Source organism: Collimonas sp. OK607 (genome assembly GCF_900111995.1).
Classification (GTDB): Bacteria; Pseudomonadota; Gammaproteobacteria; order Burkholderiales; family Burkholderiaceae_D; genus Collimonas.
Genome location: NZ_FOKF01000017.1, coordinates 1 through 57,671, shown reverse-complemented (window position 1 = coordinate 57,671; position 57,671 = coordinate 1). Strand labels below are relative to the sequence as shown.

The window sequence follows — 57,671 nt, the reverse complement described above, 5'->3', positions numbered from 1 at the left end:
ATTGGGTTCTGGTCGTTTTACTTGCTGGGTTTGACGGTCGGTCTTCGAGATAGCGAATTCAAGGTGGATGCGCGAGTGGCAATGGTCGGTACGCTATTGCATTCCCACTACCCTCTTTTGACAAAATGATGTTCAAACCAGACAAGGAAGATACGCAATGAAAATTGGCATCCAGACTTGGGGAAGCGTCGGCGACATCCTGCCATTTCTGGCCCTGGCGGAAGGCTTGCAGGCTGCCGGTCACCAGGTGACGGTGGCCTATATCGCCATCGATGGCAGCAAGTTCAAGGCGGTCAACAATCGCGATAAGAACTTTACCGACAGGAAGCTTCAGGCACGAATCGAGCAACTCGAAGCCAACATTGCACGCTACCTCGAGGAGCTTGATCGTGCCGACCGCCAGCCGGAGTTAGTGCCTGAGGCCCGCGTCTCGCATCTGAAGGAAAAAATTGCCTCCATCAAGAAGCAGATCGAAGGATTCAACGAGATCAACAAGCAGTTGCAGCAGACGCCAGATAAGCAAATATCTCTGACAGATCCGGATGCCAGATCCATGGCCACGAGTGGCCGTGGCACAGGCATGGTGGGCTACAACGTCCAGACTGCGGTCGATACCAGAAACCATCTGATCGTGTCGCATGAGGTAACCAATGTCGGGCATGACAGAACGCAGCTGGCGTCGATGGCGGCACAAGCGCAAAACGCAATCGGAAAGCAAGATTTGACTGTGGTCGCGGACCGCGGCTATTTCAGCGGAGCGGAAATTCTCGCATGCGAGAAGCTTGGCGTGACGCCGCTGGTACCGAAACCTCTGACTTCGGGCAACCGGGCACAAGGCCTCTTCGATAAAACGGATTTCATTTATCTGGCGCAAAGCGACGAGTACCAGTGTCCGGCCGGACAACGAGCTATCAGGCGTTTCACAACAATCGAACACGGGTTGCGGTGGCATAAATATTGGTCGTCTGCCTGCCCGGCATGCCCAATCAAGGCGCAATGTACTACCGGCACCAACCGGCGTATCGCCCGTTGGGAACACGAAGATGTACTCGAGCGAATGCAGCGGCGCTTCAATGCCTGGCCCAATCCTGCCCGCTTACGTCGGCAGACCGTCGAGCATCCGTTTGGCACGCTCAAGGCGTGGATGGGGGCAACTCATTTCCTGACCAAGTCACTACCACGGGTGAGCACCGAAATGAGCTTGCACGTACTGGCTTACAATCTGAAGCGGATCATGCGAATACTAGGCACTCATCGATTGATCGCAGCAATGAGGGCCTGAGGGCCTTTTTGCATCTCTACGAGATACTGCTTCTGCTAATTGAGCTGGCCTGTCGCAGTCGTTGAACATCTTTTTATTATCGCCGTGCTCCGTGCGAATGTCTGACGTGCCGGTCCGTTTCTAAATTGGGTCGAAGACGGGTGCGCTCACCTGAGACATGATTTTACGTTTTTACACATAGATGGTCGCCCCCATTTTGCCAAGCATTAAATCAATGATGTTAAGCAGGTGTAGATTGCAGCCATAGATCCGGACTTTCGATTGAGGCTACAGCCTCTGTCCCTGATGGAATATGCTGGCAGGTTTCTAATCAGCCTCTCGAGCTTCGCGCTCCCTGTGTAAACTAGATTTTGCCTGCCACGGTCTGACCTGTCTTGCCATCACTTCATCATCGCCTGAGCAATCGGTGGAGTATTCCTTCCAAGTTAACTACGCTGTAGCTATACCGCCAAATCTGTCCGGTACTCACGGTTGTGCGCCAGCAGCGCCCAAACAATACGAGCATTCTTGTTCGCAAGTGCTACCGCAGCCACGTTCTGATGACGTCGTGCCATTAACTTGGCTAGCCAGCTGCATGCATGATCGAGTTTGCGTGCGGCCACGCGGAGGGCGGATTGGGCACCAAGAATCAGCAACGTTCTCAGATAGGAATCACCACGCTTGCTGATCCCTAGCAGCGTTGGTTTGCCGCCGCTGGAGTGTTGCCTGGGTACCAGTCCCAGCCAGGCGGCTAACTGTCGGCCGTTTTTAAAACTTTTCGCATCGCCAATGGAGGCCACTAGTGCGCTTGCCGTAATTGGACCAATACCGGGAATTTTTTCCAATTTCTTGCTCATTTCGTTCTGCTGATGCCAAGTTCGGATTTGTACTTCCAGTTCACCCACCTGACGATCGAGCTCCTTCAAATGCTCGCCAAGTCGCTGCAGCAATTGACGGAAGATGCCAGGCAGATCACTCTCGCTATTTTCGAGAATGTCAGGCAAGCGTTTCGCAATGTGGCTCATCCCTTGCGCCATGACGATGCCGTATTCCGACAGAAGGCCGCGAATCTGATTGGCCTGCGCAGTGCGCGCCTTGACGAACCCTTGCCGCGCTCGGTGCAAGGACAGTATGGCCTGTTGCTCGCCGTTCTTGAGCGCAACAAATCGCATGGTCGGTCGTGTTACTGCTTCGCAGATTGCTTCGGCATCGGCCGCGTCGTTCTTGTTCGTCTTGACGTACGGTTTGACAAACTGTGGTGCCATCAACTTGACGGTGTGGCCTAGCGTTTGTAATTTCCTAGCCCAATAATGCGCACTGCCACAAGCCTCCATTCCAATTAAACACGGTGCCATATTCGCAAAGTATGGCAATACTTGATCACGTTTTAGTGTCTTTTTTAATCCGACCTTTCCATGTTCATTCACGCCATGAACCTGAATAACGGATTTTGCCAAATCAAGTCCGATTGTTGTAATCTTCATTTTGGTCGCCTCTCTCGGTTAATGGAACATCGCAATTTCCACTGTGGCACGTCAATGCCGTTTCGGGAAGGGGCGACCATTCCATTAGCCTCGACCCGAAGCCGCCATTGACACCGGCTCACCCAACTCCTCGACGCGCAACTTCGATGGTTATGAAGATACCGGCACTGAGAAGATCAATCCCGTCGAAAGAACCAGCGCAGGCATGGGTCAAGCGCCTTGTGAAGATGTTCGGAACATCATTGCCGGCGTGCGCTTTTTGCCGCGCACCTCGCCCATCTTGGAGTTTTTGCTTGAAGAACTGCGTCCTCATCGTCTTCAGGGGCGATCGGGTCGAGTTCAAACCGGCGCAGAAGCTTTTCATCCTCTATGCGGCGCATGTCAAAGGCGATCGGAGTCGTGCCGTGCGGGAAACTGTACTTGTACACGACAGAACGCCCGTCTTCTGTAAAGCACCATCCGAAAACCATGCCGAACTTGCCTTCAAAGCGATGGACACGATTGGACCGATCCAGAATTACGAGATACAACGGCTGGGAGTATGAAGCCCCGCGATCTGGAAACAGAGCGAGCCAGCCGACATAGGAGGAATTGCTTGCGATGGCCGGCTTGTCGAAGAAGTCCTGATCATCGAACTTTGGCGCAACAAGCTTGCTGCCGTCATGGTGTTGCAAACTCAACGTGGCTCCGTTGCTGAGCAGTTCCGCCCGCGCGAATGGGGACGAACCGGCAAACGCTAGGTGCGGGAGTGCGAGGAAGACAGCCAGTGCAAGATGTTTCATGACGCCTAACTTGTTATAAATCGCAAAACACTCGACAGGCTTAACAAAAACAAACCACGCAAACACACGGCCGAAATAAGTTGAATTTATAACACAGCTACCTTGCGGGAACAGCATGCTTTGGCGGGCCAGCATGAGCTGGCAGCTTTTGGCTGAGTGCGGTCAACCAAGTGATTTAGGAAAACCACGCAAAAAAAATTGTTTTGGTTAATCTTATAGTTGATAATTGTAGCCATGAACGATATCCAAAACCGCCCTCCACTTCCCGATCGGCTCTCAGTCGATCCTCGCAGCCCTTACTATAACGCTGCCATATTTGAACATGATGTTGGTATTAAACTTAACAATAAAGAGCACTTCGATGTTGAGGAATATTGCATCAGCGAGGGATGGATTAAAGTCCCGGCCGGGAAGGCGCTAGATCGGAAGGGCAACCCCTTAATGACTAAAGTAAAAGGCACTGTCGAACCTTTCTATCGGTAGGTGCGTTCTTTGATTAGCATTTCTTAACTTCTTTGATTGTCTGCAAGGGCGTGTGCGCTAACATTTTTTTCGATAGCGATTGCACGTCCGCTTTTGGCCTGTGGCAGACATTCGCCACGCCAATTGTAGCGAGATCCCAGCTTTATCCTTGTTGTGCCGCGTCACGCTGGAGCATCTGGCCCATCAATTCGTGAATTTTGTTGAGAGCCTTTAGCGGGCGGAGCATCACCTTGAAGTGTGTAATCCGCCCCTCGTCGTTCCACGTGATCATGTCCACACCGTTGATCAGTATGCCGTCGCAAGTTGTTTGAAATTCCAACACTGCGGAATGAGGGCCGAGCCATTCATTCAAGTATTGGAACGTGCCGTTATTTAAGACATGCAAGGCGGCGGCAAGGTATTTGATCGTGATCGCGTTGCCACTTTGAGGCGTGTGAACAACCGGTGATTCGAAGATCACATCGTCGGCGAGCAATGCTTTCAAGGAAGCGATGTCGCGCGACTTGATAATCTCGTGCCAGCGTTCAATGGTGGAATATGCCATTACTACTTCTCCCGTATCTTGTGCAGCGATTTGTGGTTAAAGGTTGTGGGCGACACCAGTTGCCGCTCCACCGTCACTCCGCAATCTCATCATAACCGCGGTCGAGAAATTGAACGAAGCAAAAACCGTTGCCGAAGGGATCCGCCATGAGCGCGAGCCGCCCCCACTTGTGCGTGGCGACGGGTTCCTCAAGCCGCGCTCCGACTGAGACGGCCTTCTGAACTGCAGATTCGATGTCTTCAACGACAAAATCGAGATGGACTGGCGTCCAGTGGCGGTCGTAGGTACGGCGCTGAGCGGTGGCCCTCGATGCTTGCGTTCCTTCCGCTTTGACCAAGAGATAGATCGGTGCGGAGCTCCCCAACATTTCTACGCCGCTGACGCCGAAGCGTCGACCGACCGTTAATCCAAACGACGCGTCGTAGAAGCGAATTGCCTCCTCAAGGCTGTCAACATCAATGTTCACGAGAAGTTCCATTGCTGCTGCCCCTGTCAAGCGCTAAGAAGCCTGTCTGTTTCTTTCCGTTTTACTACTTTTGCTCCGTGGTCCACTAAGCGGGGTCAGAGTGAAGTTTCGCGATAAAGCCTGCGAAAGTTCACTCTGACCCCGGTTAGTTCGGGCTGTTCGTCGCAGATACCGTAAAAAAATCGAACTCAGGTTTTCTTTTGCCGCAACAACGCATGCAGGATAATCGCGCCAAAAGTCGCAGTGCCGATGCCGCCCAGGGAGAACTGGCCAAGCTTCAAGGTAAAGTCGCCGGCCCCCAGCACCAAGGTCACTGCGGCAACGATCAAATTACGGTTATTCGAAAAATCCACTTTGTTTTCGACCCAGATGCGCGCGCCGGAGACCGCGATCAGGCCGAACACCACAATCGAGACGCCGCCCAGCACCGCACCTGGAATGGTTTGAATCACGGCGCCGAATTTCGGTGAAAAACCCAAGATGATTGCCAGGCAAGCCGCTACCACGAATACCAGGGTGGAATAAATCTTGGTCACTGCCATCACGCCGATATTTTCAGCATAAGTGGTGACACCGGTGCCGCCGACACTGCCCGACACAATCGTCGCCAGGCCATCGCCGACGAAGGCGCGACCCATGTATTTATCCAGATTCTGTCCGGTCATGGCAGCCACCGCCTTGATATGGCCCAGGTTTTCCGCCACCAGGATAATCGCAATCGGCGCCAGCAAAGCCATCGCATCGGCCTTGAAGACCGGCGCGGAAAAATGCGGGATGCCGAACCAGGCGGCATTCGCAACGATGCCGAAATCAATCGGCTTACCTAGCCCGGCGCCATTTGTCAGCACCGCATAAATCACGTATGCCAGCATCAAGCCGACCAATATCAGCAGCCGTTGCAGCATGCCGCGCGCAAACACGGCAACGCCGCCGACGCACAAGACCGTCCCCAGCGCCATCCAGGCATCGAAATTATTGCCGCTGACGCCCTTCACAGCAATCGGCGCCAGATTGAGCCCGATCACTGCCACCACTGCACCGGTGACTACCGGCGGCATCAGCGTTTCGATCCAGCGCGTACCGATCGCCATTACCAGCAAGCCGATCAGCGCATACACCACGCCGCAGGCAATGATGCCGCCCAGCGCAACGCCAAGGTTGGGATTGAGCCCGTGGCCGCCGTAAGCGCTAACCGCGATCACAAGGCCGATGAAAGAAAAGCTGGATCCAAGGTAACTCGGCACCCGGCCACCCACCAGGACAAAGAACAGCAAAGTGCCGATGCCTGACATGAAAATCGCCAGGTTCGGATCGAAGCCCATCAGCAGCGGCGCCAGCACCGTCGAACCGAACATCGCTACAACGTGCTGCACTCCCATGGCGAATGTTTGCGGCCACGGCAAACGCTCGTCGGCAGCAATAACCTGTCCCTGCCCGTCCGCAGTGCTGGCGCGCAGACGCCATTTGGGAAAATAAGAAGCTGCCATGCATTTCCTCCCTGTATGTTTGATTTTGTTTTTAACCGGAAGCTAGTGTACGAACCTAACCACAAAATAACAATCGATCAGCAAAGAATCAGGAAAGAATTACCGCGCAACCGGCAAAAAAAAACACCGGCGGGATGGCCGGTGTTCGTTATCGCTAGTCCGATGAAATTATGGAAAGACCGGAAGATGTTTTTCCACGCCAGAGAAAGCGGCTTCCGGATGACGCTTCTCGATTAACTGCTCTATTTCCGGCACCCGTTTGAACGGGACGTCGACCAGGAGCAGGATCTTACCCTCTTCAATCCCCGCATGGAACGCTTTCAGACGAGAGTTGGGCAGCGCCGCCGCCGCCATTCCTGACATCCAGCTACCCAGCACCGCTCCGGCCAGCGTCAGACCCACCAACGCCAGCCAGTTCAGGTGCACCCACTCCGGAGGGAAATACACCAGCCACATGCCCAACAGCAGACCTAGCACACCGCCCGCCAGCAAACCTATTTCTGCTCCATTGGCAAGGTCGGTTTTGTGTAACACATTGGCTTCAGGCATATCTGCCGGCAATGTCCCGTCAGCGCCCCAGAAGTGAATGTGCCTAATCCCGACCCGGGCCAACAGCAATTCATCTAGTGTGCTGCGTGCACTGGAAACGTCCGGCAACATGAAATAAAGTCGTTGTCTGCCCAACATGATGGTCTCCTATGACTGGTTATGCTTTCAGCATAGTCAATCAGCAGGGAATCCACAAAGGTTGATTGCCGCTAAAAATGCGACAATCCAGATTCCGCCAACCAACAACGATGGAAACCCACATGATTCTCGAATTAGCCGATATCCGCATCCAACCCGGTAAACAACAGGAATTTGATGCCGCCATTCAACGCGGAGTTGAACAAATCATCAGCAAAGCCAAAGGTTTTGCCGGTTTCAAGGTACATAAGGGAATTGAATCGCCGGAACGTTATGTGCTGACGATTTCCTGGCAAACACTGGAAAACCATACAGTCGACTTTCGCGAATCGCCGGCATTTGCCGAATGGCGTGCGGTGGTCGGGCCATTTTTCGCAGTAGCGCCGGTGGTCGAGCATTTCACGCTAGTCGCGGAATCAAACTGAATTAATACCAGGAATTGTGTACAGAAATGCACTGTGTGAGCAGCAGGGCAACCCGATCTGACGGCCAATGCCGGTGGGATGCCCGACTGCTACGCAGTGATATAGATGAACTGCATGATACTGAACTACTATTTACAACTTACTGCCAGCAATTTGCTGCCGCAAAACCTGACGCTATGCCTAAAGCTATACCTCAAACTTAGAAACCCTTGATCCATGCTGCTGTCTGGGCGCTTTCACGGTCCAGGCGTTGCATACGATATTCCAGGTCATACAGGTCGACTGCTTCTGCCAGGTAAGCTTCTTTACGTGCTGCTTCCGAACGCTCATAAGCATTGCCGAGGCGCTTGAAGAAAGCGGCGACACTGCTGAAAACGCTGGCAGCTTGTACCGAAGTAGCTGGACGGGCAATGCTAGAACTGTTGCTGATTGTCATTGTAGACATGATGATTTCCTCTTTCGTTTTGCGTTCACCGCAAGCCAATTGTTGCGTCGCACAATCAGAATAGCGTTTTCCCATTAATTATCCAATTTCGATTGCCAATAGCAGTTATCATTTTGGTGAATTTAAGGGGCTAAAAGCCCATTTTTGGTGCGTCTTATGATTTGGCTTAACCGTTGCAAAACTGCTATACAGGCATGGAAAGATGCCTGTAAACTGCTGCACCTCCCTCAAGCACATTAGCCATCAATGTCCACGCATACCTTCCTCTGGCACGACTACGAAACTTTTGGCATCCAGCCGCGACGTGACCGTCCGGCCCAATTTGCGGCAATCCGCACGGATGCCGAATTGAATGAAATCGGCGAACCGATCATGCTGTATTGCCAACCAGCAAATGATTTCCTGCCGGATCCCCAGTCCTGCCTGATTACCGGCATCACGCCGCAGGTATGCCTGGAACGTGGCGTTCCCGAATACCAGTTCGCGGCACAGATTGAGAAGGCATTTTCTGAGCCGGGCACCATAGGCGTCGGCTACAACACGATCCGGTTTGACGACGAGGTCACGCGTTTCCTGTTCTGGCGCAACCTGATCGACCCTTATGCGCGCGAATGGCAAAACCAGTGCGGCCGCTGGGACATCCTGGATGTGGTGCGCACCGCTTACGCCCTGCGCCCCGACGGCATACAGTGGCCTGTCAACGATGAGGGACGGCCGAGTTTTCGCCTGGAGCACCTGACCGCCGCCAACGACCTCAGCCACGAAGCCGCGCACGATGCGCTGTCCGACGTGCGGGCGACGATAGCCCTGGCGCGCCTGATCCGCCAACATCAGCCGAAATTATTCGATTTCTGCCTCGCGCTACACAAGAAAGATCGCGTCGGCGCCGAAATCGGCTTGCCGACGCCACGCCCGTTCCTACATATTTCCGGCATGTTCCCGGCCGAACGCGGCTGCCTCGCGGTCATGTGGCCAATCGGCGTACACCCCACCAACAAGAATGAAATACTGGCCTGGGATCTGACGTTTGATCCCAGCGAACTATTTTCCATGGATGCGGATACCGTGCGTACCCGACTGTTCAGCAAAACCGATGCTTTACCTGAAGGCGTAACGCGTTTGCCGTTGAAATCGGTGCATCTGAATAAATCGCCGATGGTGATCAACAAACTGCAAACGCTGTCTGCAGACATGGCGACGCGCTGGGGCATAGATATTCCGCTGGCATTGCGCCATGCCGAAATTGCAGCCCGTGCGCCCGACCTCAGCGGCTTGTGGCGCCAGGTTTTCCAGCGTCCGGAAGAAGCGGCCAACGATGTCGACGAAGACTTGTATGGCGGTTTCATCGGCAATAACGATCGCCGCAAATTGAATGAACTGTGTGCGCTGCCGCCGCAAAAGCTGGCCGCTGCCCATGCTGCATCTATCAGCTTTGACGATCAGCGCCTCGAAGAACTGACATTCCGCTACCGCGCCCGCAACTTCCCTGAAACCCTGACGGCAGAAGACCAGCAGCGCTGGGAAGAGCACCGCGCCGCCCGCCTGTTCGATGGCGAAGGCAAGGCGCGCACGGTGGATATGCTGTTTGAGGAGATCGATAATTTATCGGAGTCCACAGACGAACGTGGCGAAGAAATTCTAGGCGCCTTGTATGACTATGCGGAAATGATCGCGCCGGCACGCGATTAACCTGCCTGCTCCGGGCCAGTCAGGTCCGTTCGATCTTCACCGCCGCCAGGTCGATAGCATCGACAATGGCGCGGATCTGTTCCTGGCTGAGTTCGCCTTTTTCCAGCCTTGTATGCAGCGCCATGCGGAAATTCTGGATCGCTCGCTTCAACTCCGGTGCGGAACTGCCGGATGCACGTTGTGCCGCTTCCAGCCGTTGCAGCGCCAAAGCCAGAGCTTCACCATTAGCGCTTAAAAACACAGCGCCCTCAGGTGTGAGGCGATACAACTTCTTGCCACCGGTTTCAGCCTCTATCGCGGCATAACCCAACTCTTCCAGCAACGTCAAAGTCGGATAGATTACGCCCGGACTCGGGCTGTAATCACCGCCTACCAGTTCCTCGATTGCCTTGATGACTTCGTAACCATGGCGTGGCTTTTCTTGCAGCAGGTTAAGAATTACCAACCGCAAACTGCCTTGCTCGAACATGCGCCCGCCACGGCCACCTTCACGGCGCCCGCCCCGCTCAAACAAACCGCCACCACGATGTTGCCTTTCATGACCTTGATGCATACGGCTGTGGTCGCAGCCTCTTCTATGACCAAACATAGCTCTTCCTTATCTCATTGAATGAGATGCTAAGATATATCTTAGAAACTACTAAGTCAAGGTTGATTTTCGATAATCTTTGGCCCGGATCCGCCAGAAAAGTATCTCAACGTTGTCGTTTAGACAGATATTCAGGCTGGAACATGCACATGCGAACCGCATCGCGATACACGCCATTGATGAAAAATTCGCTTTTCAGCTCGCTCTCCAGTTCAAATCCGCATTTTTGGTAAATATGGATCGCCTTTTGGTTTTCCTTATCAACGTACAGGTAGAGCTTGTATAAATTGAGCACGCAGAACGCGTATTCAATCGCCAACCGGGTTGCGCGCTCGGCATAACCCCTGCCTTGCGCACCCGGTGCGACGATAATCTGGAATTCCGCGCGTCGATGAATATGGGTGATCTCGACCAGTTCGACCAGCCCCACCATTTCACCGTTGTCGCTTTCCAGGATAAAACGCCGTTCGCTTTGATCATGTACGTGCTGGTCGTACAGCTGCACCAATTCGACGTATGCTTCATACGGCTCTTCGAACCAATAACGCATGATGTTGCTGTTGTTGTCGAGCTGATGCACAAAGTGCAAATCATTACGCTCCAGAGGCCGCAGTTTCAGACCCGGCTGCACTAGGGTGGTCATTTGATTTCTTTCTTACTTGTTGCAAATTCTATGTTTGTCGTGTTTAAGGCCCCGGATACCGCCCCGGCTACCGCTGCTGCAGCGCCTGCATGCGCTTCTGCACCGATTCCAGTTGATTGAAATCCTGCGGGAAATCATCTACCTGAACGCTGGCATCACCGTAACGCGCATAATCCCGCAAGACCTGCTGCTCTTGTTCGGTGATGTTGCCGCTGGCGGCCGCGGCGGTTATCCAGTGCTGCATTTCGATCAGGCTTTGCGGCATCGGCGCCAGCGTGCCAGCCTGGAACGCCGGTTTGAGCCGCGCTTCAATCGCATTCACCTGCGGGATCAATTGAAAAGCCAGCTCGCCAAAGGCATGCGGCGATTGCTCCGGGCGTGACATGTGCATGCCAGCAGTCAGGCGGTCACGGCTGTCGCCATTGATTTGCATGATCCGGGCCACCGTACTGTCCAGCGCGTCCGATGGCAACTGGTAAGGCCGGCCGAATGGAAAAGCGACGAAACGCAACAGCACCGCCAGTACGCGATTCGGGAAATTGTCCAACACGCCCAGATAGGCTTCCTGCGCCTGATGCAAGGCATCTTGTATTGCCCAGTGCACGTAAGGTAAATCTTCCTGCGGCCGGCCGTCATCCTCGTAACGCTTGAGCACACTGGATACCAGGTACAGCTGCGACAAGATGTCGCCCAGCCGTCCGGAAACGCGCTCGCGGAATTTCAGCGAGCCGCCGAATATGAACATCGACATATCGCTCAGCAAGGCGAACGCTGCCGACATGCGGTTAACCGCGCGGTAAAAATGCCGCAGCTCTTGCGGAGCTGCCCGCGGCGCAGCTGGCAAACTGCCGCTAGACAATCCGGCCAGCAACGTCCGTGAAAAATTGGCGAACACAAAACTGATGTGTCCGAAGAATGCCTGGTCGAATTCGGCCAGGGCCTTGCCTTGATCGATCTCACCGGCGGCGCTCATTTCTTTCAGCACATAAGGATGGCAACGAATCGCGCCCTGGCCGAAAATGATCAGGCAGCGTGTCAGGATATTCGCGCCTTCAACCGTAATCGCAATCGGCATCTGCTGATAACTGCGCGCCAGGAAATTATTCGGGCCCATGCATATGCCTTTGCCGCCCAACACATCCATGCCGGCATTGACCAGGACCCGGCCGCGCTCGGTCACGTGGTATTTCGAGATGGCCGAAATCACCGAAGGTTTTTCTCCTGCATCGACCGCCAGCGCCGACAACCTGCGCACCGCATCCATCAGATACAGGTTGCCACCCATGCGCGCCAGCATTTCATGGATTCCTTCGAATTTACCGATCGGAATCCGGAATTGATGACGCATAGCGACGTAGGCACTGGTACCGCGTACCGCCAGCTTGGAAAAACCGACGGTCGACGACGGCAACGAAATTGCGCGGCCGGCGGCCAGGCATTCCATCAACATGCGCCAGCCCTTGCCAATCTGCTCGCGGCCGCCAATCACCCAGTCGAGCGGAATAAAAACGTCTTTGCCGGAAGTCGGACCGTTCTGGAACACGGCATTCAAAGGCCAGTGACGGCGCCCGGTTACCACACCGGGATGATTGGTCGGGATCAACGCACAGGTGATACCCAGGTCGGTCGTGCCGTCGGTAGTCAGCAACTGATCCGGATCGTAGACCCGGAATGCCAACCCGAGCACCGTCGCCACCGGGCTCAATGTGATGTAGCGCTTATCCCAGGTGATCCTGAAACCTAGCATTTCCTGGCCATCGTAGCTGCCCATGCACACCACGCCAATGTCCGGGATCGCCGCCGCATCTGAACCGGCATAAGGGCTGGTCAAGGCAAAGCACGGGATTTCTTCGCCGGCAGCCAGCCGCGGCAGGAAATAATCCTTTTGTACTTCAGTGCCGTATTGCAGCAGCAATTCAGCCGGGCCCAGCGAGTTCGGCACCATCACCGAAATCGCGGCGGCTGAGCAATGCGACGACAACTTCATGATCACTTGCGAATGCATGTAGGCGGAAAATTCCTTGCCGCCATATTGCTTAGGAATGATCATGCCGAGGAAACCTTTCTCCTTGACGAACTGCCAGGCCTGCGGCGACAGATCCTGCCAGATCTCGGTACTGTCCCAGTCGCTGACCAGGCCGCACAACTGCTCGACTTCGTTATCGAAGAAAGCCTGCTCTTCCTCCGTCAGTTTCGGCGCTGGCAGCTGCAGCAACTTGTCCCAGGCCGGTTTGCCGGAAAACAGTTCGGCATCCCACCAGGTAGTGCCCGCCTCGATTGCATCGCGTTCGGTCTGCGACATGCGCGGCAAGATACGCTGGAACACTTTCAAGATGGGACGGCTCAGCACGCTATGTCGCAATGGTTTGATGGCCACGATCAGGGCTGGAATCACCAACAGCAGCAACAACAGTATCGCTGCCAGCAAACCTATCCCGGCCAGCCAGAAACCGCCGCCGATCCAGAGCAGTATGGCAAGCAGCCAAAACCAGGCGCTCACGCGCCACTGCATTAATGCCATAGCGCCGATAAGCAGCGCTGCGATCCAATAGAACATGTTGACTCCCAATTTGGCGGTTCATCGCGCGTCCATCCTGGTCATGGCCGCAATTACACTGAAGACTGAATCTGGGCGACGGTACAGAATAGGACAGGACTGAATGTGGAACGGTTTCCCCGAAGGGCTCTCCGAAGGGCTACCCCTGCGGGTACGTCAGGCGACAGCCTTGCCTGATGAAGTGGTCCGATAATTCTTTATTTACCTTTGGTCACTTTTTATCTGACGAAAGTTCACAGGAAGCAAATTTAAATGTTGTGCAACATTTACCAGATTTGTTAATTTAATAACCAATAAAGAAATATCGCATCGACAATTTGAAAATCTTTGTAAATCTTTGTATCGGTTTGTCAACCCTACTATAGAATCGCGCGTTACGATGACTGTAATCTCTTGCAATCTTGTGCGGCAAATGAAAATACATAACAAAAAAGCAAGTCGCCAAGCTCAGCAACCAACCTCATCGCCATAAACTACCCCGTAGCCAGCCCAAACAGCAGGCAACCATCAACTCACTTTAGATAAGTTACAAGAGCACACGCCTTTCATGAATAATTTAATTTTGATGACCGGTGCGACCGGCTTTCTAGGTGGCGCCAATGCAGTTGAAGCAATTCATCGCGGTCTAGGTAAAAATCTATTGCTGTTGGCGCGGGCGGAAACCCCTGCTGCTGCGCACGCCAGGGTTGTTGAAAATTTGAAGTTACTGGGCGCGAGCGAGGCTGACGTCGCCCAAATCGGCGTCGATCAAATCCTCTGCTCCGACCTGTCGGAACTTGATAGCGTTAGCAACGATCCGCGCCTGGATCGGGTATCGATAGTGATCCATTCGGCTGCGCTGGCGACTTTCTCGAATCATCCTTTGCTCGAAACAATCAATGTCGATGGCACCGTGGCGCTCGGCAAGCTGATGCATCAGCGGCCTGCCTTGAAGCGCTTCATGTACATCGGCACCGCCATGGCTTGCGGCGAAGGCGCCGGCATCAATGCCGTGGTAAAAGAACGGATCGACCTGCCGCTCGGCGATGAACATCTGGTGGCATATACCCGCTCCAAGGCGTTGGGCGAAAAGAAATTGCGCGACATGTATCCCGACTTGCCGGTGATATATGTCAGGCCGTCGATTATTGTCGGCCACACCAAGCTGGGTTGTGCGCCGTCGCAAAGTATTTTCTGGGTCTTCATGGTCTGGCAATTGCTGGGCGCGCTGACCACCTCTCTCGATGAAAAAGTCGATGTGGTGCCGGTTGACTGGTGTGCCCAGGCCATCATCGACCTGGCCCAGAAAGATACGCTGACACACAACGTATTCCATATCTCGGCCGGACTCGGCTCCAGCGTATCGTTCCGCGAAATCGACCTGGCGCTGGCTGCCGCTCGCGGCATCGAGCCGATCGGCCCTACTTACAAGCAAATCACGCCGGACGCTATCGCCACCCTGCTGCCGCGCATGCGTGAATGCGTACCTGAATGCAATGACCGCCTGCTGCTGCGCGCGCTTAAGCTGTACGGTGCGTTTGCCGGCCTGAATTATGTATTTGACAACAAAAACCTGCTGGCCGAAGGCATTAGTCCGGCACCGCGCTTTACCGACTACCTCCCACTCTGCGTCGAGTCGGCAAAACACATTCCGATTGCCGAACAGATGAAGTGGGATTTCAAATAAATTTTTTGCACTATCTCATAGCAGTTTTGCATCTATCTGTTGTCGGTTCATGGCCTATTAACCTGTGATTCCGTTAAAATTGCCTACTAACATCAACAGGGGAAGCAGCCATGAAATGGGAAGGCAATCGGGAAAGTGACAACGTCGAAGACGACCGCGGCGGCGGCGGTTTCGGTGGCGGCCGTTCCATCGGGCTTGGCACTATCGCCATTGCACTGGTGGCGTCGTATTTCTTCGGCATCAGCCCGACTACCGTACTTAGCCTGCTAAGCGGAGGCCCGGCCAGCCAGCCACAGTCGCAGCAAGCCCCCGGGCCCAACCGCGCCGTGCGGGCAGAAGACCGACAGACCAAATTCGTGCGCACCGTGCTGGCCGACACCGAAGACGTCTGGACCCAGATTTTCCGCGCCAATGGAAAGACTTATGCGGCGCCGACACTAAAACTGTTTTCCGGCACTACCCAAACTGCATGCGGTACCGGCCAAACCGCTTCCGGTCCCTTTTATTGCCCCGGCGATCGCAAGGTATACATTGATCTCAGCTTTTATCAATTGATGCAGCAGCGCTTTCATGTATCCGGCGAATTCGCGCAAGCTTATGTGATCGCCCATGAAGTCGGCCATCACGTGCAAAACATGATGGGCATCATGGACAAGGTCAACAGCGCCGAGCGCCAGATGTCGAAAGCACAGAAGAACGCCATGTCGGTGCGGCTCGAACTGCAGGCAGATTGCCTGGCCGGAGTCTGGGCCTTCCACGCCAACCAGGCGCGCAGCATCCTGGAGCAAGGCGACATCGAAGGCGCGCTGAACGCCGCTACGGCGATCGGTGACGACGCCTTGCAAAAACAGGCGCAAGGTTATGTCGTGCCGGACTCGTTCACCCATGGCACGTCGGCACAACGGGTACGCTGGTTCAAGCAAGGTATCAGCAGCGGCGAAGTCAAATCCTGCAATACATTTGAAGTAAAGACACTCTGATGGCATGTTTCGTTAACCGGGAAGACCTATGACAATTGCTTATTGGTGCGTACTGATAGCTGGATTGATGCCGTTATTTACAATCGTGATCGCCAAGCGTGGCCGTCCGGATTTTGACAACGCCGAACCGCGCGCCTGGCTAGAAAAGCAATCGGGCATACGGCGTCGTGCCGACTATGCGCACCGTAATCATTTCGAGGCGTTCCCGTTTTTTGCCGCCGGCGTAATCATTGCGCAGCAGGTGCATGCCGCACAAAACATATTGAATTTGCTGGCAGTGATCTTCATCGTCGCCCGCATCGTCTATACCGTCTTGTATCTGAAAGATCAGCCTAGCCTGCGTTCGGCCGTGTGGGGTGTTGCGTTTGCCGCTGCGATCGGCTTGTTTGTATTGGCGGGACTAACCCACTAAACTAGATAACCAGCATATAGATAATTGCAACATGCAGCACCAAGACACCATTCAACTACTGCGCGACGCCGTAAGCGCATTGCAGAATAACGGCAGCAGCGTAGCCTCCCTATGCCAAACCTGGCGTGCGCAGGCTGCGCTGCTCTCGTCTCTGCCGCCCCGCTTTGCGGAAGTGGCGGAAAATTTTCTCGAACGGCTGGAAACAGGCAGCCTGTTCACCGAAGAAAGCTGCTCGTTCAGCCAGCAGGATCTGCTGGACCATCTGCACGGCTGGCTGGACCAGGCACAACTGGCGCTGAACCGCACAGCCAACGCCTGAACACTTATTTATCTCATCGGAATACTATGCAACAACTGGAATTACGCCTCAACAGCGATTACGTCGAACTCAATCAACTGCTCAAGCTGACCGGCGTGTGCGACAGTGGCGGCGCCGGCAAAGCACTGGTTGCCAGCGGCGTGGTGGCGGTCGACGGAAAAATCGAACTGCGCAAGACTTGCAAGATTCAAGCCGGTCAAAAAGTGACCATCGGCGACCTTCTTATCTATGTGCTGCCGCGGCGCAGTGCCGGCTGATCGATAGCCTTCAAGAGACGGTAGTCACCGCTCTTTTAGCCGCATCATAAGACAATATTCAGCGGGATCTTCAAATAGCGCACGCCATTGTCTTCTGCTGCGGGCAACACCCCGGCACAGATATTGAGTTGAATCGAAGGTAGCATCAAAGTTGGCAAACCCAGCGTGGCATCGCGCCGGTTACGCATGGCGATGAACTCATCCTCGCTGATACCATCGCGCACATGGATGTTTTTTTCGCGTTGCTCGGCAACGGTCGCCTCGCAAGCCGGAGTCCGGCCATCGGGCGGATAATCGTGACACACGAACAGCCGGGTCGACAGCGGCAAACTCAACAACCTGCTCACCGACTTATAGAGGCTGCTGGCGCTGCCTCCGGGAAAGTCGCAGCGCGCTGAGCCAAGGTCCGGCATGAACAGCGTATCGCCGACAAACGCCACATCCTGCCCCACCAGATAAGCCATGTCAGCCGGCGTATGTCCCGGCACATGCAATGCTTGCGCTCGCAAGTTGCCGATGTGGAAAACTTCGTCGGGTGCGAACAAATAATCGAACTGGGTGCCGTCCAGCAAAAATTCCGATTGCAGGTTGAAGATTTTTTTGAACTCGCCCTGAACCACCTTGATCTGATTGCCAATGCCGATAGCGCCACCCAGATGTTGCCGCAGATACGGTGCGGCCGAAATGTGATCGGCATGGGCGTGGGTTTCCAACAGCCATTGCACCTTCAAGTCCTTGCTGCGCACGAACTCGATCACACGGTCAGCCAATGCGGTTGAAGTGTGGCCGGCAATCGGGTCGTAACCAAGCACCGAATCGATAATCGCGCACTCGCTACCCGCCGCAGCATAAACCACATAGGTAAACGTGGACGTATCTCGATCGAAAATGACTTCTATTTGTGGGCTTGCCATTTGACCGCATCCTTAACTTAACTAGAAATGACTATATATGAATAGGCATTAAGTACGCAATGCGCGCACCAGTCTTAATCCATTAAACACCACCAGCAAGCTCGCGCCCATGTCGGCGAACACCGCCATCCACAGCGTCGCTTCGCCAGTCAGGGCCAGCACCAGAAAGATTGCCTTGATGCCCAGCGCCAAGATGATATTTTGCATCAGCACCGTATGCGTCTTTTTACTCAAGCGAATGAAATCCGCGACCTTGCGCAGGTCGTCATCCATCAGCGCGACGTCGGCCGTTTCCAGCGCCGTATCGCTGCCCGCCGCCCCCATCGCAAATCCGATATTGGCCTGCGCCAGCGCAGGTGCGTCGTTGATGCCGTCCCCCACCATGCCGACGTAGCCATAGCGCTGACGCAGCTCATTGATGGCATCGCGCTTGCCTTGCGGCAACTGGTCGCCACGGGCGTCGCTGATGCCAACCTGTGCCGCGATGGCTTGCGCGGTATGCGCGTTGTCGCCGGTCAGCATGACTGCCTCGACCCCGATCGCATGCAATCTGGCCACCGCTTCCGCGGCAGTATCGCGCACCGTGTCGGCAACCGCCAGAATCAGCAAAGGCTGCGTGGCGGAGCACAGCACCACGGTGGTTTTTCCTTCGTTCTCCAGCGCCGACAAACGCGCCTCCAGGGCTGGATTGCAAATATTCATTTCATGCACCAGACGATGATTGCCCAGATAGAATTGCTGGCCGTCGATCTCGCCCTGCACACCGCGGCCGGTCAACGCTTCGAAAGCGCCGACTTCGAACAGATTCTCTGTATTGCCCGATGCTTGCCAATGCGCCGCGACTGCGCCCGATACCGGATGATCGGAACGGCTGGCCAGACTCGCCGCCCGACGCTGCAATTGCAATAACCCGGGGCCATCGGCATCAGCCAGCGGCTGCACCAGCTGGACATCGGTGACACGCGGCTTGCCCTGCGTCAGCGTGCCGGTTTTGTCCAATGCCAGGGCCTTGATCTTGCGCCCCATCTCCAGGTACACCCCGCCCTTGATCAACACCCCGTTCCTGGCCGCCGCAGCAAGCCCGCTGACCACTGTCACCGGCGTAGAAATCACCAGCGCACAAGGACAAGCGATCACCAGCAGCACCAGCGCCTTGTACAGCCATGGGTAAAACGCCAGGCCCATCAGCAATGCCGGCAAGGTGGCGACCAGTATCGCAGCCAACACCACCACCGGAATGTAATAGCGCGCAAACTGATCGACAAAACGCTGCGTCGGCGCCCGCTCGCCCTGCGCTTGCTGCACGCTCTTGATGATGCGCGCCAGAGTCGAGTTGCCTTGCAGCGCTGTCACTCGATAGATAAAGGAGCCGCGCTCGTTGATCGTGCCGGCAAACACTTGATCGCCTGCCTGCTTCTCCACAGGCATGCTCTCGCCGGTGATGGCAGCCTGGTTGATGGTGGTTTGGCCGTCCGTCACAAGTCCGTCCAACGGCACCCGCGCACCCGGCTTGACCCGGATCAACGCAGCTAACGCCACCTCGCCGGTAGCAATTTCTCGCCACTCGCCGTTGGCGTCTTGCACAGTCGCCAGATCGGGCGCCATCGCCATCAGCCCTTTGATTGCATTGCGCGCACGGTCGAGCGACAACGCCTCGATCATTTCCGCCAGCGAAAACAGGAAGATCACAACTGCTGCTTCCGGCCATTGGCCGATGACGGCAGCACCGATCACCGCCAGCGACATCAGGAAATTCATGTTGAGAGAGAAGTTCCGTAGCGCTATCCAACCCTTTTTCAAGGTATCCAGACCACCGCTGAGGATCGCAATCAGCGCCAGGCCGATCACCAGCCATGAATTGTCCTGGCCGCCGCTCCAGACCACGACCTCGGCGCCGACAGCGGTAATGCCGGAGATTGCCATCAGCAGCCACTTTTTCCGGGATATCTTGAACGCGCCATCGCCCATGCCTTCGGTCAGATCAACCGCGCCGGTCAGCGTGTCCGATTTGAGCGCCGGCTCCATGTCCAGCGCTTTCAGGGCGGCCACGATAGCATCCACCGACGGCAAACGATGCTGGACCGTCAGCTCGCGCTGGATCAGATTGAATTGCATGGTGTCGATACCGGCCATGCCTCTGAGCTTGTCCCTGATCAGTTTTTCTTCAGTCGGACAATCCATCTTCTGGATCAGGAACACGGCCTGCTCGGCGCCGGCAACCAATGGCGCACGGCTGACAGCCATGGCACCCGCATCCGCATGCGGGTGCTCATGATCGCGTTGATGATGATGCTTATGTTGATGATCGTGATGGTCGTGTTCACAACGGCCCATGGTGTAGTTCTCCTTGATCCGGGTCTTGTTCAATAACGCAATGAATCAATTAGTTACCAACAATTGATTACTTCTTGCATATTTAAAACCCTGTAGCTACTATAAGGTCAAGGATTTAGTTTGAAGTAACAGGAAAAAAACAATCATGAGCGCAACTTCACTCAAAATCGGCGAGCTGGCCAGTCACGCCGGCTGTCCGGTCGAAACCATCCGTTATTACGAGCGTGAAGGCTTGCTGCCGCTGGCGGCGCGCTCTCAAAGCAATTACCGGCTATACGGACAGGCGCATATCGAACGCCTGCAATTCATCCGCCATTGCCGCTCGCTGGACATGACCTTGGATGAAGTACGCAAACTGTTGCAGTTTCGCGATTTGCCGGAAGACAACTGCGCTGAAGTCAATACCTTGCTGGACCACCATATCGAGCATGTCGCCAACCGGATCAGCGAGTTGAAGGCGTTGCAAACGCAACTGAAGCAATTGCGCAAGCAATGCCAGAAAAGCCAGGCCGCCAAGGATTGCGGCATCCTGCAAGGACTGGCCAGCATGGAAGACGACACGCCGGCCAATCTTGGCAGCCATGGCGGTGGCGTCCACTAGCCCGCTCGATACTCGACGATGAATATTCACTCAGACGATCTCCGCATTTTTATCGCCGTGGTTGACAACGGTACACTCAGCGCCGCCGCCGAGCAACTGGGCCAAACCACATCCGGCTTGAGCCGCGCATTGTCGCGGCTGGAACAGAAGCTGGCCACCTCGCTCCTGACCCGCACCACGCGCCGTATGGAACTGACCGAAGAGGGCCATCTTTTCCTGGAAAAGGCGCGCACGATTATCGCGGCGATGGAGGAAGCGGAAGAAGCCATCCAGGTGCGCCATCAAAGGCCATCGGGAAGACTGCGGGTAGACGCCTCGCCGCCTTTCATGCTGCATTGCATAGTGCCGCACATAGCCGAATTTCGAAGCAACTATCCGAACATTACGCTTGAACTGACCAGCAACGACCAGAATATCGACTTGCTGCAACAACGCACCGACATCGCCATCCGCCACGGTGCGTTGCAAGATTCGATACTGCATGCGCGCCGGCTGGGAGCCAGCCTGCTGCATATCGTCGCCAGCCCCGATTACCTGCACGCGCATGGCACGCCAGCCAACGCGGAAGAATTGAAGCAACATCAGCTGATTGGCTTCACGCAGCCGGAATCGCTCAACAGCTGGCCGCTACGGCAGCAACAGGAAGAGCTGCTAACGATCAGTCCGACGCTATCGGCATCCGGTGGCGAAACCATACGGCAACTGGCGCTACATGGGCTTGGGATTGCTTGCCTGTCGGCTTTCATGGTGCGCGAGGATATCGCCCGAGGGACGCTGGTTGAAATCCTCGCAGACCACAACAACGGTTACCGGCAGCAAATCCATGCGGTGTACTACAGGAATACCCAGCTGGCGCGACGCATCACCTGCTTTCTGGATTTCCTGCAACTAAAGCTTTAGCACCCGGGTTTCATAAAAAAACACTCAACCAGAGTGGCGCTGTTCGCTATCGAGATGGGCCATCATGACTGGCGCATAACGCTCGCCGGCGATTGCACCGGCAGGCACTGCTACCTCGATCCGCGCCAGATCATCGGCGCTCAGCTGGATATTCAATGCCCCCAACGATTCCGCCAGGCGGTCACGGCGACGCGCGCCGACCAACGGCACGATATCCGCGCCGCGCGACATTACCCAAGCGATAGCAATCTGCGCCACAGTCGCCTGTTTGTCGGCAGCGATAACGTTCAAGGCATCCAGCAATGCCAGGTTGTGCGCCAGATTGCCGCCCGTGAAACGTGGATTGCGGCCACGAAAATCGCCAGGCGCCAACACCTTGTCCTTGCCCCAGTGTCCGCTGATCAAACCGCGCGACAACACGCCGTAGGCAGTAATGCCGATGCCGAGCTCACGGCAAACCGGCAGGATCTCGGCTTCGATACCGCGCGACACCAGCGAATATTCAATTTGCAGATCCGAAATCGGATGCACTGCCTGCGCCCGGCGCAGGGTTTGCGCGCCGACTTCCGACAAACCGATGTGACGCACGTACCCTGCTTTCACCATATCGGCGATGGCGCCCACCGTTTCTTCAATCGGCACTGCCGGATCAAGCCGCGCCGGGCGGTAAATATCGACATGGTCCGTACCCAGGCGACGCAAAGTGTAAGCCAGGAAATTCTTCACGGCTTCAGGCCGGCCATCGATGGCGCTCCAGTTACCGGCAGGATCGCGCATGCCGCCGAATTTAACGCTTAGCAGCACCTGATCACGATTGCGGGTACGCAGCGCTTCCCGGATCAGCATTTCGTTATGTCCCATGCCATAAAAATCGCCGGTATCCAGCAAATTGACGCCGGCATCGATTGCTGCGTGCAGCGTGGCGATGCTTTCGGTTTCATCGGCCGGGCCGTACAGGTCGGACATGCCCATGCAGCCGAGGCCGATGATGGAAGATTGCGGGCCGGTACTACCTAGTTTTTGCATTTTCATAATGACATCCTTCATGTATTCGATGGAAAAGGCGAAACCGGATCTGGCCGCCATGAACACATTATTGTCTGCGCCCAAGGATTAATAAATGCGCATAAAATGATTTCTTTATTCGAAAATTACTAATAGTCGGGAATAGGGGTGCCCATGGATCGGATTCAAGCAATGGAAGTCTTCTCACGCGTCGCCGAACTGGGCAGCTTCAGTCGCGCAGCCGAGCAGTTGAATTTGCCGCCGGCAACCGTCACCAATGCGGTTCAGGCACTCGAGAAACACATCGGCGTGCGCCTGCTGCAGCGAACCACGCGTAAGGTAACGCTGACCGATGAAGGCATCACCTACCTTGATCGATGCACCCGATTATTAGCCGAATTCGAAGATGTCGATACCCTGTTCCAGCATGACCAGTTACAGCCGCACGGCGTGATCCGGGTCGACCTGCCGGAACGTCTGGCGCATACGGTCGTGATTCCCGCGTTGCCGGATTTTTTTGCGCAGTATCCGAATCTGCAGATCAAGTTGAGTGTCACGGACCGCTTCGTCGACCTGATCGGCGAAGCGGTCGACTGTGTGGTGCGTGCCGGTCCGCTCAGCGATTCCAGCCTGATCGCGCGTCGCATCGGCAGCATGGAACAGATCAACTGTGCAGCCAGGTCATACCTGGATCGCCACGGCCGGCCGCAGACCTTGGGCGATTTGCAGCATCACACGGTGGTCAATTATTTTTCCAGCCGCACCGGGCGCGACCTTGGCTGGGAATATCTGGAGGATGGCGAACCGCGTTTTCTGAAGCTTTCCGGCCAGATCTCGGTGGCCAGCTCGGAGGCTTACCTGGCCGCCTGCATCGCCGGACTAGGATTGATACAAGCGCCGCGCTTCGGTCTGGAAGAGTTGCTGGAGAGCGGCGCCGTTGAAGAAGTGTTGCCGGATTTTAAACCGGTGCCCTTGCCGGTATCCGTGGTGTACGCCCACAATAAACACCTGTCGCCGCGCGTGCGGGTGTTTGTCGACTGGATCGCCAAATTGCTGGCGGCGCGCTACACCTGAGCCGGCCGGAACCATCGCAAGGCCAGCTCAGGCACCGATCAACTAGACGGCTGCCGCCGCTTTTTGCTGCTGTGCAATCCAACTGTTAATCTGCGTTTCCAGCATATCCAGCGGCAAGGCCCCATTGTCGATGACGGCGTTGTTAAAGCGCCGCAGGTCAAACTTGCTGCCCAATTCCTGCTGCGCTTTTTCACGCAAGGCCTTGATCTTCAACTGACCGATCTTGTAACCCAGGGCCTGGCCGGGATCGACGATGTAGCGATCGATTTCGACCTGGTTGTCGTGCGGTGGATTGGCCGTGTTGACGTTCATGTAGTCGATCGCCTGTTGCCGCGTCCAGCCCAGTGCATGCATCCCTGTATCGACCACCAGGCGGGCAGCCCGGAACAACTCATCGTTGAGATGCCCGAACTTCGAATAGGGATCGGTATAGAAACCCATTTCGCCTCCCAGGCTTTCGGCATACAACGCCCAGCCTTCGCCGAATGCAACGTACCAGCCGAAGCGCCGGAACTCAGGCAAGCCTTTTATTTCCTGGGCGCGCGCGGTTTGCAAATGGTGGCCCGGCACCGATTCATGCAGGGTGAGAGTTTCCATTTCCCACTTGGGACGCGAATCCAGCTTCGACAGGTTGGCAACGAAATAACCCGGCCGCGAACCATCCGGCGTTCCGGGCTCATAGTAAGCACCGGCCTGGTTCTCAGCACCCACTTCCGGCACCGGTTTCACATCGACCGCGGCGCGGGGAATATCGGCAAAAAAAAGCGGCAACTGCGCGGATGATTTCTTGATGATGTCCTTGTAGCCTGCCAGCAGATCTTCAGGTTTGGTGTAGTAGAAACGCGGATCTGCATTCAGGAAAGTGATGAACTCTGCAAACGTGCCCTTGAATCCGGTCTGCTGCATCACCAGTTTCATTTCCGCTTGAATCCGTGCCACTTCCTGCAGCCCGACCTCGTGGATTTCTTGCGGCGTCATGCTGGTGGTGGTATTTTCCTTGACCTTGTAGGCGTAATAGGCCGCACCGCCGGGCAAACTTGACGCCGCTATGCTGTCGCGGCAAGCTGGCAAATAGGTGTCGCTGATGTAAGCGTCCAGTTTGCGGAAAGCCGGCGCCACATCTTGCTGCAGCAGTCGGTCGCCTTCGCCCGCCAGCCTGGCGCGCTGTGCCGCCGGAATCGATGCAGGCATATCTTTGAACGGGGCTGCCAACGGGCTGCTATCGAGCTTGGCGACAAATTCCCGGAGCTGCCCCGGAACCACGCTCATCGTCACTTTGGGCGCTACCCAACCGGATTTGACGCCTTGCTGCAATTGCGCGATCACGCCATCGACATACTTGGGCAATGCCCGCAGGCGCCCAAGGTAATTGCGATAATCCTTGGCTGTATTGAATGGCGTTTGCGCAACCAGCTGCGGAAACTCGAACTGGACACCGTTCAGTTGCGAAATCGGTTCCGGATTGTATGGGTAGAATTTAGCGGCCTGGATGTTCTTCTGTTTTTCATAAACGAACAGATCGTAAGAAACCAGATCCTGGCCGCTTAACTTGTTGCGGTCAATGCGTTTGGCCTGGGCCAGCATCTGCTCCTGGTGGAGATTGCCTGCCAGGCTGGCTGCCAACGAAACATCCGACAAACGGTCGTTAAAGCGATTGTCGCCAACCGCCGTGGCAAACTCTGGCGTGTTGCGCATGCTCCACTGCCAGTCGCCGGCAAAGAGCGTATTGAGTTGCTGACGGGGCGTTGCGGCGTAGCTGAGCGGCGCCAATAGAAGACTGAAAAGCAGCGTAAAAATAAAAAGGAATTTGTTCATCCATGTCTCCGAAGATTAGCCCGCCATTCTAGCAAATCACGTCGGAAAATTTCTCAACAGAAATTCCTTTCTCACCATCGCGCTCCCCCTTGGGGACACTATCTCAAACCGGAACATCAGGTGACGGCAACGATTCGTCAAATTTACGCTGCGGCGACGCCACTACCCTGTTGCGGCCAGCATGCTTGGCTTGATACAAGGCCTGATCGGCGCGTTCGATGAGGCCTTCAAGACTCGCGTCGCTATCGGCAACCTCGCAATCAAAAGCCGCTACGCCAAAACTGGCGGTGACATTGACGATCTGGCCATCATCCAGCCGTAAATGGCAGGCATCGATGGCGCTGCGCAATTTCTCTGCGACGGCAAGCCCTTGAGACAAGTCGATTTCCGGCAACAGCGCGATGAACTCCTCGCCGCCGTAACGTGCCAGCAGATCGACCTTGCGCCGATATCGCCGACACAGGTCCGCCACGCCACGCAGCACCTGATCGCCCGCCGGATGCCCGTACTGGTCATTGACTGCCTTGAAATGATCAACGTCCATCAGGATCAGCACCAACTGCCGCCGATAACGCTGAGCGATACCGAATTGCTGCTCGCCTTGCGAAAAGAATGCACGGCGATTCAACAGTCCCGTCAGGAAATCCGTGTCGGACAACGTCTGCAATTGGGCAATCAACTCCTCGCGTTGTTTTTCGAGGCGAACTTTGGCCAGGCTATGGGCCTTCAATACATGTATCGCGCGCATCATGGCGCCAATCTCATCGTCATGATTTGGTATCGGAATAGCTGTGCTCAAACGCTCCTCGGCCAGCGATGTGAAGAGATCGGTAGCATCAAGAATCGGGCGCAGGACGCGCTGTCGTATCACCCGCATGAGCAACATGAAAATACCCAGAGCAATAACACCCAGGGCGGTTGCCGCCCACAGTACATAGGCCGCCTGCCTGTTTTTATAGTCGGCTTGCTTGAGCATCTCGGCCAGGACCAGATCGCGCAGGTGCGGAATCGCCGCCATTTTCGGCACATAGCGTGCGGTCATATCATGGGCGCTCAAACCGTAGTTTCCCGTACTGCGCCCGATGACGAACAATTCATCCAGGAAACCCAGGCCGGCGCCAAGGTATTGATCACGCACCGTATTCAGGGCCACTTCCACGGCTGGATTGCCGCTGTACGTGTGCAGTTGCAGTTCAATCACTGAATACAACTGTTCAATCTGTCCCGACAATTTGGAGAATGCGTAGATTTCCTGAACGGTAAAGGGACGCCGGGCGGCTACCGGAGCGATAGGGACAGATCCTATCTGTCCCGCAATATTGCGCAAACTGGAGGCTAGCTGAGCGCCTTGCAAACCGTCGCTAAGCTGTGCATCCGACTTGACCGCAATACCGGACAAAGTGGTAATTGCCGGCGCAAAAACACCGATCGCATGGGCCATCATTTCCAGTGCGCTACCGACGGCGGCCATGTCGCGCTGCGGTTTCGGCCCGACTAGTAAAGGATCGGCTTCTTTACGTGCCGCCGCCAGCGCTTGCTGTGTCGATTCCACCTGCGCAAGTACTGGCGCCAGCGCCGGGTCAGCTTGTACTTGCAGAGCATGATGCAAGGTTGCCAGCGATTGATCGCTTGCGGAACGCGCCAGCTCCAGTCTGGCAAACACCTCTGTGGCATCGTCCGATTCTTGCGTCAACATCGAATTGACAGGCCCGCGCTCGGCCGCCAGCGCTTCTTCCACCAGCAATGCCAGCTGCAAATTCTTAATGGCGGGCATGCTCTTTGTACTGCGTTCGTATACGGACCATTCGCTGCTTACGATCCGGCCGATCAAGGTCAGAAAAAGCAGCATCAGCAAGATCGAAATCAGCCAAAACAGGCGATTGAGCGGCATACGAAATAACATGCGTACAAATTAAGTCAAAGAATGTAGCTGATTGTTCATAATAGTTAAAATCTATTTATGCTTTAACTTCAATAGATTATTTTTTCAGCGATCCTATCACAATCCGTCGCTGCCTCGACCCGTCCGACTGTTCAGGTCCCCAGGCTCACCTGTGTTTCCGTCTGCCCGTGCATTGCCAGCACGTCACGATACAACGTGGCATAGCTCTCCCCCATCAACCTTGCAGTGAACAATTTCTGGTAACGCGCTTGTGCGCGCGTGCCCATGGCCTGCACCTGCCCGGGGTTATCCCACAGTTGCTGCATGGCCTGCCGGAAGGCTTCAGGATCGCTGGGTGGAACCACCAGTCCGGTCTCACCGTGGTTGTTGATATAACTGGTGCCAGTGCCGATCTCGCTGGAAATCATCGGCTTGCCGTACATCGCCCCTTCCAGCAGGGAGATGCCAAATGCTTCCGAACGCAAATGCGACGGAAATACGATTGCGTAAGACAACTGCAACAATGCGGCCTTGTCTTCATCGCTCACCGTCCCCAGGAAGATCACATTACGTAGTCCTTGCTCATCGGCGCGCCGTTTCAATTCCTGCTCAATCGGCCCGGCGCCGACAATCACAATCGGATAGTCGGTTCCTCGCGCCGCATCCAGCAGGATATGCAAACCCTTGTAATAGCGGATAACGCCTACAAACAAGAAAAAACGCGGACCGATCCGCTTTCTCCACTCTTCCATCCGCGTCGCAGACGGCGCTGGATAGTTGTCCTTGTCGAGTCCGATTGGAATTACCTGCGTCTTGTCTCTGTATCCGGCCAGTACTGAACTGGTTTGCAGATAATTAGGGGACGTGGCGACGATCGCGTCGACGCTGTCGAGGAAACGATGCATCAGCGGCCGATACAACTGCAACAGTGTTTTGTAGCGCACGATGTCTGAGTGATAGGTAACCACACTCGGCTTGTTCATGCGCGTAACGAAATGCGCCAGATCCATGAACGGCCACGGAAAATGGTAATGCACGATATCTACCTCGGCCGCGAGCTGCGCAAAACGCTTAAGCGCAGTAAACGAAAATCCGGTCGAAGCAATTTGCAAGTCGAGTTTGACCCGATGCACCTTATGGCCTTCGTACATCAATTCGGCCGGATCGGGATTATCGCTGAGTGTCAGTACTTCGCTCTCGATGCCGCTGGCAGACGAGCATTTACATAACTGATAAATGGTTTGCTCGATCCCGCCATACGATTCCGACCGATAAGTCTTGTAGAAATGAAGAACCCGCATTGCATACTCCTCTCGTCATCTGCCCCATCTTCCGATTCAACATGAAGTGAAAGGCTATTTTTCTATTTATACGGACTGCCTACTGCAACAACAAATAACATTACTTAACTTATTACTTAACTTTAATCATTAGCGACCTGCCGATACACGTCGGCAGTGATCGCTGCGCATTTTTTCCATGAAAACTGCGCAGACCGCTCCAAGCCGGCGAGACGCTGCGCCATCCAGGCGCTGTCATCCTCAATCAGGCGACGCATCTGCTCCGTCAATCCGACCTCATCCTGCGGATCGACATAAGTCCCGGCCGGGCCGGCCACTTCAGGCAGACTGGCGCAGGCCGTGGCAATCACCGGTGTGCCGCTGGCCATCGCTTCCAGAACCGGCAAGCCAAAGCCCTCATACAAGGAAGGAAACACCATGATCCTGGCTGCCGCCATGACGCAAGCCAGGTCCGCCTGATCCAGATAACCCGCCAAACGCACATGGCCGGAACTGATCGCTTGCGACAACGCAGCGTTCAATTCCTCGGCCTGCCATCCTGGCATGCCGACCACCAGCAGAGGGAAACGCTCCTGCAACGGTAATGGCAAACGCGCGTGCGCCTTCAGCGTCAGCAGTAGATTCTTACGTGGCTCCAGCGTCCCGACCGACAGGATGAAACCGCGACAGGCCAGGCCAAGTTTTTGGAGGCGCGCTGCCAGCTGCTGTTCAACCCTGGGGTGAAATATGCTGGAACAGGCCAGCGGCGCCACCACAATTTTTTGTTCCGGCAAGCCGAAATATTTCTTGATCTCGTGCCCGATAAATTCGGAATCAACCAAGATCCGGCTGACACGCACCAGGGCCGATGGCAACCTGCGCTCAATTTCCTTCAGGCGATCTTTAGGCTGTGTATGCGGATAATGAATATGCGTCAGATCATGCACCGTCATCACCGTCCGGCCGGAAAAATTGAACGGCCATAAACTGGGTTCGTGATACACATCCGGACGTAACTTATTTGCCCCGCGGTTAAAGCATTGCTGCTCAAGCGTCCGCCGCAAGACGTAGGCGCCCGGCAAACGCCTGGCGGCGCCGGCCCAACGCGAGTAACCGGCCATCTGCGTGCTAACGAGCATATCTTGCCAGCGCGAGCCTGAGAAATAGTGCATTCCGAGATCCGGAATTTTCTGCAACGCCTGCGCCAGTTCAGCAACATAGTTGCCGATACCGGTACGCGGCGCGCGCAGGATTTTGCTATTCAGGGCAATGGTCAGTTTCATCGTATTCACTTTGCACGCACTGCTGAATTTGTACTTGGCGCCCGACCCGCTGTATAAGCTGGCGCGTCGAATCTTCCCAGCTCAGGCAAGACCAGTCCGCCACATCTCGCGTCGCTGGAAAAATGCCGCTGTCTTCATATTTTTGTACCTGCCGGGACAATGATTCCGGCCGATGCAAATCAAAATAGCTGATAAATTCGCCACCTATCTCATGAAATACCGGAATGTCGCTCGCCATCACCGGCAAACCACGTTTCAGCGCCTCTACCAGCGGCAGGCCGAAGCCCTCCACGAATGAAGGGAAGACCAGCGCTTTCGCGCGACTATAACAATACTCCAGCTCGACGTCGCTAAGATCGTTGAACATGAACAGGCGCCGCTTCAGTTCAGGATGTTTTTTCACGCGCGCGATCAGACGCTCATTCTTCCAGCCTATGCGTCCGATGAAGCACAATACGACATCGCTGCCGTCCCGCCACAAATGCTCGAAAGCATCCAGCAGGTAGGTGTGATTCTTACGCGGCTCGATGGTACTGACCATCAGATAGATGGCGCGGTCGGACGAAAACAACTTCTCCACTACCGGACGTACCGACTGGTTTGGATCAATCTGATCGAGCTCGGAACCAAGATGGAAGAAATCGAACCAGCGTGAAACGACTCGCTCCTTGCCCAAGCGTCGCTGTACCTCGTCTCGCACCTCGTCACGGATGGTGCTCGAAATCGCAATGAAGCCATCCGCCGTATTGGCAATCCAGTCAAACCAGCGATCGAATACCTGCACCAGCGGGCCGTCGCAAAATTGGGGATGGGTCAACGGAATCAGATCGTAGATAACCGAGACGATAGCCACGCCTTCCTGCTGCAACCGCTCCGCCACAGGAAAAAAATCGGCATGCCATGATGAATCCAGCAATACCAGGACATCGTCGGCGCGACATTCCATTTCAAACGCACGCGGCTGTTCCTCGGTTTTCCTGAGAACCCATTCGGTCAGATATAAAGGCAATACGAACGACAGGCTAACCAGGCGACATACGACGTACGTCACCCGCCGTATATTATGAGAAGCAATCCATGGCCGGAATCGCAGTAGACGCGCGTGGATCAGCCAGTAACGATTGCGTACCTGCACCAGCTTCACTGCAACTTTTTCCAGTTTCTGCTGCAACCGGCTACGCCAATCATCTGTATGCGTCGGCGCCAGCTGTTTGACTTCAAGTATCTTCCCATCCTTGAATATGACGGGAATGCACACTGCATCGTCCTGCACCAACGGCAGATGATTGATGATATTGCGAACGACGCGTTGTATCCCCGAATTCATTTCGGGATGATGAAATACGTAAGTACATTCGATAAGGAATCTGGTCATGCCGCTAAACCATCCTTGCGAGTATTTCCGAGCGACCTCACCACCGCCACTTCGGGCTCCAGGAATGCGCAACCGACAAAATCAGGCCGATGCGTATTGACAACATGGAAAACGACGCTGTAGTCACGCCACTCATAGTTGGTATCAAGATGAGAATCCAGTTTCGACAGGGAAATCGAAATCGCATAATTACCTTTGCCGAGATTCATGGCAAAGCGCCAGCGATAAACCAGATCCTCTCCCACCTGCAAATCGGTCTGCGGTTTGTTCAGGCGGTGGGTATTGATGCCGAATACAGCTAGTCCCAGCTTGTCCGTGATCATGTAGCCCATCACCAGACGCGGCACTTCGGAGTTGATCGCAACCCGGACTTCCAGCGTAACGTAGGCGCCGACTTCAACCACGTCGAGTTCCCTGCCCTCGTCGTCCAGCAGCCTGACCTCGGAAACACTGGCTTCGCCGGTTCCGGAAATGGTTCTCACCTTTCCATCCGGCTGGCGTTCTTGCCGGACCGTGCTACGGTCGCGCTCGGCCATCATCGCATTATAGAAATCCATCACTTCCACCGGACTGCCTTGCATTTCCAAACGCCCGTGGTTAAGCAGTATGGCCCGATCGCAAATGGTCTGGATGGCATAACGGTCATGCGACACAATTAACAGGGTAGTGCCGGCGCGGCGGAACTCTCTGATCCGTTCAAAACTCTTGTGCTGAAAATACGCATCGCCGACGGACAAGGCTTCATCGACAATCAGCACGTCCGGCCTACTGGCCGTTGCAACACTGAATGCCAGCCGCATCTGCATTCCGCTGGAGTAAGTTCGTATCGGCTGATCCATGTATTCGCCAATTTCGGCGAATGCCTCGATAGCCGGCATCAGCGCCTCGATTTCCTCTGCTCTCAGGCCCTGCAACTGGCCAGCCATGATGGCGTTTTGCCTGCCGGTAAAATCCGGGTGAAAACCCATGCCGAGTTCCAGCAGCGCCGCCACCCTTCCCTGAATGTCGATGGTACCGGCGGTGCCTTGGGTAGTCCCCGCGATCATTTTCAAAAGCGTGCTTTTTCCAGCGCCGTTGACGCCGACAATACCGACAGCTTCGCCAGCCGCCAATTCGAAATCGATATCCTGCAAAACCCAGTGCAACTGATGCCGCGGCCCTGCAAAAGGCAGCACCCATTCAGCGAGGCGCGCCCAGCGTCCGCGATATGTCTTGTAGGCTTTGCCTAAACCTTTAACCGTGATCTTACCCATCATAGTTCATCCACCATTTCACCTGCATGCCGGCGAAACAGCTGCAAGCCGAAAATACACAGGGCAACGCTCAACAAGGTCACTACCCACAGATCGCTCCATTGCGGCCACGCGCCGCTGACGAAAATCCCCTGGTAGGCAATCATCAGAGCTGTCATCGGATTAAATTTGAGCAAGCCTTGCACCCCTGCGGGCAAGGTGGTGACCGTATACACAATCGGCGTAAACCAAAACCAAAACTGCAGCACGATGCCGAACAGCTGGCCGATGTCGCGGAAAAATACGTTCAGCACGCCAAGAACAATGCCCAGGCCGATAGAGAACAGTATTTGTATCAACAGCAATGGCAGCACGCCAAGGAAAGCCCAGCCTGGAAAATTACCTGATATGAGCAGGAATCCCAGGAACAAGCCGAAGATGATGGAGAAATTCACCCCCGCATTCATTACCGTGATGATCGGCAGGCAAATGCGTGGGAAATTCAGCTTCTTGATCATGTTGCCGTTTTCCAGAAACACGTTCTGCATGCGCGATACGGTCTCGGTAAAAAAGCCCCAGGTCAGCAAGCCGGCGCACAGATAAATCCCATAGGCAAACTGGCTGCTGGCATTAGGCAAACGCGCATGCATCAATTGCGAAAAAATCACCGTATACACCACGATCATTGCCAGCGGGTTTAGCACCATCCATACGGCACCCAGCATCGAATTGCGGTAGCGCGCCTGGAACTCGCGCTTGACGCTGCCGAGCATGAAGCCACGGTAGTGCCACAGCGAGCTCAAAATGGTTTGAGTCTTGCTCTGCGACCGTATATTCGACATTATTTGCACCTGCCGTATTTATCGTCAAAGCGCACGATATCGTCTTCACCCAGGTAAGCGCCGCTCTGCACTTCTATCATGACCAGCTCCAGCAGGCCCGGATTTTCCAGGCGATGCCTGGTTCCGGCAGGGATATAGGTAGATTCGTTGGTGTTGACGTAGATTTCCTTCTCGCCGTTGACCACCTTGGCCATGCCATGCACCACCACCCAATGCTCGCTGCGATGATGATGCATCTGCAGCGATAGTGATGCGCCTTGCTTGACGACGATGCGTTTGATCTTGAAATTCGGTCCCTGTTCCAGCAAGGTATAACTGCCCCACGGCCGAAACACAGTGCGATGTAATTTATACGTATCGTGCTCGGTACTCTTGAGCTGATGCACAATCTTCTTCACATTCTGAACATGATCCGGATGCGCAATCAAAAGCGCATCAGGCGTGTCCACGACGATCAGGTTATTGACGCCGACTGTCGCCACCAGACGCTGCTCGGAGTATATGTAATTGTTCCTGCTGTCGATCAGCACAGCTTCGCCCAGCACGCGATTTTCCTGTTCATCCGGCTCCACCAGCTGTCGTAAAGCGCCCCAGGAACCAATATCGTTCCAGTCAAAACTAGCCGGTATCACCGCTACCAGGTCAGAGCGCTCCAGTACCGCATAGTCGATTGAAATATCTTGCATCGCCACGAAACTGTTCCCATCCAGTTCCTGCAGCAAGACACCGGCCGAAGGACTGGCGGGACTGGCTTCGATGCATGTACTGGCCAGCGACAGGATGTCAGGCGCGTACTTTTCCAGCTCAGTTAAAAAAGTCGACACCGAGAAGCAGAATATGCCGGCATTCCATAAATGTTTGCCACTTTCGACAAAGGCGGCGGCCCGTTCCGCATCCGGCTTTTCGATGAAACGCTTTACCCTGGCGGCTCCTGCCGTATCGATTTCTGCGCCGCATTCGATATAACCGTAGCCGGTTTCGGGCGTCAGCGGCCGCACCCCGAAGGTCACCAGATAGCCCTGTTTAGCGACTTCCACCGCGTGATGCACAGCTTCTGAAAATCGTTCGACGTCTTTGATCAGATGGTCTGCAGGCATCACTACCATGATGGTATTGTCGCCATGCAGCGCGCGCAACGACAATGCGGCGACAGCAATCGCAGGCGCCGTATTACGACCCGACGGTTCAAGTATGAAATGCGGCCGATGATGGATACCCAGGTCGGCCGACGTGAATTCGTCTTTGCTCTGGAAGTAGTAATCCCGGTTGGTGACACTCAGAATGTCGCCACGGATGCCGAGCTGGGCGACTCGCTGATAGGTTTTTTGCAGCAAACTCTTGCCGTCCGGGAGTTTGATGAATGGTTTGGGATGCCCTTCGCGCGACACCGGCCACAGGCGCGCGCCGGCGCCGCCTGAAAGCACCACCGGAACAATCACTGCGGTTGCTGTTAATGGGATACCGGGTTCTGGAGTGCGCATTTTTATCTCCCCCTTATTCTTTACCGACGCGACGCAAATCTGCGTCAACCATTTGCCGGATCAATTGCTCGAGACCGGTTTTCGGCTTCCAATCCAATTTCCGCAGAGCTTTAGCCGGGTTACCAAGCAAGACGTCCACCTCGGCCGGCCGGAACAGTTGCGGATCGATTACCAGGTAATCTTCATAATTCAGGTCAAGATGAGAGAAAGCGATACGGCACATATCGCGCACGCTGGTGGTGACGCCGGTGGCAATTACATAGTCATCGGCTTGTGCTTGCTGCAGCATCAACCACATTGCTTCCACGTAGTCGCCGGCAAAACCCCAGTCGCGCTTGGCGTCGATGTTGCCAAGCCGGAGTTCCTTTTGTTTACCGAGTTTGATGCGTGCCGCTGCATCAGTTACCTTGCGCGTGACGAATTCTATGCCGCGCAAAGGCGATTCATGATTGAACAGGATGCCGCTGGATGCATGCAACCCAAAACTTTCCCGGTAATTGACGGTGATCCAATGGCCGTAGAGCTTGGCCACGCCGTAAGGACTGCGTGGATAGAACGGCGTGCTTTCATCCTGGTGTTCAGCCTGGATCAAGCCAAACATCTCGCTGGTGGAAGCTTGATAGAAACGCGACTCGGGACTGAACTGGCGAATCGCTTCCAGCATATGCGTCACGCCCAAGCCATCTACCATGCCGGTTACCACCGGCTGGTTCCAGGAAGTGCCGACAAAACTTTGCGCGCCCAGGTTATAAATTTCATCAGGACGCGACTGGCACACCGCCCTGATTGCTGAGGTGGCATCTGCCAGGTCGCCTTCAATGAATTGCAGTCTTTCCACAATTCCCAGCTCTCGCAAGCGCCACAAGGTATCGCTGCTGCGTCTTGCCAGCAAACCGTAAACCTTGTAATCCTTATCAAGTAACAACTTGGCAAGGTAGGCGCCGTCTTGTCCGGTGATACCGGTAATCAATGCAGTTTTTGTCATCGCGTCTATCTCCGTCATTTCTATTTTTGCTTTACTCTTGCTCTGCTCATTTCAATTGCGTCTGGCCCGGGAGTCACCGCTTGGCGCTCTCCGCCGCCACTCTGGCATCCCAATCCGACAAAACGCTCAGCAAAGTCTGCTGCATCGGAATGCGCGGCGTCCATGCTGTCGCCAGCGCGATTTTTTGATTGCTACCCTGCACCCGGCGCAGGTCGGACGGCCGCAAACGCGTTGGATCTCGTTCGATCGCGACATCTATCTCGGTCAGGTAGAGCATGCTGGCAATCATGTCGCGAATCAGATACTCCTTGCCTGAGCAAACATTGTAGATTTCCCCATTCTGACCTTTTTCCAATAGCGCCAGATATGCTGAAATGACATCTTCCACATCAAGGAAATCACGGCTGACATCGACGTCGCCAACTAAAATGCCAGCGCCTTGCAGTCCCAGCTTGATACGCGCCAATTGCCGTGCGACGCTAGAGATCACAAAATCTTCTCGCTGCCCCGGGCCGATGTGGTTAAACGGACGTGCAACCAGAATGCGCCAAGGCATATTGCAGCTCCACTGGTAGCACAACAATTCTGCCGCGGCCTTGCTGACTGCATAGGGATTCTGCGGACGTGCCGGCTGCTGCTCGCTGATCGGCAAGAATTCCGGACTCACCCGACCGTAGACATCGCCGGAACTGATATATAGAAAAGTCCCGTTGAAGCCGCTCCGCTGTAGTGCCTGCAGCAGGTTAAGCGTTCCCTTGAGATTGACGTCCAGGGTGTGCGCCGGATCGCGAAATGCTTCCGGTATGAAGGTCTGGCCGGCAAGATGGATCACGGCATCCGGACACGCCTGCCGTAGTACACGCTCCAGCGAATCCGGGTCAAGCAAATCGTAAGGAGTGTCTGCCAACACCAGCTCCCAACCCTGTGCAGCGACCACATGCGCGCGTGCGCGCTCAAAAGCAAGGCCTACAAATCCCGACTGCCCGGTTATAAATAAACGTTTCATATGCAGTCAATCCTTCCCTGCCGTTGTTCGGTTAAATACATACCGCGCTTTCCATTACGGCTTGCGCGCAATAATGACCTGGCTTTTCGGCATGAAATTGTTCAATGCAAGCCTGACTTGCTCACCTTCCCGAGTGTCCATCAACGTTTCCCAAGTCTTTGCCCAGTTATCCAGCAAAGGATGACTTGCATTGCTCAGATCGACCTTGCAAATCCAGAAAAAAAGCCACCAGACTGACCAGTAGAAACCGAAGTACTCGTGCCGTTCGATCACCAGGCCGGCATCTGTCACCATTTTTTCAAATTCGTCGCGCTGAATAATGCGGATATGGTTCGGCTTCTCGAAATACCAAGGCGGAGCCACTCCTTTCTGCAAGGTCTCTTGTACCGGATCCGGTACCGATAGCAGGTAATGCGCGCCCGACTTGCCAACCCTGACCAGTTCGCTCAAAAACTGCGCTGTGTCGTCGACATGTTCCAGCACTTCCATGCACACCACTTTGGATGCTGTGCCATCTGCCAGCGTCAAGGGATTGGCATCGCCTACTATTCCCTGCACCATCCGCGCCGGGGTTTCCGCCAGACGTTGCATGGTGGACTCCACCTTCGCCGCATCGATGTCAGCCACGATTACATGCGCGCCGTGGTTCGCGCAAAACAGCGAGTTGCCGCCGTCGCCGCAGCCGATATCGAGCACCACATCTTCAGCACTGATGACAAAGCCGCGATAAAGTTCACTGCTTTCGTGCAGGTACCAGCCACTTTCCAAGGCATCACGCAAGCCTACATGAAACGAATCGATCGCCACCGCTGGCGGTACCGTCACCGTGGCATGCGCTTCAGGAACAACGGCCTTGCTTTTTTTGATGCCGAAAAATCTTTTGAACATGTCTCGCATACTGTTTTTGCTTTCACTGTTATCGATGGACCTTACCTGATGCAAGTGAACTATGTCTGAAACTGAAGCTGGCGCTCGCCCATCCTGTCGACAATTTTTTTACCCCGTGCGCGTAAGGGGACCTCAATAAAACGATAGTTAATTTCGCTGAATGCAATCACCAGCACCGCAGCTGTAAGTATCAACCTGAGATTGTAGGTTTGATCAAAAACAGTGCCTGCGGGGGTGATCCAATACCAGATTTGACGGCTCATGAGATAGGCTGGCATATGCGTCAGATACAGCGCGTAGGAACGACTTCCAATCCACAGCAGTACACGCTTCAAGGGATTGTCCGGCATCAGATAATCCGCGTCGTAGGAGGCAATCCAAACCAGCGCTGCGGAGATCAATGCAACGACCCCGACCCGATAACGGAAATTCTCAGGTTGCTCCGTGCCGATTACTGCCAACCCGGCGACCAGGATCGCGAGGAGAGCAAAACGCACCCAGTGTCGCTTTTGGAGAAAAATCGGTTCCAGCCTGCGATAACCGCGGTGCGCGCTCCAGATTGCCAGTAGCACGCCCAACAACAACGCATCGGATCGCGTCTGCATCAATAGGAGTGAATGGTTACGAAGCGCAAAGAATTGCAGTACTACCAAGACAATCAATACACCGGAAATCCAGCGGCGGCAGACAAACGCGATAATCGGCAGCAGCAAGTAAAACTGCTCTTCCAGGGAGAGACTCCAATACGGAAAAGCCGGTCCGAGTTCTTCAAAGCCGAACTTGTACATCAGGCGAAAGTTTGCATAATTCAAAAATCCCGCAAGGGTGCCATCCAGATTCGCCTGCAGAGAGCCGAATATGCCGGATTTCTTGAAGGCCACGGCGGCCAGCAACAACAGCGCCAGCCAAAGCCAGGCAGAAGGCCACAAGCGCCAGGCGCGCCGGATCCAGAACCTGATTGCTACAGAAAAGAATCCCTGGCGATCTTCGGTACGGTTAAGCCGTGGAATCAGATCCCTTGCAATAACGAAACCGGAAATCACAAAGAACAAATCAACCCCGGTCCAAAATCCGAAATGGCTATAGGCGTACGCAAAAATTTCGCCCGGCTGTCCGATCAAATTGAATCGCGTATGCTCGAACAACACGAAAAGCACGGCGATCCCGCGCAATAATTCGATGTCTTTAATCCGATGGTTCATGTGCGATCGGCTCCGGATATCAGCTATGGCCTGGTTTGCGGGCGGCGAGGAGTTTCATCATGTGGTGATCTTTTCCGCGACCTTTTCCGCAACCTTGGCAACGTCACCCTCATTCATCCGAGGATGGGCGGCAAAAAAAGCGAGCAAACGTTCTTTGATCACCGCACGCGAGCAGTGCAGTTGCAACCGTCGCACCGCGTGTTCGGCCATTTGCCAATACTTGTCCGGCTCCTGCCTTGCGACGCGATAACTGTCTTTGTAGGCCGCAAGCAAAGTGCCCCAGTCTATGCGGTAACGCAGGGTACGGTATGCCTGGCGCGGGTCGTGCGGCCAGTGGCTGGGCTCGGTGTTGGAGTCCAGCACAAAAGCATTGTCGTTATCGATATAGTCGGCCATGGCGGTGTTTCGCGGCGCGATGGCTGGCTTGCCGCAGGACATGAATTCCATCAAAGGCAGGCATTGGCCTTCGCCGTGCGAAGTGTTCAGGACATAGGTCGTTGCCGATACCAGGCTTTCGTAATCGGCGTCGCTCAGGTAACCGTGGATCAGCAGAATCCGGCATTTGAACGGCGTCAGCTTATAGACATTCTCGAGCAAATTATCGATGCCGATGCGCACATCGTGGTGCGTCAGCTTCAACACCAGCGTGGCGTCTTCGACATCGCGGAAAGCCCAGCAAAAGGCGCTGATCATGTCGTACCAGTTCTTGCGTCCGTCATACGGATTGAAAACCGAGGTATACACCACCCCGTCGATATGGACCTTGACCGGCTCACGCCTGGCAAGCGCCGGCGGCCGCACCAGATCCGGCTTGGGATCGCGTCGGCGCGGCACGCTATAGGGAGAAAGGTCGACCGTACGGCTATCGATCACAGTGCCGGCCACATGCAGGTCAACTCCGCCAGGATAATTGGCAATCGATAATTTCTCGCGCAATGCGGTAAAACGATCCCAGACCGGCGCCGGGATGGATGCTACCGGAAACGCCGGCGTCATCGCCTGCCGCACCGAATCCGCGGTGAACACCGAATGCGTGATCGCGCTGCCGACTTTATCGAACACATAGCGCCAGTCATGGCGCGGCTCGCCAAACCAGACTTCATTGGGCAGCGTACTGAATTCCCAGGCGAACACCGGGATGGTCGGGCAAATCAGATCGACCACCGTTTTATGCGGTGGCGAAAATGACAGGAAAACGCAGGATTCGCCATGTGCTTTGGCGCTCCTGTAGATGTCATCCACCTCACGCGCAGGATCGCTGACGGCAACCACGATGCCAATCTGTTCCAGTACCGGGCGGAATTCTTTCAAGACGAAATAATAACTGTATTCTGGCAAGCCCAGATTGGACGCAATCGAGCCGGAGTTGGTTTCTGAATAAATAATAATAATCATCTGGCGGCCACCCCTGCTTGCTGAAAGAAACCGCGCAGCTGTTCCTTCACGACCGCTCCTGAACTATAGGACTCCAGGCGCGCCATGGCTTGCTTGCTCATGTCGAGATATTTTTCAGGCTGCTGTTTGGCTACCCGATAGCTGTCTCCGTACGCTGTGCAGATTGACTCCCAGTCGAGGCGGTAACGCAAGGTGCGGAACAGGTCGCGCGGATCGTGCGGCCAGACATTGTGCTCGAGGCCGGACTTGACGATGAAGGCTGCGCCGTCGTCAATATAGTCTTCCATCGCCGTGTGCCGCGGCGCGATGACTGGCTTACCGCAGCACATGAACTCCATCAGCGGCAAACACAAACCTTCGCACAGCGAGGTATTGACGTAATAGCTGGTAGCGCCGATCAGTTCCTCATAAGTTGCGTCATCCAGGTAGGCATGCAGGGTCAGGACCCGGCATTTGAACGGTGCCAACTGCGACAGCAAAGTCAGCAAAGTGTTGTGATACCGCGACAGATCGCGCTCATTCATCTTCAGCACCAGCGTCGCGTCTTCGACGTCACGGAAAGTCCAGCAAAATGCGGTCACCATGTCAAACCAGTTCTTGCGGCCATCCTTGGGACTGAGGATAGAGGTATAAACCACCCCATCCAGATTGACCACTGCTTCCGGCTCCAGCACCTCGACCGGCGCAACTGGCAATAGCGGTGGCCGTGGCGACTCCGGTAGTTCAGGCCGTTGCAGCGGCGCTATCGGCAACTGCTGCGGCGGAATTGCCCTGCTTTCATAACCCATAGCTGCGCGTACGAGGGCATCCCCGCTACGTCCGCTGATCGCCACTGCTCTGGCTAGCCATAAAGGCAGCAGATCGCGTAATGCTTCACGATACCATGTCAGCAAATGGCGTTTGGTCACGGCCAGTCGATAACGCAAATTTTTGGCGGGCGCTACGGGTTCAGGCTGGGCTGGCGGCTCCGGCGCCAGTTGTGGCGGCTCAGGTGGCGGCTCCATTTCATCCGACGCTTCGGGAAAGGTGATGTGCGCGATCAAACCGTCCGCGGACAAACCCAACAAGTGACTATCGATTACAGTGCCGCGCAGGTTCAACACACTTTCCCTTGGCGGCAACCTGGCGCCGAATCGCGCGCGGGCGCCGGCAAACTGCTCCCACAAAGGCGCCGGCACCGCCAACACCGGAAATGCCGCTCCCATCGCATCCCTGACAATACGGGCTGTATAGCTTGACAGCGTTATCGCCCTGCCATGGCGAGCAAACACTACACGCCAGTCGTTACGCGCATCGTCATCCCACATTTCATCGGGGATATTGCTGTATTCCCATGCGAAAACTGAAATCGTCGGGCATTTGAGATTGATCAGCGTCTTGTTCGGCGGGGAAAAGGACAGGAACACGCATTCCTCGCCGCGCTGCCGGCATTCTTCAAACAGGGGATCGACTTCAGTTTCCGGGTGCCGTACCAGCGTGACCGTACCGAGTTCTGCCAACACGGTGCGAAAGGCTTTCAAGACGAAATAGTAGCTGTACTCTGGTAAACCAAGGCTTTTATCGATCGTACTTTCGCCAATATCCGAATACAGAATGAAATTCATCAAAATCGTACTTTTAGTCGAATGTTAATCGTCCAACCATTGCTTATTGCAACTTCAGACTAGTCTCAACCCCGTAAACGAGGCAATTCTTTATTATGTATTCAGGGGGCGGGGGCAGCCGTGCGGCGCATCACCAAGAAAGTTTCCTATCAAACACACTCCCTGTTGCTGTCGATAATACCTGATACCAGTGGGCGGTAGTACGATAGGCCCCAGCTTTAGAGCGGGAACCCTATTGTGTCGAAATGTAACGTAGGGTTGCTTCGGGAATACCAGTCAGTTGATCTGACAAGAAGCGCCGGGTAGGAGGGGCAATGCGCAATCGATAACAATTACAAAAACATTAATCTCAAATAAGAGTGAGCGCAATTTGCCAATCAACCGCTCAGGCGAGCGGCAGCGCATGCTCCATGCAGTACTGGCTGATCCACTCGCGGAAGATGCTGACTTTTTGCTGGTTAGCGACACTTTCCGGATAAACGAAGTAATAGCTTTGCCCTGGCATCACACAGTCGAACGGTTTGACCAGACGCTGCATCTCGAGATCATCGCCCGCCAGGATGCAATCGCCTATCGCCACGCCGAATCCTTGCGCCGCAGCGTTCACGGCCGAGTCCAGGGTTTCGAAGCTCTGTCCGCTACTGGCGTCTACACCTTTGACGCCTGCAAAGCGCAACCACATTTCCCAATCCCGATGGTCCCTGGTGGGATGCAGCAAAGTCTGCTGCGCCAGTTGCTCCGGCACTAACTGCGGTTGTTGCTTGAGCATCGCCGGCGAACATACCGGCGTCAATTGCTCGGTAAACAGCAAAAGCGAATGGGTATCTTTACCGGTCGGCGTGCCGTATACGATGGCCGCGTCAAACGACTCGCGCTGGAAGTCGACATTGTGCTGCAAAGCTGTTGTGACCTGCAGCTGGATATCCGGATGCTCAGCCTGGAACAGCATGATCTTGGGATAAATCCAACGCATGATGCAGGTCGGCACTTTCAATGCCAGGTCGGTGCGCTGCCGCGTCAACCGGGTTGAAATCTCCTCAATCCGCGCGAAGCTTTCACGCACTGCCGGCAGCAGCAGCTCGCCCTCTTCGGTCAGCGTCAAACCGCGCGCATGGCGCTGGAACAACGGGAAGCCGTAATACTCCTCCAGGATCAGTATCTGCCGGCTGACCGCGCCTTGTGTCAAGCATAGATAGTTAGCGGCATGCGTAATATTTTGATGGCGAGCGACAGTCTCGAAGACTTGCAGGGCATTCAAAGGTGGCAATTTACGCATGAGCATCTCCGAAGATTCAAGCCACCAGAAAAACGCATGGCTCCTATGATTATATTTCGTTTGTGAAGACCCGGGCAATGCACAAGAATAGCAAGCATAAAAAAGTGATCAGATCCCACAGGGACACCTCACAAAGAAAATACATTTTCTAATACCGGAGCGAGACAAAATGCACCCCAACCCCCAGCGCGCCACCCTCGGTGGAAACGACCTTGCCCTAATTACCAAGCGGCATCTATGCCTGCTGTCCGAAGTCTTTTCAGGCATCAGTTTTATGCATCCTAGCAATCATTAAAACTAATGCCTTTTGGCAATATCTGGCATGCCTTTTGCATCAGCAAGTAGCGCCAACACAGCAAACCACAGGCATTCAGCAGTCGTTTCCACACTTTCACAGCAGGAGCAAGCCATGCAAAATACAGATACCAAACGTCGTAACGTCATCAAAGCAATTGGTGCATCGATTGCCGCATCTACGCTATCCGCACCATTTGTGAACGTCTTTGCACAGGAACAGAACTTCAAAGGGAAGACGCTACGCTTCCTGACCTGGTCAGACGATACCGGCCTGGCAGCGCTGCGTAATATCGCGGCCAGCTTCTCTGAAAAAACCGGCGCCAAAGTGATTGCCGACCGCGCGGATGGTACTTCGGGCATGGTCGCCAAACTGAAAGCGGCCGGCAACAAGCCGCAATATGATGTGATCACGCTGGCGGGTGTCGGCGCTTCGGGGCTGGCAGATGCCGGTTTTCTGATGCAACCGGATCTGGCCCGCCTGCCGAATCTGAAAGATGTCGCGCCTGAGCATCGCAGCGGCGCCAACGGTTTCGGTGTCGGCTACCTGTTGTGGACCAACGGCCTGATCTACAACACGTCAACTTTCAAGGCGCCGCCATCCACTTACGAAGCCTTATGGGATCAAAAATATAGCGGCCGCATCTTTCTGCCGCCGCCAAGCTGGGTCGAAGCTGTCGACCTTGCCATCATTGCAGCGAAATTGTCCGGCGGTTCACAAAAGAATATCGATCCGGGTTTCAAGAAGCTGGCGCTGCTCAAGGACCGCATCCTGATGCTCGGCGAAAATCCGAACCAGGTGGCCGAACTGTTCCGCACCAACGCGCTGGACATTGGTGGCATCTACTCGCCGGCGTTCTTCCCGGTGGCGATTAAAAAGCCGGAATACAAGATGGGTGTCACCTATGACATGAAAGAAGGTTTTGCCGCCCAGTTGATGTACACCGTGATTCCGAAATCGCATCCGGGCGACATCGACCTGATCCACGCCTTCATCAATCACACGCTGGACCCGGTTGTACAAGGAAAAATGGCTGCCGATGTGCTCAACGGACCGGTGAACACCAAGGCTGCAATTCCAGCAGAAAGCAGCCGCTACGTTCCAAGCACGAGACAGATCGCCGAGAAAGCGCAGATTCACGACGACAAGGCGCTGGCAGCGGTACAAAGCGAATGGGTCCGCCGGTATACCGAGATTTTCTCGGCGTAATAAATAAATTCGAATAAACCCGAATAAACCCGGCAACACGCAAAGGGAAAAGCAATGCTCGATCAAAATTCCAATGCACGGCCGTGGCTGCTACTACTGCCGGTACTGCTGTTCCTGGCAGTACTGGCGGCGGCAGCGCTGGCGGTAATCCGCATGAGCGTAGGCAGTAACGGCGACGAATGGCACAGCGTTTCGTTGACCAGCTATGCCGACCTGGCCACGCCTTACTACATGAAATCGCTTTGGCTCACCTTGCGCCTGGCGTTTCAAAGCACGGTGCTGGCGGTACTGCTGGCGATCCCGGTAGCGATTGCCATGGCGCGCGCCAAATCCAAACTGGCGCGACGCCTGTTGCTGACCGGCGTGTTGCTGCCTTTGCTGGTGAATCTGCTGCTGCAAAGTTATGGCTGGCTGATCATCCTCGGCCCCGGAGGCGTGCTCAACAATTCGCTGCTGGCGCTGGGTATCGTACAGCGTCCGGTGCAATGGCTATATCGTGAAAACGGTGTATTGCTGGGACTGATACAGACGGCGTTCCCGCTGGCGGCATTGCCGATGGCCAGTGCGCTAAAAGCGATTTCAGGCAGCTACGAAGAAGCCGCCGCAACCATGGGTGCCAGCCGCTGGCAGATCTTGCGTCATGTGCTGCTGCCGCTGGCGATGCCAGGGATTCTGTCGGGCGCGCTGCTGGTGTTTGCCTACAACGCCAGCGCCTTTGCGGTACCGTTGCTGCTCGGCGGACGCCGGGTTTCCATGCTGGCGGTGCTGGTGCGTGACCAGATCACGCCTTTACTCAACTGGCCCGCTGCGTCAGCCACCAGCGTCATATTGATGCTGGCGACTTTGGCGGTGATGGCGCTGTCGCAAAAACTGGTGCAACGGTCACAGAAAATGCTGGGGAACACACAATGACCTCACTCACTCGCCCTTTCTTGCGGCGCGCCCTGCCCGGCCAGCTCACCCGGCTAACCGGGGTGTTGGCGGCAGTGGTGCTGATACTGGCAGCGATGCCGATCATCATCATGATCATCATGTCGTTCGGCGCTTCCGACACCCTGGCCTTCCCGCCGCCTAGCTATGGCTTGCAATGGTATCGGGCTGCCTGGCACACCTTCATGTCGCCTGACGCCAGCGACGTGCTGTCGATGGGACAGGCGCTTGGCACCAGCCTCAAAGTGGCCGTGGCGACCATGCTGATCGCCGCAGCGGTGGCAATTCCTGCTGCTTATGCACTCAACCGCTTCAACTTCCCCGGCAAAGGCATCATCGAGCAATTCATCGCCTTGCCCATGGTGTATCCACTGGTAATGCTGGGTATTTCGTTACTGTTGGTGTTCAACTATATCCCGGTTGAGCTAGGCATTTTCCGGTTGGTTATCGCCCATGTGATCCTGGCGTTGCCGTTCGCAGTCAAGAATTGTTCGGCGTCGATTGCCGGCATCGGTCCGGAATTCGAAGAAGCGGCCTATCTGATGGGAGCACGGCCAATGCGCGCCATGTTCGATGTCGTGCTGCCGCTGATGCGGCCCGGCATCATGGCCGGAATGCTGTTCGCCTTCATCGTCTCTTTCAACGAATTCACGGTGACCTTCTTCCTGTATGACGTCGACACCATGACGTTGCCGGTATGGCTGTACAGCCGCACCGTTTCGTCGCTCGATCCTACCGTATTCTCGTTCGCCGTGTTCATCGTGCTGATCGACTTCGGCTTGATCTGGCTGCTGGAAAAACTGGTGGGCGACGACGGCGTAGCGCTCTAAACACACCAAGCACTCTAATCAGATATTGAAAAATGCGTTCCAACTTAGCGAGCACAACATGAGCAATCAATTAGTCATTGAAAACGTCAACAAGCAATTCGGCGCGGTGCAAGTCGTGAAACACGTCAACCTGAGCATCCCGGAAGGTAAGCTGGTGTGTTTCCTCGGACCGTCCGGCTGCGGCAAGACCACATTGCTGCGCATGATCGCCGGCCTCGAAACACCGACCAGCGGCCGCCTCACCATGGCCGGCAAGGACCTCACCAATGTACCGGCGTGCGAGCGCGATTTCGGCATGGTGTTCCAGTCGCTGGCATTGTTCCCCCACATGAGCGTGGCTGGCAACATTGCCTACCCGCTGCGTTTGCGCAAAGTCGACAAGCAAAGCCAGGCCAAACGGGTCGACGAATTGCTGCAGCTGATCCAGTTGCCGCACATGGCCAATCGTCCGGTGGCGCAATTGTCCGGCGGCCAGCGGCAACGGGTGGCGATTGCGCGCGCGCTGGCATCCGCGCCCAAGCTGTTGCTGCTGGATGAACCGCTGTCAGCGCTCGACGCCAAGCTGCGCGAAGCGATGCAGGTTGAAATCCGCCTGCTGCAGCAACGCCTCGGCATCACCACCATCATGGTGACGCATGACCAGCGTGAAGCAATGACCATGGCCGATGTGATTGTGGTGATGGAGCAAGGCCGGATCGCGCAAATCGGCTCGCCGCTGGAAGTGTATCGGGATCCGGTCAATGAATTCGTCGCCGACTTCATCGGTCTCGGCAACATCCTGCCGGCGGTGCCAAACGGCGATCAGCGGGTGCGACTGGCAGGCGGACAGCAGATCGATATCAGTGGCTCGCGCAAGATCAGCGACGGCCAGGAAATCCGCTTGTTGATCCGTCCCGAAGATGTCTGCCTGAGAATCAACGAAGCGGTCGGACACAAGGATCTGCAATCCAGCATCCGCAACAGCAGCAACAATTGCGTGCCAGGCCAGGTCAGCTTTATCCGCGATGTAGGCTCGTCGCTGGAAGCCACCATAGATTGTTCCGGCTTTTCGCTGACCGTGGCGACCAGCCCGCGCGAAGTTCCGGGATTGGCGATCGGGAGCCAGGTATTGGCAACCTTGCCGCCGCACGCCTGCAAGCTGATCGATGCAAGCCCGAGCCGGCTGGCTGCCTGATAACGCAATTCATCTACCGATTCATCAATCTACACATCGAGGAAACACCATGAACATATTGCCCCTCTGCGGTACCCTCCTGAATCGCCGCATATGCAAGATCGGCGCCGCCATCCTGCTCACGGCGGGCATGTTGCATGCTGCGCCAAGTCAGGCCGACGCCATCGATAACATCAGTAAGAACGGCAAGGTCAGGATCGGTGTCTTCATGGATTACCCGCCATTTGGCTCGATCGGGCCAGACATGAAGCCGCTCGGCTACGACATCGACATGGCTGAATTGATCGGTAAGGCGCTGAAGACCAAGGTAGAACTGATACAAGTCACCGGCGACAATCGCATGGCGTACCTCGCCGGCGGCAAAGTAGATTTATTGCTGTCGGTGGGACAAACGCCGGAGCGTGCCAAGGTCATCGATTTTACCGATGCTTACGCACCCTACTACCTGGCGGTGTTCGGCGGCCCGAAAATGGCGGTCAAGAGCAATGCCGACCTGGCCGGCAAGACCATATCCGTAGCCCGCGGCACGCTTGAGGACTTGAGTATTTCCAAAGTGGCTCCGTCTGAAGCCACGATCAAGCGCTTTGACGATCCCAACGGCGCCATCTCTGCGTTCCTGTCCGGACAAACGCAATTGATGGTAGTCGGCAATGACGTCGGCGCCACCATCATGGCCAAGAACCCGGCCGCAGGCATACAGCAAAAATTCCAGTTGTTCAGCTCGCCCGATCACGTCGGCCTGAACAAGAACGAACCACGACTGACGCAACAGATCAACCAAGCCATCGTGCAGGCCAAGAAGGATGGCAGCTTGAACAAGATTTCCCAAAAATGGCTGCGGGTACCGCTGCCGGCGGATTTGTAAGCGGCCGGACACAGGAAGGCAATCAGCATGACTTATGCGTTCGACTTCAGCGATCTGCAACAATACACCGGCATGATCGCGCACGGTATTGCGATCACGCTCGGCCTGACCGCGGTCGCCACTTTTCTCGGCGCCGTGATCGGTATCGGCGGTGCAGCCTTGCAATGGAAAGGCGGAAAAGCTGTTCGCAGCGCGATTGCCACCTATGTCGAGCTGATTCGCAACACCCCGTTCATTGTGCAGTTGTTCTTCATCTTCTTTGGTTTGCCAGGCCTCGGCGTGCAGATCAATGAAATGGAGGCGGCATTGCTAGCGATGACGATCAATCTGGGCGCCTACACCATCGAAATCGTACGCGCCGGAATTGAAGCCGTATCGCGTGGGCAATACCAGGCCGCGCTGGCGATCGGGCTGACTCAACGGCAAGCATTCCGCTCCGTCATATTGCCGCAAGCGCTGGCTACCGTATTCCCGGCGCTGGCCTGCCAGGTGCTGATTGTGATGCTGGGATCGGCAGTTGTGTCGCAGATTTCGGTCACCGACCTGACCTACGCCGCCAACTATATCCAGTCGCGCAATTTCCGCTCCTTTGAAATCTACCTGGTGATCACCGTCATCTATCTGGTGCTGGCGATTGTATTGCGACGTCTGATGAACCGCATGGCGCGCGGACTTTTTGCGGGGCGGCAGCGATGATGGAGTTCACTTTATGGGGTATGGCCGGCAACTTGATGCTGGCCGCACGCTGGACGGTATTGCTAGCGCTGATTGCATTTGCCGGTGGCGGCGCATGCGGCTTGCTGTTGCTCGGCCTGCGGCTGGCCGGTCAGCGCCAGCTCACTGCGGTGATCGATCTGTACATAGAAATAATCCAGGGAACACCGCTGCTGATGCAATTGTTCATGGTGTTCTTCGGGTTGCCGCTGTTTGGCATCGACGTCTCGCCATGGCTGGCGGCCAGTGTCACGCTGACACTGTATACCAGCGCCTATCTGGTGGAGATCTGGGGCGGCTGCGTCGCGGCAATTCCCCGCGGCCAATGGCATGCGGGCGCCAGCCTCGGCATGACTTACACGCAACAGCTGCGTGAAATCGTGCTGCCGCAAGCATTGCGGATTGCCATCGCACCGACGGTGGGCTTTTTGGTACAAGTAGTTAAGAGCACCGCCCTGACTTCCATCATCGGCCTGATCGAACTGACCAAGGTCGGCAACATGCTTACCAATTCGACTTTCCGCCCTTTCCCTATTTACGGAATGGTGGCCCTGTTGTATTTCGCCATGTGCTTTCCACTGACCTGGTATGCACGCAAGCTGGAACGCCAACATCAACGCAAGACCAATCGCTGATGCGAAAATGAAACCCAACATGAAACGACTCGAGAGTACTGAGATTGACAAGACCGTCGCCGCTGACGGCAGTTCATCCACATCTGCATCCGCATCTGCATCGTTCCCGATCGCACCCGCAGAGGCAACTTGCGGCGAGGTGCTGGTCAAGCTGCTGGAAAACTATGGCGTCGAACTGGTGTTCGGCATTCCCGGCGTCCATACCGTTGAGCTATATCGCGGACTGGCGCGCTCAAGCATGCGCCACATCACACCGCGTCACGAGCAGGGCGCCGGCTTCATGGCCGACGGCTATGCGCGGGTCAGTGGCAAACCCGGCGTCTGCTTCATTATCACCGGCCCCGGCATGACCAATATCGCTACCGCCATGGCGCAAGCCTATGCCGATTCGATCCCGATGCTGGTCATTTCCAGCGTCAACGCCCGTCAGCACCTGGGCAATGGCAACGGCATGCTGCATGAGTTGCCGTCGCAACGTGGCGTTTTTGCCGGTATGACCGCGTTCTCGCATACGCTGATGAGCGCCGATGAACTTCCTGCCGTATTGGCGCGCGCTTTCGCTGTGTTCGATAGCGCCCGCCCGCGCCCGGTGCATATTGAAATCCCGCTGGATGTGATCGTCGCTCCTGCCGCGCATCTGTCTACCGCCATGCCAGCCCGCACCTCTAAACCCTGCGCCGATCCGCGCCGAATAGCCGAGGCTGCCGCCATGCTGCACCAAGCCAGGCGGCCCTTGATCCTGGCCGGCGGCGGCGCCGTCAATGCCGGTATCGAATTGCAGCAACTGGCAGAACGTCTGCAGGCGCCGACGGCACTCACCATCAACGCTAAAGGTCTGCTGCCGCCGCAGCATCCGCTGTTGCTCGGTTCGACCCAATCTACGGCTGCAACGCGCGCCCTGGTGTGTGAAGCCGATGTAGTGCTGGCAGTCGGCACCGAACTCGGCGAAACCGACTATGACACCGTATTCGACGGCGGCTTCCGCATACCCGGAAAACTGATCCGCATCGACATCGATGCGCAGCAGCTGGCGCGTAACTATCCCGCCACGCTTGCCTTGCTGTCCGATACCGGAAGCGCGCTGCAAGGCTTGTTGCAGCAGTTGTCACTGCAACCCGAGCCGCTTTTGCATGCGGTCCTTCCCGATGTCTCGTGGGGCAGCAACCGGGTTGCCGCTTTGCGACGCGAAATCGACTCCAGCCTCGACCATGCGGCACACATGCAGCATCGCATGCTGGAAGTGGTGGCGAGCACGCTGCCGGATGCGATCTATGTCGGCGACTCTACCCAGCCGGTATATACCGGCAATATCACCTTCGATGCGCGCACTCCGCGCAGCTGGTTCAATTCATCTACCGGATACGGCACGCTCGGTTATGCATTACCGGCCGCAATCGGCGCCAAACTCGCCACTGCCGGCACACCGGTGGTATGCCTGATCGGCGACGGCGGTTTGCAGTTCACCTTGCCGGAACTGGCCAGTGCGGTGGAAGCCGGCGTCCCGGTGATCATCCTGCTGTGGAATAACAGCGGCTATGGAGAAATCAAGAAATACATGCAGAACCGCGCCATCGAACCGGTTGGCGTCGATATCTACACGCCGGATTTCCTGGCGATTGCACGCGGCTTCGGCTGCGCGGCTCAACACGCAGCAACAGCAACGGAGCTGACCAGCGCCTTGCAACTGGCGGTGGCAACCAGCACGCCAACTGTGATTGAAATTTCAGAAATCGAGTGGACCGGACAGGAGCAATGATGGCGCACAATCAACCGCATCAGCTGCCTCAGCCGCATCGACTCTATATCGCCGGTCGTTGGTGCGATGCACGGTCCGGCCGGATGGAAACGGTTTTCAATCCCGCCACCGAAACAGCATTGGCCGAGGTCGCCACCGGCGCAGCGCAGGATGTCGACGATGCTGTCGCGGCTGCTGCGGCGGCGCAGGCGGAATGGGGAAAAAATTCCGGCGCTGAACGCGCCGTCTGCTTGCGTGCCATTGCACGCGGAGTGCAGGAACAGCAGGAGCAACTCGCCCGCCTGCAAACTGCCAACAACGGCAAACCCCTGAGTGAATCGCTGATCGATATCGGCGATGTCGTCGCCACCTTCAGCTATTACGCCGAACTGGCCGAGCAACTCGATGCGCATCAGGATCAACCGGTCCCCCTGCCCAGCGACGACTTTACGGCAACGCTACGTCGTGAGCCTTGCGGCGTCGCGGCCCTGATCGTACCTTGGAATTTTCCCATGGTGACCACCGCATGGAAAGTCGCACCGGCGTTGGCGGCAGGCTGCACGGTGGTACTCAAGCCATCCGAAATCACGCCGTTGCCGGAGCTGGCGCTGGCGGCGATAATCGATCAAGCCGGATTGCCGGCCGGCGTCTTCAATCTGGTCACCGGTAGCGGTGCCGAAGTCGGCGCCGCGCTGGTTTCCCATCCCGATGTACGTAAAGTCTCGTTTACCGGCAGCACCGCGGTCGGCCAGACGGTGATGAAAGCCGCCGCGGACGATCTCAAACGCATCAGCCTGGAGCTTGGCGGAAAGTCGGCGGCGCTGATGTTTGCCGATGCAGATATCGAGCAGGCACTCGACATCGTCTGCGGCGGGATATTTTTCAATGCCGGACAAATGTGCTCGGCCACCTCGCGCTTGCTGATTGAACGCAGCATTGCAGAGGATTTCACGGCACGTCTCAAGCAGCGTGTCGAATCGATCACGGTCGGCGATCCGATGGATCCTGCAACCCAAATGGGCCCCTTGAGCAGCCGCCAGCAATATCAGAAAGTGCAGCAATATATTCAGCAGGGAATGGACGCGGGACTAAACCTCATCACTGGCGGCAGTCGTCTGCCAACGATGTCCAAAGGATATTTTGTGGCACCGACGATCTTTGCAGATGTGCCCTTCGACAGCCCGTTGTGGCGCGAAGAAATCTTCGGTCCGGTCCTATGCATCAATACCTTCGACAGCGAGCAGGAAGCAATTGAGATCGCCAATCGAAGCGAGTATGGCCTGGTAGCGACCGTGCTGACCTCGGACCCCGACCGTGCCAGCCGCGTGTCGGCGGCGTTGGACGTGGGCCTGGTATGGGTCAACAGTCCGCAGGTGATTTTCCCGCAAACCTCTTGGGGCGGCATGAAGAAAAGCAGCATAGGCCGCGAGCTGGGACCTTGGGGCTTACACGCGTTTCAGGAAGTCAAACACGTGGTGATGGCGGCATTCGGATAATCCCGATAGTTCAGGTAGTTCAATGCAAGAATCTGCCGCTCTTGGCTACCATCGTCAGGTCGACGAACTCTGAACCGTTGTGATTGCTCGGGCTGAAGGTGACAAAATAGCCACCGGCGTCATAATGGTTCAGGGTTTCCAATGCCTTGATCAAACTATCGCGCGACAAATTGCTGCCTGCGCGCTTGAGCCCTTCCACCAGGACCTTGGCCGCAATAAAACCTTCCATGCTGACGTAATCCCACTCTCTCTTACCGTTTTGCAGGTAGTACTTGCGGTATTCCTTGACGATGGCGTTGACCTCATCCCAAGGCGCCGGCATCACTTGTGCAATCTGCACGCCGCTGGCATCCTTGCCCAGTGCATTCACCAGCTGCTGGCTGCCGACGAACGAGATGTTCCAGAACGATGGCGGACTGCCGGCGGCTATCATCGCCTTGATAAAGGCAGCGCTGGAATTGTATGCCGACACCATGATGACCGTCTGCGGATTGCTTTTCCGGATCTTGGCGACGGCATCGCTGACATCCACGCTATTGCGTTCCACCGTGCCTAACCCGACAACTTCGATGCCGCGTTTCTTCAACGCCCGGGTCACCCCTTCCAGGCCAGCCTTGCCGTAGGCATCATTCTGATAAAAGACAGCGATCCGCTTCAATGACAGCGTGGTAATTTGCTGCACGATTTTTTCAGTCTCGGCAAAGTAACTGGCGCGGACGTTGAAGATATTCCGGTTGAACGGTTCGCGCAACGACTGGGCGCCGGTAAACGGCGCGAAGAACGGCAACTTAGCCTTGGTCGCGGCCGGAATCGATGCATTCGAGGTTGGCGTACCGACATAGCCGAACAGGGCCAGTATGTCGTCCGCTTCGATGAACTGGCGGGTATTCGCCGCCGCCCGCTCCGGTTCATAGCCGTCGTCCATCGTTTTAAGGACGATTTTCCTGCCGAACACACCGCCGCTGGCGTTGACCTGATCGAAATACGCTTGCGCGCCTTCATTCATTCCCTTGCCCAGTTCCTTGGCGGGACCGGTAAACGCTGCCGACTGACCGAGGGTAATTGTAGTGGCGGTAACGCCCGTTTCAGCGTGACAAAAAGCGGCCGTCAACAACAGCGCTGACAGGACAAGTATTTTATGAAGGCGCATGCGAAATCCGATTATTTGTTTAGTTGATCAATTTCGCACATCATTGTAAATCCATTGCAAATTTGATACGGCATATGGTAGCGCTACCCAAAAGAGCCGATAAGCAGCTAATGAAATTTGTTGCGGTGCGGAAAATTGTGCCAAGTAAAACGCAAAGGAGGCAGTGCTGTCAAGCAAGCCACGCAATTTCAGCGTCCGGGAAAATAATAAGACGCTATCCGATATAATGAGAATCATTATTGATCATGGCTTGTTTAGAGCTTACTTTTGGCTTGCTTTTAGCTTATCTATGAGACTTTGTGACTTGACCCCGTTTACCCCTGCTGTGATCGAATACGTGGAAGATGTATTGGAGCTGGACCCGATTGCCAACCGCTTGCGCGAGCTGGGTTTTGTCCAGGGAGAGCCAGTGAGCCTGGTGGCGCGCGGCCCGGTTGGCGCAGATCCGCTGATGATACAAATCGGCTTCACCCGTTTTGCCCTGCGTCGCGCCGAAGCGCACCGGGTCCACGTTAATCCAGCTTCCTGAATTTCTTAGCCACAGCCTCATGTCTAGCGCATCCTCCCTCCGCATCGCCCTTGTCGGCAATCCAAACTGCGGTAAGACCGCCTTGTTCAATCAATTGACCGGAAGCCGCCAGAAAGTTGCGAACTACGCCGGCGTCACGGTAGAACGTAAGGAAGGCCGCTTCACCGCCCCTTCCGGACGGCTGTTCCAATTACTCGATTTGCCCGGTGCGTATAGCCTGGAAGCGACCAGCCCGGACGAGATGATTACCCGCAAAGTTTGCCTGGGCCAAATGCCCGGAGAAGCGTTGCCGGATCTGGTGGTCTGCGTTGCCGATGCAACCAATCTGCGTTTGCACTTGCGCTTTGTATTGGAAGTCAGACGGCTGGGCCGGCCCATGGTGCTGGCATTGAACATGATGGATGCCGCCCGCAAACGCGGCATCGCGATCGACCGCGAAGAGCTGGAACGCCGCCTCGGCATTCCGGTGATCGAAACCGTTGCAGTACGCAGTGGCGGTGCAGGCGAATTGATCCGGCATCTGGACCAGGGCGCCGCAACAGCGCCAGAGCCAGTGGCAGGCGGCGTCGACGACGACTTGCACGCACAGGTGCGCAGCATGCTGGCGGCAGCAGTCACCATGCCGCGCAACACATCGATGATCGACGATATGATCGACCGCTGGGTATTGCATCCGGTATTCGGACTGGCGCTGCTGGCGGCCATCATGTTCTTTATTTTCCAGGCAGTTTTTTCCTGGGCACAACCGCTGATGGCGGCTATCCAGGCCGGCGTCGGCGCGGTCGGCGCCTGGGTCGCCGGCGCGATGCCGGAAAGCCTGCTGCGCAGCCTGATCAGCGACGGCATCTTCGGCGGCCTGGGCACCGTGCTGGTATTCCTGCCGCAAATCCTGATCCTGTTTTTCTTTATCCTGGTGCTGGAAGAATCCGGCTACCTGCCACGCGCCGCCTTCCTGCTTGACCGCATGATGTTCAAAGCCGGCCTTACTGGCCGCTCATTCATCCCGCTGCTGTCCAGTTTCGCCTGCGCGATTCCCGGCATCATGGCCACCCGCAGCATCCAGGATCCACGCGACCGCCTGACCACCATCCTGGTGGCGCCACTGATGACTTGCTCGGCAAGGCTGCCGGTGTACACCTTGCTGATCGCCGCCTTCATCCCGAACACAAGCGTCTGGGGCCTGTTCAATATGCAAGGTATCGTCCTGTTCGTGCTGTACGTGGCAGGCATCGTCAGCGCGCTGGCAGTATCCTGGGTCATCAAGCGTGTGCGCAAGGACAAGAGCGAGCACGCATTGCTGATGGAATTGCCATCCTATCGCTTGCCCGGCGCGCGCAACATCGCCATCGGCCTGTGGGAGCGGGCATTGATCTTTTTACGCCGGGTCACCACCATCATCCTGGCGCTCACCGTGCTGCTGTGGTTCCTGTCGACCTTCCCCGGCCCGCCGGCAGGCGCGACTATGCCAGCCATCGATTACAGCCTGGCCGGCAGGATCGGCCATCTGCTCGAATACATCTTTGCCCCTATCGGTTTTAACTGGCAGATCTGCATTGCACTGGTGCCCGGCATGGCCGCACGCGAAGTCGCCGTTTCGGCGCTGGGAACCGTGTACGCCATGTCCGGCAACGAAGACATGATTGCGTCGCAGCTAGGCCCGGTGATTGCCCATCAATGGTCGCTGGCAACCGCGCTGGCGCTGCTAGCCTGGTATGTATTTGCACCGCAATGCATGTCGACGCTGGCAGTGATGCGCCGCGAAACCAACTCCTGGAAAATCGTCGCTTTTGCCACCACGTACCTGTTCGGCCTGGCCTACCTTGCCGCGTTCCTGACTTATCAAATTACGAAACTCCTGACATGACGCCATTTCTCGTAATCCAGGCCATTGTGATTGGCGTGGCGGTGATCGCCAGTTTGATTTATGCATGCCGTCGATTGATGCCGGTTACCAGTCAGCGCTGGCAGGCGGCGTTGGCGAACTCGTTGAGTGCGGGTTCCCGGCCGGTAGTGGTGCGGGAGATTGGCAAGCGGTTGCAGCCTGTGGCTGCGGCGGGAGGATGTGGGAGTGGGTGTGGTTCTTGTTCTACCGGATGTGGTTCGGGATCTGCCGCTGTGGAGCAACCGGTGCAGTTTCGTGAGCGTTCGGGGGAATAGAAATCGTGTGAGTTATTTTTAGCGTTTGAGTGCTAATGCATGTACTCCGTGGTTCGTTAAATAGGGAGAGTCTAATGCCGTTAAGTTAAGCGGTTCAAAGGACCCGGTTGGCGGTTGTATACAACCGCCAAAGCTGTTAACCTTCGGCGACGATGCTGTCCGACGCCCTTCCACTTGTCACTGTTGATCTGCCGCCCCCCGACTGGAGGCGGCTTGGGGAGCATTTACCCGACGATTGGATTGAACAGGCGTTGGGCTACACGGGCAAGGCCAGTATTCGTCAGCGTCGCTTGCCGGCGCAGCAAGTGGTTTGGCTGGTGATCGCCTTGGCTATCTACCGACATCGATCGGTGCGGCAGGTAATGGCGGAATTGGATTTGGCGCTCCCCGACCTGAAGGAAC

Annotated in this window: 54 protein-coding genes and 1 pseudogene (1 of these 55 running past the window's edge); 26 read left to right on the top strand and 29 right to left on the bottom strand. The window is 55.7% G+C overall.

Annotation, left to right across the window (positions count from 1 at the left end):
• A protein-coding gene (locus BM029_RS13285; RefSeq protein ID WP_092436738.1) for a TetR/AcrR family transcriptional regulator crosses the window boundary here: on the top strand, positions 1-129 show its end. 492 nt of this gene lie to the left of the window's left edge; 129 of the gene's 621 nt are visible here — the last part of the coding sequence; its start codon lies off the left edge, out of view; it ends in the stop codon at positions 127-129.
• 127 nt (positions 130-256) lie between these two features.
• Positions 257-1,282: pseudogene (locus tag BM029_RS13280) on the top strand (IS1182 family transposase); the annotation flags it as partial.
• Between the two features lie 440 nt (positions 1,283-1,722).
• On the opposite strand, the gene BM029_RS13275 reads toward BM029_RS13280, so the two are convergent.
• The gene (locus tag BM029_RS13275; protein WP_092436734.1) at positions 1,723-2,745 is read right to left on the bottom strand and encodes an IS110 family RNA-guided transposase; all 1,023 of its coding nucleotides are present in this window, start codon (positions 2,743-2,745) and stop codon (positions 1,723-1,725) included.
• A 239-nt stretch (positions 2,746-2,984) separates the two neighbouring features.
• Complete coding sequence (locus BM029_RS13270) at positions 2,985-3,662, bottom strand: hypothetical protein (protein ID WP_092436732.1); 678 nt, start codon at positions 3,660-3,662, stop codon at positions 2,985-2,987.
• Between the two features lie 99 nt (positions 3,663-3,761).
• Between BM029_RS13270 and BM029_RS13265 the strand changes: the two genes are divergently transcribed.
• Entirely contained in the window at positions 3,762-4,010 is a 249-nt protein-coding gene (locus BM029_RS13265) for a DUF3297 family protein (protein ID WP_092436730.1), read from the top strand.
• A gap of 142 nt (positions 4,011-4,152) precedes the next feature.
• Here BM029_RS13265 and BM029_RS13260 read toward each other — a convergent pair whose 3' ends face one another.
• From BM029_RS13260 to BM029_RS13245, 4 genes are all read right to left on the bottom strand, one after another.
• On the bottom strand, positions 4,153-4,554 hold the full coding sequence (locus tag BM029_RS13260; protein WP_092436728.1) for a nuclear transport factor 2 family protein: 402 nt from the start codon (positions 4,552-4,554) through the stop codon (positions 4,153-4,155).
• Positions 4,555-4,627: 73 nt separating this feature from the next.
• A complete protein-coding gene (locus BM029_RS13255; protein WP_092436726.1) occupies positions 4,628-5,032 on the bottom strand; it encodes a VOC family protein in 405 nt (134 codons plus the stop codon).
• 176 nt (positions 5,033-5,208) lie between these two features.
• Positions 5,209-6,507: a solute carrier family 23 protein gene (locus BM029_RS13250; protein ID WP_092436724.1), complete on the bottom strand. Its 1,299-nt coding sequence runs from the start codon at positions 6,505-6,507 to the stop codon at positions 5,209-5,211.
• A gap of 168 nt (positions 6,508-6,675) precedes the next feature.
• On the bottom strand, positions 6,676-7,194 hold the full coding sequence (locus BM029_RS13245) for a DUF1269 domain-containing protein (RefSeq protein WP_092436723.1): 519 nt from the start codon (positions 7,192-7,194) through the stop codon (positions 6,676-6,678).
• Positions 7,195-7,316: 122 nt separating this feature from the next.
• On the opposite strand from BM029_RS13245, the gene BM029_RS13240 reads away from it, so the two are divergent.
• A complete protein-coding gene (locus tag BM029_RS13240; protein WP_092413597.1) occupies positions 7,317-7,619 on the top strand; it encodes an antibiotic biosynthesis monooxygenase family protein in 303 nt (100 codons plus the stop codon).
• A 199-nt stretch (positions 7,620-7,818) separates the two neighbouring features.
• Here BM029_RS13240 and BM029_RS26460 read toward each other — a convergent pair whose 3' ends face one another.
• Positions 7,819-8,055, bottom strand: a complete 237-nt coding sequence (locus BM029_RS26460) for a DUF3563 family protein (RefSeq protein WP_092413796.1) — start codon at positions 8,053-8,055, stop codon at positions 7,819-7,821.
• Between the two features lie 255 nt (positions 8,056-8,310).
• Here BM029_RS26460 and sbcB point away from each other — a divergent pair, with 255 nt between their 5' ends.
• On the top strand, positions 8,311-9,753 hold the full coding sequence (sbcB, locus tag BM029_RS13230) for an exodeoxyribonuclease I (protein ID WP_092436721.1): 1,443 nt from the start codon (positions 8,311-8,313) through the stop codon (positions 9,751-9,753).
• Between the two features lie 19 nt (positions 9,754-9,772).
• Here sbcB and BM029_RS13225 read toward each other — a convergent pair whose 3' ends face one another.
• The 3 genes from BM029_RS13225 to BM029_RS13215 form a co-directional block, all read right to left on the bottom strand.
• Positions 9,773-10,306 (bottom strand): PadR family transcriptional regulator, encoded by a 534-nt coding sequence (locus BM029_RS13225; protein WP_244545037.1) that lies wholly within the window; start codon positions 10,304-10,306, stop codon positions 9,773-9,775.
• Between the two features lie 142 nt (positions 10,307-10,448).
• Positions 10,449-10,985, bottom strand: coding sequence for a spermidine N1-acetyltransferase (gene speG / locus BM029_RS13220; protein WP_092436717.1), 537 nt, complete (start codon positions 10,983-10,985; stop codon positions 10,449-10,451).
• A gap of 67 nt (positions 10,986-11,052) precedes the next feature.
• Positions 11,053-13,542, bottom strand: a complete 2,490-nt coding sequence (locus tag BM029_RS13215) for an acyl-CoA dehydrogenase (protein ID WP_092436715.1) — start codon at positions 13,540-13,542, stop codon at positions 11,053-11,055.
• 547 nt (positions 13,543-14,089) lie between these two features.
• Here BM029_RS13215 and BM029_RS13210 point away from each other — a divergent pair.
• The 5 genes from BM029_RS13210 (at position 14,090) to BM029_RS13190 (ending at position 17,176) form a co-directional block, all read left to right on the top strand.
• Positions 14,090-15,208 (top strand): SDR family oxidoreductase, encoded by a 1,119-nt coding sequence (locus BM029_RS13210; RefSeq protein ID WP_092436713.1) that lies wholly within the window; start codon positions 14,090-14,092, stop codon positions 15,206-15,208.
• Between the two features lie 110 nt (positions 15,209-15,318).
• Positions 15,319-16,188 carry a KPN_02809 family neutral zinc metallopeptidase gene (locus BM029_RS13205; protein ID WP_092436711.1) on the top strand — a complete coding sequence of 290 codons (870 nt, stop codon included), beginning with the start codon at positions 15,319-15,321 and terminating at the stop codon, positions 16,186-16,188.
• Positions 16,189-16,216: 28 nt separating this feature from the next.
• Positions 16,217-16,600 carry an MAPEG family protein gene (locus tag BM029_RS13200; protein WP_092436709.1) on the top strand — a complete coding sequence of 128 codons (384 nt, stop codon included), beginning with the start codon at positions 16,217-16,219 and terminating at the stop codon, positions 16,598-16,600.
• A gap of 31 nt (positions 16,601-16,631) precedes the next feature.
• A complete protein-coding gene (locus tag BM029_RS13195) occupies positions 16,632-16,919 on the top strand; it encodes a hypothetical protein (RefSeq protein WP_092436707.1) in 288 nt (95 codons plus the stop codon).
• Positions 16,920-16,945: 26 nt separating this feature from the next.
• The gene (locus BM029_RS13190; RefSeq protein WP_061539267.1) at positions 16,946-17,176 is read left to right on the top strand and encodes an RNA-binding S4 domain-containing protein; all 231 of its coding nucleotides are present in this window, start codon (positions 16,946-16,948) and stop codon (positions 17,174-17,176) included.
• 44 nt (positions 17,177-17,220) lie between these two features.
• Here the strand turns inward: BM029_RS13190 and BM029_RS13185 are convergent, their stop codons facing one another.
• On the bottom strand, positions 17,221-18,090 hold the full coding sequence (locus BM029_RS13185) for an MBL fold metallo-hydrolase (protein ID WP_092436705.1): 870 nt from the start codon (positions 18,088-18,090) through the stop codon (positions 17,221-17,223).
• A 48-nt stretch (positions 18,091-18,138) separates the two neighbouring features.
• A complete protein-coding gene (locus BM029_RS13180; RefSeq protein WP_092436704.1) occupies positions 18,139-20,424 on the bottom strand; it encodes a heavy metal translocating P-type ATPase in 2,286 nt (761 codons plus the stop codon).
• A gap of 145 nt (positions 20,425-20,569) precedes the next feature.
• Between BM029_RS13180 and cadR the strand changes: the two genes are divergently transcribed.
• Together cadR and BM029_RS13170 are read left to right on the top strand one after the other, a co-directional pair.
• Positions 20,570-21,025 carry a Cd(II)/Pb(II)-responsive transcriptional regulator gene (gene cadR / locus BM029_RS13175; protein WP_092436702.1) on the top strand — a complete coding sequence of 152 codons (456 nt, stop codon included), beginning with the start codon at positions 20,570-20,572 and terminating at the stop codon, positions 21,023-21,025.
• Between the two features lie 18 nt (positions 21,026-21,043).
• On the top strand, positions 21,044-21,925 hold the full coding sequence (locus BM029_RS13170) for a LysR family transcriptional regulator (RefSeq protein WP_092436700.1): 882 nt from the start codon (positions 21,044-21,046) through the stop codon (positions 21,923-21,925).
• A gap of 24 nt (positions 21,926-21,949) precedes the next feature.
• Here the strand turns inward: BM029_RS13170 and BM029_RS13165 are convergent, their stop codons facing one another.
• A complete protein-coding gene (locus BM029_RS13165) occupies positions 21,950-22,957 on the bottom strand; it encodes an aldo/keto reductase (RefSeq protein WP_092436806.1) in 1,008 nt (335 codons plus the stop codon).
• 147 nt (positions 22,958-23,104) lie between these two features.
• Between BM029_RS13165 and BM029_RS13160 the strand changes: the two genes are divergently transcribed.
• Complete coding sequence (locus BM029_RS13160) at positions 23,105-24,004, top strand: LysR family transcriptional regulator (RefSeq protein ID WP_092436698.1); 900 nt, start codon at positions 23,105-23,107, stop codon at positions 24,002-24,004.
• A gap of 42 nt (positions 24,005-24,046) precedes the next feature.
• Here the strand turns inward: BM029_RS13160 and BM029_RS13155 are convergent, their stop codons facing one another.
• From BM029_RS13155 to BM029_RS13085, 15 genes are all read right to left on the bottom strand, one after another.
• On the bottom strand, positions 24,047-25,819 hold the full coding sequence (locus tag BM029_RS13155; RefSeq protein ID WP_092436696.1) for a DUF885 domain-containing protein: 1,773 nt from the start codon (positions 25,817-25,819) through the stop codon (positions 24,047-24,049).
• Positions 25,820-25,922: 103 nt separating this feature from the next.
• A complete protein-coding gene (locus BM029_RS13150) occupies positions 25,923-27,710 on the bottom strand; it encodes a GGDEF domain-containing protein (RefSeq protein WP_170851071.1) in 1,788 nt (595 codons plus the stop codon).
• A 143-nt stretch (positions 27,711-27,853) separates the two neighbouring features.
• Positions 27,854-29,002: a glycosyltransferase family 4 protein gene (locus tag BM029_RS13145; RefSeq protein ID WP_092436692.1), complete on the bottom strand. Its 1,149-nt coding sequence runs from the start codon at positions 29,000-29,002 to the stop codon at positions 27,854-27,856.
• A 122-nt stretch (positions 29,003-29,124) separates the two neighbouring features.
• Positions 29,125-30,264, bottom strand: a complete 1,140-nt coding sequence (locus BM029_RS13140; protein WP_244545036.1) for a glycosyltransferase family 4 protein — start codon at positions 30,262-30,264, stop codon at positions 29,125-29,127.
• Complete coding sequence (locus tag BM029_RS13135) at positions 30,239-31,639, bottom strand: glycosyltransferase family 4 protein (protein ID WP_092436688.1); 1,401 nt, start codon at positions 31,637-31,639, stop codon at positions 30,239-30,241. Before BM029_RS13135 ends, BM029_RS13140 begins: the two co-directional genes overlap by 26 nt.
• Complete coding sequence (locus BM029_RS13130; RefSeq protein WP_170851075.1) at positions 31,636-32,892, bottom strand: ABC transporter ATP-binding protein; 1,257 nt, start codon at positions 32,890-32,892, stop codon at positions 31,636-31,638. The genes BM029_RS13135 and BM029_RS13130 overlap by 4 nt, the downstream gene beginning before the upstream one ends.
• Positions 32,892-33,713 carry an ABC transporter permease gene (locus tag BM029_RS13125; protein WP_092436684.1) on the bottom strand — a complete coding sequence of 274 codons (822 nt, stop codon included), beginning with the start codon at positions 33,711-33,713 and terminating at the stop codon, positions 32,892-32,894. Before BM029_RS13125 ends, BM029_RS13130 begins: the two co-directional genes overlap by 1 nt.
• The gene (locus BM029_RS13120; protein ID WP_211482475.1) at positions 33,713-35,194 is read right to left on the bottom strand and encodes a mannose-1-phosphate guanylyltransferase/mannose-6-phosphate isomerase; all 1,482 of its coding nucleotides are present in this window, start codon (positions 35,192-35,194) and stop codon (positions 33,713-33,715) included. The genes BM029_RS13125 and BM029_RS13120 overlap by 1 nt, the downstream gene beginning before the upstream one ends.
• Before the next feature lie 13 nt (positions 35,195-35,207).
• Entirely contained in the window at positions 35,208-36,179 is a 972-nt protein-coding gene (locus BM029_RS13115) for a GDP-mannose 4,6-dehydratase (RefSeq protein ID WP_092436802.1), read from the bottom strand.
• Between the two features lie 73 nt (positions 36,180-36,252).
• A complete protein-coding gene (locus tag BM029_RS13110) occupies positions 36,253-37,185 on the bottom strand; it encodes a GDP-mannose 4,6-dehydratase (protein ID WP_092436682.1) in 933 nt (310 codons plus the stop codon).
• 54 nt (positions 37,186-37,239) lie between these two features.
• Positions 37,240-38,073 (bottom strand): class I SAM-dependent methyltransferase, encoded by an 834-nt coding sequence (locus BM029_RS13105; RefSeq protein WP_244545035.1) that lies wholly within the window; start codon positions 38,071-38,073, stop codon positions 37,240-37,242.
• A 59-nt stretch (positions 38,074-38,132) separates the two neighbouring features.
• Positions 38,133-39,275 carry an acyltransferase family protein gene (locus tag BM029_RS13100; RefSeq protein ID WP_092436678.1) on the bottom strand — a complete coding sequence of 381 codons (1,143 nt, stop codon included), beginning with the start codon at positions 39,273-39,275 and terminating at the stop codon, positions 38,133-38,135.
• Positions 39,276-39,332: 57 nt separating this feature from the next.
• Positions 39,333-40,670 (bottom strand): glycosyltransferase, encoded by a 1,338-nt coding sequence (locus BM029_RS13095; protein ID WP_092436676.1) that lies wholly within the window; start codon positions 40,668-40,670, stop codon positions 39,333-39,335.
• A complete protein-coding gene (locus tag BM029_RS13090) occupies positions 40,667-42,274 on the bottom strand; it encodes a glycosyltransferase (protein ID WP_092436674.1) in 1,608 nt (535 codons plus the stop codon). Before BM029_RS13090 ends, BM029_RS13095 begins: the two co-directional genes overlap by 4 nt.
• Before the next feature lie 385 nt (positions 42,275-42,659).
• A complete protein-coding gene (locus BM029_RS13085; RefSeq protein WP_092436672.1) occupies positions 42,660-43,550 on the bottom strand; it encodes a LysR substrate-binding domain-containing protein in 891 nt (296 codons plus the stop codon).
• A 409-nt stretch (positions 43,551-43,959) separates the two neighbouring features.
• On the opposite strand from BM029_RS13085, the gene BM029_RS13080 reads away from it, so the two are divergent.
• Genes BM029_RS13080 through BM029_RS13040 form a run of 9 tightly spaced genes read left to right on the top strand, consistent with a single transcriptional unit; the run spans position 43,960 to position 53,433 of the window.
• Positions 43,960-45,054, top strand: coding sequence for an ABC transporter substrate-binding protein (locus BM029_RS13080; protein ID WP_092436670.1), 1,095 nt, complete (start codon positions 43,960-43,962; stop codon positions 45,052-45,054).
• A 54-nt stretch (positions 45,055-45,108) separates the two neighbouring features.
• Positions 45,109-45,966, top strand: coding sequence for an ABC transporter permease (locus tag BM029_RS13075; RefSeq protein WP_092436668.1), 858 nt, complete (start codon positions 45,109-45,111; stop codon positions 45,964-45,966).
• Positions 45,963-46,814, top strand: coding sequence for an ABC transporter permease (locus BM029_RS13070; protein ID WP_092436666.1), 852 nt, complete (start codon positions 45,963-45,965; stop codon positions 46,812-46,814). Before BM029_RS13075 ends, BM029_RS13070 begins: the two co-directional genes overlap by 4 nt.
• A 58-nt stretch (positions 46,815-46,872) precedes the next feature.
• Positions 46,873-47,988: an ABC transporter ATP-binding protein gene (locus BM029_RS13065; protein WP_092436664.1), complete on the top strand. Its 1,116-nt coding sequence runs from the start codon at positions 46,873-46,875 to the stop codon at positions 47,986-47,988.
• Between the two features lie 49 nt (positions 47,989-48,037).
• Positions 48,038-48,853, top strand: a complete 816-nt coding sequence (locus BM029_RS13060) for a transporter substrate-binding domain-containing protein (protein WP_092436662.1) — start codon at positions 48,038-48,040, stop codon at positions 48,851-48,853.
• 27 nt (positions 48,854-48,880) lie between these two features.
• Positions 48,881-49,549 (top strand): amino acid ABC transporter permease, encoded by a 669-nt coding sequence (locus BM029_RS13055; RefSeq protein ID WP_092436660.1) that lies wholly within the window; start codon positions 48,881-48,883, stop codon positions 49,547-49,549.
• A complete protein-coding gene (locus BM029_RS13050; protein ID WP_092436658.1) occupies positions 49,546-50,202 on the top strand; it encodes an amino acid ABC transporter permease in 657 nt (218 codons plus the stop codon). Before BM029_RS13055 ends, BM029_RS13050 begins: the two co-directional genes overlap by 4 nt.
• A gap of 19 nt (positions 50,203-50,221) precedes the next feature.
• Entirely contained in the window at positions 50,222-51,958 is a 1,737-nt protein-coding gene (locus BM029_RS13045) for a 5-guanidino-2-oxopentanoate decarboxylase (protein WP_092436656.1), read from the top strand.
• Positions 51,958-53,433, top strand: coding sequence for an aldehyde dehydrogenase family protein (locus BM029_RS13040; RefSeq protein WP_244545034.1), 1,476 nt, complete (start codon positions 51,958-51,960; stop codon positions 53,431-53,433). The genes BM029_RS13045 and BM029_RS13040 overlap by 1 nt, the downstream gene beginning before the upstream one ends.
• A 19-nt stretch (positions 53,434-53,452) precedes the next feature.
• On the opposite strand, the gene BM029_RS13035 is transcribed toward BM029_RS13040, so the two are convergent.
• A complete protein-coding gene (locus BM029_RS13035; RefSeq protein ID WP_092436652.1) occupies positions 53,453-54,583 on the bottom strand; it encodes an ABC transporter substrate-binding protein in 1,131 nt (376 codons plus the stop codon).
• A 226-nt stretch (positions 54,584-54,809) separates the two neighbouring features.
• On the opposite strand from BM029_RS13035, the gene BM029_RS13030 reads away from it, so the two are divergent.
• From BM029_RS13030 to BM029_RS13015, 4 genes are all read left to right on the top strand, one after another.
• The gene (locus BM029_RS13030; RefSeq protein ID WP_256381607.1) at positions 54,810-55,112 is read left to right on the top strand and encodes a FeoA family protein; all 303 of its coding nucleotides are present in this window, start codon (positions 54,810-54,812) and stop codon (positions 55,110-55,112) included.
• A gap of 19 nt (positions 55,113-55,131) precedes the next feature.
• Positions 55,132-56,976 (top strand): ferrous iron transporter B, encoded by a 1,845-nt coding sequence (locus tag BM029_RS13025; protein WP_092436648.1) that lies wholly within the window; start codon positions 55,132-55,134, stop codon positions 56,974-56,976.
• On the top strand, positions 56,973-57,269 hold the full coding sequence (locus BM029_RS26605) for a DUF6587 family protein (RefSeq protein ID WP_092436646.1): 297 nt from the start codon (positions 56,973-56,975) through the stop codon (positions 57,267-57,269). The genes BM029_RS13025 and BM029_RS26605 overlap by 4 nt, the downstream gene beginning before the upstream one ends.
• A 152-nt stretch (positions 57,270-57,421) precedes the next feature.
• A partial coding sequence (locus BM029_RS13015; RefSeq protein ID WP_170851070.1) for a transposase domain-containing protein occupies positions 57,422-57,671 on the top strand: 250 nt, incomplete at its 3' end.

Bases quoted from the DNA above. Each gene is read 5' to 3' on its own strand.
- BM029_RS13170 (WP_092436700.1), top strand. From the start codon at position 21,044: ATGAATATTCACTCAGACGATCTCCGCATTTTTATCGCCGTGGTTGAC.
- BM029_RS13100 (WP_092436678.1), bottom strand. From the start codon at position 39,275: ATGAACCATCGGATTAAAGACATCGAATTATTGCGCGGGATCGCCGTG.
- BM029_RS13190 (WP_061539267.1), top strand. From the start codon at position 16,946: ATGCAACAACTGGAATTACGCCTCAACAGCGATTACGTCGAACTCAAT.
- BM029_RS13135 (WP_092436688.1), bottom strand. From the start codon at position 31,639: ATGACCAGATTCCTTATCGAATGTACTTACGTATTTCATCATCCCGAA.
- speG (WP_092436717.1), bottom strand. From the start codon at position 10,985: ATGACCACCCTAGTGCAGCCGGGTCTGAAACTGCGGCCTCTGGAGCGT.
- BM029_RS13125 (WP_092436684.1), bottom strand. From the start codon at position 33,713: ATGTCGAATATACGGTCGCAGAGCAAGACTCAAACCATTTTGAGCTCG.
- BM029_RS13215 (WP_092436715.1), bottom strand. From the start codon at position 13,542: ATGTTCTATTGGATCGCAGCGCTGCTTATCGGCGCTATGGCATTAATG.
- BM029_RS26605 (WP_092436646.1), top strand. From the start codon at position 56,973: ATGACGCCATTTCTCGTAATCCAGGCCATTGTGATTGGCGTGGCGGTG.
- BM029_RS13030 (WP_256381607.1), top strand. From the start codon at position 54,810: ATGAGAATCATTATTGATCATGGCTTGTTTAGAGCTTACTTTTGGCTT.
- BM029_RS13145 (WP_092436692.1), bottom strand. From the start codon at position 29,002: ATGCGGGTTCTTCATTTCTACAAGACTTATCGGTCGGAATCGTATGGC.
- BM029_RS13040 (WP_244545034.1), top strand. From the start codon at position 51,958: ATGGCGCACAATCAACCGCATCAGCTGCCTCAGCCGCATCGACTCTAT.
- BM029_RS13080 (WP_092436670.1), top strand. From the start codon at position 43,960: ATGCAAAATACAGATACCAAACGTCGTAACGTCATCAAAGCAATTGGT.
- BM029_RS13055 (WP_092436660.1), top strand. From the start codon at position 48,881: ATGACTTATGCGTTCGACTTCAGCGATCTGCAACAATACACCGGCATG.
- BM029_RS13205 (WP_092436711.1), top strand. From the start codon at position 15,319: ATGAAATGGGAAGGCAATCGGGAAAGTGACAACGTCGAAGACGACCGC.
- BM029_RS13260 (WP_092436728.1), bottom strand. From the start codon at position 4,554: ATGGCATATTCCACCATTGAACGCTGGCACGAGATTATCAAGTCGCGC.
- BM029_RS13085 (WP_092436672.1), bottom strand. From the start codon at position 43,550: ATGCGTAAATTGCCACCTTTGAATGCCCTGCAAGTCTTCGAGACTGTC.
- BM029_RS13090 (WP_092436674.1), bottom strand. From the start codon at position 42,274: ATGAATTTCATTCTGTATTCGGATATTGGCGAAAGTACGATCGATAAA.
- BM029_RS13180 (WP_092436704.1), bottom strand. From the start codon at position 20,424: ATGGGCCGTTGTGAACACGACCATCACGATCATCAACATAAGCATCAT.
- BM029_RS13165 (WP_092436806.1), bottom strand. From the start codon at position 22,957: ATGAAAATGCAAAAACTAGGTAGTACCGGCCCGCAATCTTCCATCATC.
- BM029_RS13250 (WP_092436724.1), bottom strand. From the start codon at position 6,507: ATGGCAGCTTCTTATTTTCCCAAATGGCGTCTGCGCGCCAGCACTGCG.
- BM029_RS13255 (WP_092436726.1), bottom strand. From the start codon at position 5,032: ATGGAACTTCTCGTGAACATTGATGTTGACAGCCTTGAGGAGGCAATT.
- sbcB (WP_092436721.1), top strand. From the start codon at position 8,311: ATGTCCACGCATACCTTCCTCTGGCACGACTACGAAACTTTTGGCATC.
- BM029_RS13070 (WP_092436666.1), top strand. From the start codon at position 45,963: ATGACCTCACTCACTCGCCCTTTCTTGCGGCGCGCCCTGCCCGGCCAG.
- BM029_RS13195 (WP_092436707.1), top strand. From the start codon at position 16,632: ATGCAGCACCAAGACACCATTCAACTACTGCGCGACGCCGTAAGCGCA.
- BM029_RS13115 (WP_092436802.1), bottom strand. From the start codon at position 36,179: ATGACAAAAACTGCATTGATTACCGGTATCACCGGACAAGACGGCGCC.
- BM029_RS13060 (WP_092436662.1), top strand. From the start codon at position 48,038: ATGAACATATTGCCCCTCTGCGGTACCCTCCTGAATCGCCGCATATGC.
- BM029_RS13065 (WP_092436664.1), top strand. From the start codon at position 46,873: ATGAGCAATCAATTAGTCATTGAAAACGTCAACAAGCAATTCGGCGCG.
- BM029_RS13265 (WP_092436730.1), top strand. From the start codon at position 3,762: ATGAACGATATCCAAAACCGCCCTCCACTTCCCGATCGGCTCTCAGTC.
- BM029_RS13210 (WP_092436713.1), top strand. From the start codon at position 14,090: ATGAATAATTTAATTTTGATGACCGGTGCGACCGGCTTTCTAGGTGGC.
- BM029_RS13245 (WP_092436723.1), bottom strand. From the start codon at position 7,194: ATGTTGGGCAGACAACGACTTTATTTCATGTTGCCGGACGTTTCCAGT.
- BM029_RS13270 (WP_092436732.1), bottom strand. From the start codon at position 3,662: ATGCTGGCCCGCCAAAGCATGCTGTTCCCGCAAGGTAGCTGTGTTATA.
- BM029_RS13130 (WP_170851075.1), bottom strand. From the start codon at position 32,892: ATGGGTAAGATCACGGTTAAAGGTTTAGGCAAAGCCTACAAGACATAT.
- BM029_RS13225 (WP_244545037.1), bottom strand. From the start codon at position 10,306: ATGCATCAAGGTCATGAAAGGCAACATCGTGGTGGCGGTTTGTTTGAG.
- BM029_RS13025 (WP_092436648.1), top strand. From the start codon at position 55,132: ATGTCTAGCGCATCCTCCCTCCGCATCGCCCTTGTCGGCAATCCAAAC.
- BM029_RS13150 (WP_170851071.1), bottom strand. From the start codon at position 27,710: ATGCCGCTCAATCGCCTGTTTTGGCTGATTTCGATCTTGCTGATGCTG.
- cadR (WP_092436702.1), top strand. From the start codon at position 20,570: ATGAGCGCAACTTCACTCAAAATCGGCGAGCTGGCCAGTCACGCCGGC.
- BM029_RS13045 (WP_092436656.1), top strand. From the start codon at position 50,222: ATGAAACGACTCGAGAGTACTGAGATTGACAAGACCGTCGCCGCTGAC.
- BM029_RS13050 (WP_092436658.1), top strand. From the start codon at position 49,546: ATGATGGAGTTCACTTTATGGGGTATGGCCGGCAACTTGATGCTGGCC.
- BM029_RS13160 (WP_092436698.1), top strand. From the start codon at position 23,105: ATGGATCGGATTCAAGCAATGGAAGTCTTCTCACGCGTCGCCGAACTG.
- BM029_RS13075 (WP_092436668.1), top strand. From the start codon at position 45,109: ATGCTCGATCAAAATTCCAATGCACGGCCGTGGCTGCTACTACTGCCG.
- BM029_RS13200 (WP_092436709.1), top strand. From the start codon at position 16,217: ATGACAATTGCTTATTGGTGCGTACTGATAGCTGGATTGATGCCGTTA.
- BM029_RS13275 (WP_092436734.1), bottom strand. From the start codon at position 2,745: ATGAAGATTACAACAATCGGACTTGATTTGGCAAAATCCGTTATTCAG.
- BM029_RS13185 (WP_092436705.1), bottom strand. From the start codon at position 18,090: ATGGCAAGCCCACAAATAGAAGTCATTTTCGATCGAGATACGTCCACG.
- BM029_RS13240 (WP_092413597.1), top strand. From the start codon at position 7,317: ATGATTCTCGAATTAGCCGATATCCGCATCCAACCCGGTAAACAACAG.
- BM029_RS13105 (WP_244545035.1), bottom strand. From the start codon at position 38,073: ATGTTCAAAAGATTTTTCGGCATCAAAAAAAGCAAGGCCGTTGTTCCT.
- BM029_RS13035 (WP_092436652.1), bottom strand. From the start codon at position 54,583: ATGCGCCTTCATAAAATACTTGTCCTGTCAGCGCTGTTGTTGACGGCC.
- BM029_RS13155 (WP_092436696.1), bottom strand. From the start codon at position 25,819: ATGAACAAATTCCTTTTTATTTTTACGCTGCTTTTCAGTCTTCTATTG.
- BM029_RS13095 (WP_092436676.1), bottom strand. From the start codon at position 40,670: ATGATTATTATTATTTATTCAGAAACCAACTCCGGCTCGATTGCGTCC.
- BM029_RS26460 (WP_092413796.1), bottom strand. From the start codon at position 8,055: ATGACAATCAGCAACAGTTCTAGCATTGCCCGTCCAGCTACTTCGGTA.
- BM029_RS13110 (WP_092436682.1), bottom strand. From the start codon at position 37,185: ATGAAACGTTTATTTATAACCGGGCAGTCGGGATTTGTAGGCCTTGCT.
- BM029_RS13140 (WP_244545036.1), bottom strand. From the start codon at position 30,264: ATGAAACTGACCATTGCCCTGAATAGCAAAATCCTGCGCGCGCCGCGT.
- BM029_RS13120 (WP_211482475.1), bottom strand. From the start codon at position 35,194: ATGCGCACTCCAGAACCCGGTATCCCATTAACAGCAACCGCAGTGATT.